This window comes from Noviherbaspirillum sp. L7-7A (assembly GCF_019052805.1).
In the GTDB taxonomy this organism is placed as follows: Bacteria; Pseudomonadota; Gammaproteobacteria; order Burkholderiales; family Burkholderiaceae_D; genus Noviherbaspirillum_A.
Genome location: NZ_JAHQRJ010000001.1, coordinates 2,461,516 through 2,517,454, shown reverse-complemented (window position 1 = coordinate 2,517,454; position 55,939 = coordinate 2,461,516). Strand labels below are relative to the sequence as shown.

Genomic DNA, 55,939 nt, shown 5'->3' with positions numbered 1-55,939 from the left:
AGTACATCGCGTTGATGGTGAAGTCGCGCCGCAGGGCATCCTCATGCTGCTCGCCGAAGGTGTTGTCGCGCAGCACGCGGCCGTGCTCGTCCTTGGGCGCGGCTTCCTTGGCCGCGCCGCGGAAGGTGGTGACTTCCAGCAGGTCCTGGCCGAACATCACATGCACGATCTGGAAGCGCCGGCCGATGATGAAGGCGCGCCGGAACAGCGCCTTGACCTGCTCGGGCGTGGCATTGGTGGCGATGTCGAAGTCCTTGGGCTTGACGCCCAGCAGCAGGTCGCGCACCGCGCCGCCGACCAGGAAGGCCTTGAAGCCGGCCTGCTGCAGCGTCTGCGTCACCCGGATCGCATTGTTCGATACCAGTTCGGGATTGATGCCATGTTCCTGCGGTCCGAGGACCACGGGCTGGGTCGGGTCGGCTGCCTGTTGCGGCTTGCCGAGGATGCGCCGTATGAGCTTTTTAATCATTGAACAGATTCAGGATGGGCCAGCCGCGCGCTTTCGCATGCGCGCCCAGCAGGGCATTGGGATTGGTCGCAACCGGGTGGGTGACGGCTTCCAGTAGCGGTATGTCGTTCTGTGAATCGCTGTAAAACGTGCTGCGGGCAAAGCCTTCCAGCGACTGGCCGCGCGCTTCCAGCCAGTTGCGGATGTTGACTACCTTGCCGGCGCCGTAGGGCGGGGTGCCGATGAAGGCGCCGGTGATGTCGCCCTTTTCATCGACTTCCGGCTCGGCGGCGATCAGGTGCTCGACGCCGAATTCCTGTGCGATCGGCGCGGTCACGAAGCGGTTGGTGGCGGTGATGATGGCCACCAGGTCGCCCGCGTCCAGGTGCTTCTGCACCAGCGCCAGCGCGCCGGGCTTGAGGGCCGGGCGGATCACCTCGTCCATGAACTGCCGGTGCCAGGCGTCGAGCTGGCTGCGGGGAAAGCGCGCCAGGGTGCCGAAGGCGAATTCGAGATAGGCCACCGGGTCCAGCGTGCCGGCCTGGTACTGGGCATAGAACTCGCCGTTGCGGCGCGCGAATTCCACCGGGTCCACCGCGCCGATGCGCGACATGAACTGGCCCCATTCATAGTCGGAATCGAGCGGCAGCAGCGTGTGGTCAAGGTCAAACAGGGTCAGGTTGTTCATGGCTTCGTTTCATCTTCCAGTTGCAGCAGGTCGCGCAGCAGGGGCAGGGTAATGGGCCGCTGGGTTTCCAGCGAATAGCGGTCAAGCGCGTCGAGCATGGCGGACAGGGAACGCATGTCGCGCTCGAAATGGGTGATCAGGTAAGGCAAAACGCCAGGCGAGACCGCCAGCCCGCGGGTGGCCGCGGCCTGGCTCAGCGCGGCGATCTTCTCCTCGTCGCTCAGTTCATGCACCTGGTAGATCAGGCCCCAGCCCATGCGGGTGCGCAGGTCTTCCCGCACCGGCAGCACCGCCGGCGGCACGGCGCCGCCGGCAATCATCAGCGCGCCGTGCTCGCGCACTTCATTGAACAGGTTGAAGGCCGCGATCTGCGCCTGTGGCGACAATTGTTCGCAGTCGTCCAGCAGGTAGGTGCGGATGGCCGGGTCGTAGCGACAGGCGTCTGCCGCGCTGGCGGCGTCGATGTAGCGGGCGTTCGGCGTCACCGCCAGCGCGCGCAGCAGATGGGTCTTGCCGGCGCCGGCGCGGCCCCAGAGATAAACGAAGCGCTCGCGGCTGTCCTCCGGATGCGCGGCCAGCCGGCACAGCAGCTGATAAAGCTCGGCATTTTTCCCGGCCTCGAAATTGGCCAGTGTTTGCGGCTTTTCCGCGATCAAATCCAGCAGCAGCTGTCTCATGCGTGAAGTGGTGGGGCTGTTCGGTGGCGCTGCGCGCGCCCAAAGTCATGTGAAATCAGCAATGTTGTCAGAGAGCAGCCTGCATCATCGCCGAGCACGACCTTGCAGGCAAGTCCCAGGCAAGGCTGCCCGATGCGCCGCCGGCATCGTTTCGTGATCAAAGAAAATGGCATGAATTCGGCGGCTGGATTATTCGATTTGATAAAATACGCGTTTTTCCGGAAGCAAGTTCCGGCCTGAACCGTCTATTTTACCGCCTCTGCCGCCAATCACATCATGAGTTCCCAATCCAACGTTTCCCTTTCCTACCGCGACGCCGGTGTTGATATCGATGCGGGCGATGCCCTGGTGGAAGCGATCAAGCCCTTCGCCAAGCGCACCATGCGGGAAGGCGTGCTGGGCGGCATCGGCGGTTTTGGCGCGCTGTTCGAGATCAGCAAGAAATTCAAGGAGCCGGTGCTGGTGTCCGGCACCGACGGTGTCGGCACCAAGCTGAAGCTGGCCTTCCACCTGAACCGGCATGACACGGTCGGCATCGACCTGGTAGCGATGAGCGTCAACGACATCCTGGTGCAGGGCGCCGAGCCGCTGTTCTTCCTCGACTACTTCGCCTGCGGCAAGCTCGACGTGCCGACCGCCACCGACGTGGTCAAGGGCATTGCCCGCGGCTGCGAACTGGCCGGCTGCGCACTGATCGGCGGCGAAACCGCCGAGATGCCCAGCATGTACCCGGACGGCGAATACGACCTGGCCGGCTTCGCCGTCGGCGCGGTGGAAAAGTCGGCCATCATCGACGGCACGAAAATCGCGCCGGGCGACGTGGTGCTGGGTCTGGCTTCGTCCGGCGCCCATTCCAACGGCTATTCGCTGGTGCGCAAGATCATCTCGGTGGCCCAGCCCGACCTGAACGCCGACTTCCACGGCCGCCCGCTGGCCGACGCGCTGCTGGAGCCGACTCGCATCTATGTCAAGCCGCTGCTGGCGCTGATGCAGAGCATGGAAGTGCGCGGCATGGTGCACATCACCGGCGGCGGCCTGGTGGAAAACATCCCGCGCGTGCTGCAACCCAACCTCACCGCCGTGCTGCAGCGTGACAGCTGGACCATGCCGCCGCTGTTCTCCTGGCTGCAGCAGCATGGCGGCGTGGCCGACGCCGAAATGCACCGGGTGTTCAACTGCGGCATCGGCATGGCGGTTATCGTGTCGGCGGCCAATGCCGACGCGGCCATGGCACAGCTGAAGGCGGCTGGCGAGACGGTGTTCCGGATTGGCGAGATCCGCCAGCGTCAGGGCGAGGAAGCGCAGACTATCGTGCTGTAAGCAGCATCTACTTCGTCCGTTCCAGTCAGTGGTGCTGACCGTGGCGGACATTGACGCCGCTCGTAATTTCTGGCGGCCTGTATTAGGCGATGCAAGTGATCGTCTTCAGCCACGATTGCAAGTGATTTTGATTGGCATTCATAAAATTAATCTGCATAAGTAAAGCCGCGAATTCGAGTACACGGCGCGCAGGCCGATACCTATTTCGGGGCGTCTTTTGCTCGATCGTATGTGTCGCTGCCCAAAGCCTGAGCGGTTTCGCCCCGCGAGGTATAGCTCAGCGCAGAGCCGGTGCAACGTCCCGGTCCTACATGCTCAGCTTGTTTCTTCTATTCAGACAAAGGCGCAATTGAGTCGCGGACGGGATTGAGGTGGCTTGGTGCCCGGCTTGCGTGCATTGATGAAAACACCGCGATCGTATTACCCGATCCACTTCCTCTCCCCCGCTTCGTTTGTGACTTTTTCAGATTGTCGTTGAACTTTCTCCCCCGCCTATCCTACTTAAAGGTTCGGGCTTTGCATTGTGCAAGCCTGTACACCCATTTTTAGGAGGGGAAATGTCAGATACGAGCGAAAATAATGAGACGAACCTGCTCTCTTCTATACCAGATGGTGAACTGGATGACATTGCCGGTGGATATGATCCATTTTTTGCTGACTTCTACGCACAGATTCTAGTTAGCAGTGGAATAATCGTACCTGATAAGGATAAAACTGTAGAGGACGTGACCAGAGATTTAACGGCAGCTTTAAAAAATTGCTCAATTGATGGGAAAAAGCTCGTTGAGTTAGTTCTTTTAAATAATCCACCACCTTGATTAAGATACATTATGCGCTGACTAGTAAGCCGGCGCATAATTGCCGCATCAATGTTGCCCGCCACCATTCTCCTGCGCCACGCTCTGCAACGGCGCATCCTCTTGCCCCGCCACCCGCAATTCCTCCGGCGGCTGTATCCGCACCGGATAGCTGCGGTCGCCCTCCAGTGACAGCGCCACCGGCTGCGCCGGGTCCGGCGCATTCCAGACCGGGTCCTCGATGCCTTCGAAGATGTGCTTCAACTGCTCGCCCCAGATGCCGCGGATCATCTGGAAATACTTGTTCTTCTCGGTGATCTTGACGAAGCGCCGGATCGCCAGCGAGCCGGATTCATAGACCAGCAGGTCCAGCGGCAGGCCGACCGAGACATTCGAGCGCAGCGTGGAATCCATCGAGATCAGCGCGCACTTGGCCGCTTCGTCCAGGCTGCTGGCCGGCGTGATCACGCGGTCGATGATGGGCTTGCCGTATTTCGACTCGCCGATCTGGAAATACGGGTTTTCATCGTGGGACTCGATGAAGTTGCCGGCGGAGTAGACCTGGAACAGCCGGCAGTTCTCGTTGCCGATCTGGCCGCCGAAGATCATGCGCACGTTGAAGTCGATGCCGAACTGCTCCAGCGCCTTGGCGTCGCGGGCATAGACGATGCGGATGGCCTCGCCAACGATCTGCGCCGCCTCGTACATGCTGCCCACGGTCCAGATGGACTTGCCGTCCGGCGTGACATGGTCGCTGATGACCTGGCGTATCGCCTGTGACAGCGACAGGTTGCCCGAGGTCATCAGCACCATCACCCGGTCGCCCGGGTTCTCGAAGGCGTACATCTTGCGGAAGGTGCCGACATTGTCGATGCCGGCATTGGTGCGCGAGTCGGACAGGAAAACCAGTCCCTCGTGGAGACGCATGGCGACGCAGTAAGTCATGATCGCAGTAAGAAATCCAAAAAAAAGATTGTACCGCAGCAACCTTTGGACTCGTCCAATGCGCGCCTAACGCCGCACCACACTGACGCGTACCTCCAACGATTCCATGCCGCCGCCCTGTCTGACGCCCCGCACCGGCGCCGCCGAATCGTAGTCGCGGCCGATGGCGAGCCGGCAGTAGTGGGTATTCTGGAAACAGGCATGCGTCACGTCGACGCTGGCCCATCCCTGGAAACTGCCGTCATCCACCCACATGTCGACCCATGCATGGCTTTCCGCATGGTCGCTGGTGCCGGGGTCAATATACCCTGATACGTAACGCGCCGGGATGCCTTGTACATGGCAGCAGGCCAGAAAGAGATGGGCATGGTCCTGGCACACGCCCTTGCCCAGTTTCAGTGCGTCGGCGGCGGTGGTGGTCACTTCGGTTGCACCGCTGCGGTACGCCACTGCACCATTGATGGCCTCCGCCAGTTCCAGCGCGGCGCGGCTGTCCTTGCCCTGCAGGTGGCGGCGGGCGAATTCGGCCACGCCTTCCGGCGCTTCGGTGAGCCTGGTGGTGACGGTATAGACCAGCGGCGACAGCTTGTCCTGGTCGTCCAGCCGGCCGCGGTCGAGTTCCCCGACTTCCAGCGTGCCGCCGGCGACGATGCGGATCTCATCGTGCATGCCGATAACGGTCAGGATGTGCGCCCGGTTGCCGTAGGCGTCGAGGTAGTCATGGCAGCTGCCCGGCGCGCTGACCCGCCAGTCGCGCACCTTCTGGTGCGGCTCCGAACGCGGCGTCAGGCGCAGCTGCTGGATGGTGTAGGACATCGGCGCCGTGTACCGGTAGGTGGTCTCGTGCTTGATGGAGAGGATCATGGCGTCATGCGCTTAACGGAAGGAGAAAGTCGCGGCTGACCCGGTTGCCCAGTTCATTGATGTCGGCCAGGAAGCGTTCGAGGTAGTCATGCAGGCCCTGCTCGAGAATGTCGTCGATGTTGGCGAACTTGAGCTGTGCATGCAGGCGCCCGGCGAAGCGCTCCGTCCGGGCGGAGTTGTCGTTGGCGACATTCCTCAGGTTGGCCACCACTTCCTCCAGGCAGCCCAGCAGCGAGCGCGGCATGTCCGGGCGCAGCATCAGCAGTTCGGCCACGCGCGCCGGCGTGATCACGTCGCGGTAGACCTTGCGGTAGATCTCGAATGCCGACACCGAGCGCAGGATCGCCGCCCAGTAATAGAAATCGCGCTGCGCATCCTGCACCCCGGCCTGGCCTGCGTCACCTTTATCAGCTTCGTCGCCTGCGTCACCGGACGGGCCGCCATGTTTTGCGCCGTGGAACTTCACGTCGAGTATGCGGGCGGTGTTGTCGGCCCGTTCCAGGTGGGTGCCGAGCCGGATGAAGTAGAAGGCCTCATCCTTCAGCATGGTGCCGATGGTGACGCCGCGCGACAGATGCGAGCGGTATTTCACCCATTCGAAGAAGGGGCTGGGGTCGTCGCGCAGGCTGCGGCTCCTGAGCTGGTTCTGCAGTTCCAGCCAGGTGGTGTTGTGGGTTTCCCAGACTTCCGTGGTGAGCGTGCCGCGCACGGCGCGCGCATTTTCGCGGGCGCTGGCAAGGCAGGAAACAATGGACGATGGATTGGCCGGGTCGCGCGCCATGAAGTCGATCACGTCGGGCGCGCTGATGCGGGGGTACTTGGCATGGAAGGCTTCCTCCAGCTCGGAGATGCCGAGCATCGCGCGCCAGCCGCGCTCGGTGGCGTCGGCCGACTGCGGCAGCAGGGCGGTCTGGACATTCACGTCCAGCATGCGGGCGGTGTTCTCGGCGCGTTCGGTATAGCGCGCCATCCAGAACAGATGGTCAGCGGTGCGGCTCAGCATGTCATTCCTCCAGTATCCAGGTGTCCTTGGTGCCGCCGCCCTGCGACGAATTCACCACCAGCGAGCCTTCCTTCAGCGCCACCCGCGTGAGCCCCCCCGGCACCATGGAGACGGTCTTGCCGGACAACACGAAGGGACGCAGGTCGATATGGCGCGGCGCGATGCCGGCGTCGACGAAGGTCGGGCAGGCCGACAGCGCCAGCGTGGGCTGCGCGATGTAGCCGTCGGGCCGGGCGATGATGCGCTGGCGGAATGCCTCGATCTCCGCCTTGGTCGAGGCCGGGCCGACCAGCATGCCGTAGCCGCCGGCGCCATGCACTTCCTTGACCACCAGTTCCTGCAGGTTGGCCAGCGTATAGGCGAGATCGTCCTTCTTGCGGCATTGCCAGGTCGGCACGTTGTTCAGTATCGGCTCTTCCGACAGGTAGAAGCGGATCATGTCCGGCACATAGGGATAGATGGACTTGTCGTCGGCCACGCCGGTGCCGATGGCATTGGCCAGCGTGACCCGGCCGGCGCGGTACACCGACAGCAGGCCCGGCACGCCCAGCGTGGAGTCGGCCTTGAAGGACAGCGGGTCGAGGTAGTCGTCGTCGATGCGGCGGTAGATCACGTCGACCCGGCGCGGGCCGCGCGTAGTGCGCATGTAGACCGCGTTATCGTTGACGAACAGGTCCTTGCCTTCCACCAGTACCACGCCCATCTGCTGGGCCAGGAAGGCATGCTCGAAATAGGCCGAGTTGTACATGCCGGGCGTCATGACCACCACGGTCGGGTCGGTCACGCCCAGCGGCGCCACCGAGCGCAGATTGTCCAGCAGCATATCGGGATAATGCTCGACCGGCGCCACCTTGTAGCGGGCAAAGAGTTCGGGGAACAGCCGCATCATCATCTTGCGGTCTTCCAGCATGTAGGACACGCCGGACGGCACCCGCAGGTTGTCTTCCAGCACATAGAACTCGCCTTCCCCGGCCCGCACCAGGTCGATGCCGGCGATATGGGCGTAGATGTCGGAAGGCACGGAAATGCCCTGCACCTCGGGCCGGTACTGGGCATTGCGGAACACCTGTTCGGCCGGCATGATGCCGGCGCGGACGATGTTCTGGTCGTGATAGATATCGTGGATGAACATGTTCAGCGCGGTCACCCGCTGCACCAGGCCGGCTTCCATCCCCTTCCATTCCTGCGCGGTGATGATGCGCGAAATGATGTCGAACGGGATCAGCCGCTCGGTGCCGGCATCGTCGCCATAGACCGCGAAGGTGATGCCGACGCGGCGAAAGATCAGGTCGGCCTCGGCCCGCTTGCGGGCCAGGGTCTCGGGCGACTGCTCGGATAGCCAGGCGGCGAATTCGCGATAGTGCGCGCGCACATCGCCTGAGCCGCCGGCATACATCTCATCAAAAAACGTTGGCATGATTGCTCCGCTGTGTTTGCCATCTGGCTTGGTGTAGAACCTATCAAGAAACATGCCAGCAGGAAGTGCAAGGCGCCTGGCTACGGCATTCTCAGCTGTTCAATGAATGCCTGGGTGCGTTGATCTGGCGGATCGGTCAGCAGGCTCACCAGCGCCAGTGCGATGCAGCCGGCGGGCACGCCGAACACGCCCGCCGAGATCGGGGCGATATGGAACCACTGCGCGGCGGATGTACCGCCGAGTGAAGGATTCGTGTGCAGCATGTAAAAAACACAGACGCCAAAGCCGGTCAGCATGCCGGCAATCGCACCCGGCTGGTTGGCGCGGCGCCAGAACACGCCCGCCACCAGCGCCGGGAACAGCGTCGACGCCGCCAGCGAGAACGCGGCGCCCACCAGCGACAGGATGTCGCCGGGCTTCAGCGATGCCGCATAGGCGGCGATCAGCGCCACTACCAGCAACAGCAGCTTGGAGATGGTGACCCGCTTCTGGGTCGAGGCTTTCGGGTCGAGCGTCTTGAAGTACACATCGTGCGACAGCGCATTCGATATGGTCAGCAGCAGGCCGTCTGCGGTGGACAGCGCGGCGGCCAGGCCGCCGGCGGCGATCAGCCCCGAGATCACATAGGGCAGGCCGGCGATCTCGGGCGTTGCCAGCACCACCATGTCGCCATCGAGGGCGATCTCGGCCAGCTGCACGATGCCGTCGCCGTTGATGTCGGCAATCTGCACCAGCGGCCGCAGCTTGTCGATGCTGGCCCAGTACGATACCCACGCCGGCAGTTTTGAAAATTCGGAACCGACCAGCGAGCTGTAGATGTCGTATTTCACCAGCACCGCCAGCGCCGGCACCGCGGTATAGATCAGCATGATGAACAGGAGCGTCCAGAACACGGAATGGCGCGTGGACGACACCGATGGCGTCGTGTAATAGCGCACCAGCACATGGGGCAGGGCGGCGGTGCCCATCATCAGGCACAGCACCAACGCCAGGAAGTTGTTGCGCCTGATGTCCGAGCTTTCCCGGTCCGGGCCGGGAAACGGCTGCACATGCGAGATGACCGGCGCGGCCCGCGCCAGGTCGGCGGCCCGTTCCTCGGTCCAGATGCGCTGCGCCTCGATACTGTCCTTCGGATAGTTGGCCAGCGCGCGCGAGGCGGCGCGGATTTCCAGCAGCGAGGCATTGCCGGTCTTGAGCTGCTCCACCCGGCGCTGCGCCTGCAGCCTGCCGTCTTCCCAGGAATGCGGCAGGCCGGCCAGCCTGACCGTGTAGTCGTCGGCGCGCTTCCTGAATACGGCCCGCACTTCCTCCTCGGTCGGGTCGGCGGCCAGCACCGCCTCGCGCTCGGACAGCTTGGCCAGCGCCGAGCCGTAGGCGATCTGCGGCACCGGCACCGAAGTATGCTTGGCCGAGAGCCACACCACCGGGATCATGTAGGCAACCAGGATGATGATGTACTGCGCGATCTGGGTCCAGGTGATGGCGCGCATGCCGCCGAGGAAGGAGCAGACCAGGATGCTGGCCAGGCCGAGGAAGATGCCGATCGAGAAGTCGATGCCGGTGAAGCGCGAGGTGATCAGGCCCACGCCATAGATCTGCGCCACCACATAGGTGAAGGAAATCAGGATGGTGGCCAGCACCGCGAGCATGCGGATCAGGTTGCCGCTGTAGCGGCCCGGATAGCGCGCCGCCAGGAAGTCCGGGATGGTGTACTGGCTGAAGCGGCGCAGATAGGGCGCGATCAGCAGCGCCACCAGCACATAGCCGCCGGTCCAGCCCATGATGTAGGCCAGGCCGTCGAAGCCCTGCAGGTAGAGGCCGCCCGCCAGGCTGATGAAGCTGGCCGCCGAGATCCAGTCGGCGGCGGTGGCCATGCCGTTGAAGACCGCCGGCACGCGGCGGCCGGCGACGTAGTACTCCGAGACGTCGGAGGTGCGGCTGATCACGCCGATGCCGGCATACAGCACGATGGTGGAGAAGATGAACAGGTAGCCGATCCAGGTGCGCGGAAAGCCCTCCTTCTCAAGCAGGGCCAGGGCCAGCAGGAACAGGATGAAGCCGACGGTATAGAGCAGGTAGTAGCGGCTGAGCTGGCGGGCGTAGCTGCGTGGCTTATCCGCCATGGCTGTCCTCGCCGAAGCGCGCATCGAGCCGGCGCATGCGCAGCGCATAGAAGCCGACAATGGCCAGGTAGATCAGGATGGCCCCCTGGGCTGCCAGGTAGAACGACACCGACCAGCCGAACAGGGTCAGGCCGGCCAGTTCGCGGGCAAAGAAAATCACGGTGAAGGTCACGCCCAGCCACAAGGCCAGCAGCATGCCGGTCAGGCGGCGGACATGGCGCCAGTAGGCGGCGCGGCGGTTGGCATCTCTATGCGCCATGGGAAACGGGCTCCTCGGCCGCAGCCGGTTTTTCCTGCAATGCCAGCGACACCCGGAACAGCGAGCCGGGATGCGCCTTGTCATTGCTGTGCGGGTTGTTATAGATCTCGACTTCGGCGCCGTGCTGCTGCGCGATCTCGCGCACGATGGCCAGGCCCAGGCCGCTGCCCTGGGTATGGCTGCCCAGTATCCGGTAGAAGCGCTCGAACACATGGCCCCGTTCCGACGGCGCAATGCCGGGGCCGGTATCTTCCACTTCCATGATCGCCAGGCTTCGTTCGCGGTCGGCGCGCACCCGCACCGTGACGGCGCCGCCGGCCGGCGTGTAGTGCAGCGCATTGTCGATCAGGTTGCCCAGCAGTTCGCGCAGCATAGTCGGATTGCCGCTGACCATGATCGGATAGCCGGGCTGCTCGAAGCCCAGGTCGATGCGGCGCGAGAAGGACAGCTGCACCCAGTCGTGCACCACGTTGCGCGCCAGTTCGGAAAGCTCGATCGGCATGAAGGGATAGGCCTGCGGCGACTGGTTCTCGGCCCGCGCCAGCGCCAGCAGCTGGTTGACCAGGCGGGTGGCCGACTCCGAGCTCTTGGCCAGCTGCTCCAGCGAGCGGTGTATCTCTTCGGCGCTGGTCTGGCGCAGCGCCAGCTCGGACTGCATGCGCATGCCGGCCAGGGGCGTCTTCATCTGGTGCGCCGCATCGGCGATGAAGCGCTTCTGCATCTGCAGGCTCTGCGACAGCTGCTCCAGCATGTAGTTGAGCGAGCCGACCAGCGGCGTGATCTCTTCCGGCACATGGCTTGAATCGATGGGGGAGAGGTCATCGGTGCGGCGGGCGCGGATGTGCTGCTGCAGCTCGGCCAGCGGCTTCAGGCCGCGCGACAATGCAAACCACACCAGCGCCAGCGCAATCGGCAGGATGATGAATTCCGGCAGGATCACGCCCTTGATGATCTGGTTGGCCAGTTCGGCGCGCTTGTCCAGGGTTTCGCCGACCTGCACCAGCGCCAGCCGGCGTTCGGCATCGGGCGCGCTCGGCGGTAGGGTCACATAGACATAGGCAATGCGGATGTCGGTATTGCGCAGGCTGGCATACCGCAGCTGGACCGACCACGGCGACACGTCTTCCTCTTCCTTCGGCGCCGGCAGCTCGAAGTCGCCATCGATGACCGCGCCGTCCGGCGAACGCACCTGGTAATAGACGTTGTCGACGTCATCGGCCCGCAGCAGGTCGCGCGCTGCCGCCGGCAGCGGCACCGTCAGCTGGCCCTTGATTTCCTTGACCTGCTGCGCCAGCACCGTCACCCGGTCGTCCAGCGCGCGGTCGAATGGCTGGTTGGCGATGTTCTTGGCCACCACATAGGTAATTGCGATGCTGATGGGCCACAGCAGCAGCAGCGGCACCAGCATCCAGTCCAGGATTTCCCCAAACAGCGAGCGCTGCATGGTTTCTTCCGCCTGGTCGAACCCTGCCGTGGCGGAGGCGGGCGGCGGCGCCGGTTTCATGCCTGTCAACTGGCGGAGGCAGGCGGTTGCGCCGATTCGCTGTACTTCTCCAGGCAATAGCCCAGCCCGCGCACGGTGGCGATGCGCACGCCGCCCGTCTCGATTTTCTTCCTCAGGCGGTGCACATAGACCTCGATCGCATTGTTGCTGACTTCCTCGCCCCATTCGCACATGTGGTCCACCAGCTGCTCCTTGGACACCAGGCGGCCGGTGCGCTGCAGCAGCACTTCCAGCAAGCCCAGTTCGCGCGCCGACAGGTCCAGCATCTGGTCGTTGATGTAGGCGATGCGGCCAACCTGGTCGTAGCATAGCGGCCCATGGCGGATCACGGTCGGCCCGCCGCCGACGCCGCGCCGGACTAGCGCCCGCACCCGGGCTTCCAGCTCGGACAGGGCGAACGGCTTGGCCATGAAGTCGTCGGCGCCCAGGTCCAGGCCCTTGACCCGCTGGTCAATGGAGTCGTTGGCGGTAAGGATCAGCACCGGCAGCCGCGAGTTGCGCGCCCGCAGCCGGCGCAGCACTTCCAGCCCGCTCATCTTGGGCAGGCCGAGGTCGAGGATCAGCAGGTCGAAATCCTGGGTGGAGAGTGCGGAATCGGCTTCCTGGCCGGTCTTGACGCAGTCGGTCGCATAGCCCGACTGGCGCAGGGAACGGGTCAGGCCATCGGCCAGCACGCCGTCATCTTCAGCTAACAGAATACGCATGGTAAAACGGTGTCCCCTCTAGGGCGTGTCATCAATTGAACTCTCGGAAATTTGCCCAGTCATTAGCACGTTGAAGTAATGGTTGGGGCGCGTAGCGCTGAGAAGTGATGAGAAGACGTTATGGATTAAGGGATGACCAGTGGGAGCGGCTCAAGGAATGGCTGCCTGGTCGGGAAGGACATGTGGGCCGCACGGCCAAGGACAATCGCCTGTTTGTCGAGGCGGTGCTATATCGCTACCGGGCAGGCATTCCCTGGCGCGATCTGCCGGAGCGGTTTGGGGATTTCCGGGTCATCCATACCCGGCACACTCGCTGGAGCAAAAGCGGCGTCTGGCAACGCATATTCGAGGCGCTAGCGGCCGATGCCGACAATGAATACGCCATGATCGATTCGACCATCGTGCGTGCGCATCAACACAGCGCAGGCGCGAAAAAAGGGGGGCCGAAGTCCAGGCAATCGGGCGCAGCCGTGGCGGGCTGAGCACGAAAATCCACGCCACCGTCGATGCGCTGGGCAATCCCACCGGATTTCATCTGACGCCGGGGCAGGCGCATGATTTGGACGGTGCAGATGCGTTATTGCCCGGCACGCCAGCGGCCACGGTCATTGCCGACAAAGCGTACGATGCCCAGGAGCGGGTCATTGATCGGTTGCTCGACGCTGGCAAAAACGTCGTGATTCCGCCCAAGCGCTGCCGCAAGCAGCCGCGCGACTACGACAAGCACCTGTACCGGGCACGGCATCTGATTGAGCAATTCTTCAACAAGCTCAAGCAATATCGCAGCATTGCTACCCGCTACGACAAAACCGCCCGCAACTTCCTTGGCGCTATCCATCTCGCTGCCGCTGTTGTCTGGCTCAATTGATGACACGCCCTAGTTGGCGCCAGTCTATTGTCTTTTTATCTACCCGGCAATAAATCTGTCGAACATCGAACAACTATCAATGAATCGGCAGATTTTCAGCGAACATTTAGTGTACTGTCTCGGTCCATAAAAAACCCAGGTTTAGCTTGCATAAAGTACTGGATTTTTGTACAGTACTGGCTGTGAAATAAATTCGTTGAATCAGACTATCCATCGTTGATCTCACGCTGAAAGAAATTTATGGACGACAAGAAAGCAGCAATCTCCGGCTCGGACAAATCCAAGGCACTTGCTGCCGCGCTGGCCCAGATCGAAAAGCAGTTTGGCAAGGGCTCCGTCATGCGCATGGCTGACGGCGCGGTGGTCGAGGAAGTGCAGACCGTCTCCACCGGTTCTCTGGGCCTGGACATTGCGCTCGGCGTAGGCGGCCTGCCGCGCGGCCGGGTGGTGGAAATCTACGGTCCGGAATCCTCGGGCAAGACCACGCTGACGCTGCAGACCATTGCGCAGATGCAGAAAATGGGCGGTACCTGCGCCTTTATCGATGCCGAGCATGCGCTGGACGTGGTGTATGCGCAAAAGCTGGGCATCAACCTGCAGGAACTGCTGATTTCCCAACCGGACACCGGCGAGCAGGCATTGGAAATCTGCGACGCGCTGGTGCGTTCCGGCGGCGTCGACCTGATCGTGGTCGACTCGGTGGCGGCACTGACGCCGCGCGCCGAAATCGAAGGCGACATGGGTGATTCCCTGCCTGGCCTGCAGGCGCGCCTGATGTCGCAAGCGCTGCGCAAGCTGACCGGCTCCATCAACCGCACCAACACCCTGGTGATCTTCATCAACCAGATCCGCATGAAGATCGGCGTGATGTTCGGCAATCCGGAAACCACCACCGGTGGCAATGCGCTGAAATTCTATGCATCCGTGCGACTGGACATTCGCCGTACCGGCTCGATCAAGTCGGGCGATGAGGTGATCGGCAATGAGACCAAGGTCAAGGTCGTGAAGAACAAGATCGCGCCGCCGTTCAAGGAAGCGCACTTCGACATCCTGTACGGAGAAGGCACTTCCCGCGAAGGCGAGATCCTGGACTTGGGCGCAGATGCGAAGATCGTTGAAAAGTCGGGCGCCTGGTATAGCTACAATGGCGAGCGCATCGGCCAGGGCAAGGACAATGCGCGTAATTTCCTGAAAGAGCGTCCGGAACTGGCGCTGGAAATTGAAAACAAGGTGCGTGCTTCGCTGGGCGTGCCGCTGTTGCCGGTGCCTAAGGGTATGGAAGCAGGCAAGGCCGCGCGTGAAGTGAAGGAAGCCGGCGCCGCCGAATAAGGCGGGGAGGGTGTCGATCTTTGGTCGCTGCTTTCCTGTGCAAGCCAGTTTTTTTGGAATAAGGAAGCCCGCTGGAGACAGTGGGCTTTTTTTATTCTTGTATGGCTTGGGGATGTGAGGATTGATGAAAGCGTAAGCTGCCGTTGCCGTTGCCGTTGCCGTTGCCGTTGCCGTTGCCGTTGCCGTTGTTTTTGACGTACGCGCAGCGACAGTTGCTGTTGAAGTTGAAGTTGAAGTTGCCGTTGCAGTGAAGTCCCGTTGAGCGCGCCGTGACGGCGATGCCTGAAGCGGATAAGGTGCGGCGTCTGTCTGAGCGAAGCGCAGCGTAGCGAGTTTAGCCGCGCCCCGCTTCAGGCGTCGACGGCACGGGAACCCCGCGCAGCGGGGCGCGATCACCGGGTCGCCTTTTCTTGCCTACTTCTTTTGGCGAAGCAAAAGAAGTAGGTCGCCTGCCGGGGCGAACACCCGGCCTGGTCATGACGACAGTGCAGTCAGGTTGCTTCACCAGCCGTAAAGACGTCACTGCGAAGCAGCCGTTGCTTTTGAAGTTTGAAGTTTGAAGTTTCAATACGAACGTCAACATCAACACCGACAGTGCTGCCCGTGCCTTGCCGGGTGACGCAATGCGGATGCACTGCCGTGGAGACAAGCCGGGAATCCGTCCCGGCGGCCGGGTCACTTTTTTTGCTTCGCCAAAAAAAGTAACCAAAAAAAGGCGACCCGGTGATCGCGCCCCGCTGCGCGGGGTTCCCGTGACGGCGCCCTCAATGGGACTTCACTGCAACGGCAACGGCAACGGCAACGGCAACGGCAACGGCAACGGCAACGGCAACGCCAACGGCAGCGGCAGCGGCAGCGGCAGCGGCAGCGGCAACTGTCGCTACGCGTAACTGCAACTGCAACTGTCGCTACGCGTAACTGCAACTGCAACTGCAACTGCAACTGCAACTGCAACTGCAACTGCAACTGCAACTGCAACTGCAACTGCAACTGCAACTGCAACTGCAACTGCAACTGCAACTGCAACTGCAACTGCAACTGCAACTGCAACTGCAACTGCAACTGCAACTGCAAGGACGGCTTCGAAAGCCACGGCCCCAAACCACCCGTTTCAGCCAAGCATTTGGCGAAGCGACAAACAGCTGTGCTACACTCTCGGGGTTTTTTTGCAGCGCCGCAGGAGCGGCTGTTGTCGTAGAAACTGCGACAGCGACACGCAAATGCGGCTTTTTTGTTGCCGCTTCAACCGGCATTCTTCCATGCCCCTGTCATCACCTACATCCCGCCGCGTGCTCAAGCACCGCCGCGCCATCCAGATCGACGCCTATGCGCGGGAGGATGGCCTGTGGGATCTCGACGCCCATATCACCGATATCAAGACCCGCGACATCAGCACCGCTTCCGGCGTCCGTCCGGCTGGCGTGCCAGTGCATGACCTCTGGCTGCGCGTCACGATAGACCGTGCAATGAACATCGTCGATGTCGAGGCGGTGTCGGACAATGTGCCGTATCCGGGCTTCTGCAATACCATCGGTCCGGCCTATCGCGCCATGATAGGCCTGAATCTGATGAAGGGCCTGCGCCACGAGCTCAAGCAGCGCCTCGGCGGCATTGCCGGCTGCACCCACCTGACCGAACTGGCGCAGATCCTGCCAACGGCCGCGGTGCAGGCCTATGCCGGCGAAGTCATACCAGTGCAGGGCGATGAAGACGTCAAGCCTTTCCAGCTCGACCATTGCCATGCGCTGCGCACCGATGGCGGCGCGGTCGCCAAGTTCTACCCGCGCTGGGCAGTTGCCCATGCGGATGATTCCACCACTTAAATCCAGTCATTATTCAATCAGCGTCTGAAGGGAAGCTCGCATGAAAATCCATGAGTACCAGGGTAAAGAAATCCTCCGTAAGTTCGGAGTGACCGTTCCACGCGGCATCCCGTGCATGAGCGTCGAGGAAGCCGTCAAGGCAGCCGAAGAGCTCGGCGGCCCGGTCTGGGTCGTCAAGGCCCAGATCCATGCCGGCGGCCGCGGCAAGGGCGGCGGCGTCAAGGTTGCCAAGTCGATCGACCAGGTACGCGAATACGCCAACGCCATCATGGGCATGCAGCTGGTCACGCACCAGACCGGCCCGGAAGGCCAGAAAGTGCGCCGCCTGCTGATCGAGGAAGGCGCCGACATCAAGAAGGAACTGTACGTCTCGATGGTCACCGACCGCGTCTCGCAGCGCGTCGTGCTGATGGCCTCCAGCGAAGGCGGCATGGACATCGAGGAAGTGGCCGAGAGCCATCCTGAAAAAATCCACAAGGTGGCAATCGATCCGTCGGTTGGCCTGACCGACAAGGATGCCGACGACATCGCCGCCAAGATCGGCGTGCCGCCAGAATCGATCGCGGATGCCCGCGCCCAGCTGCAGGGCCTGTACAAGGCTTACTGGGAAACCGATGCATCGCTGGCTGAAATCAACCCGCTGATCCTGACCGGCTCCGGCAAGGTCATCGCGCTCGACGCCAAGTTCAACTTCGACTCCAACGCCCTGTTCCGTCATCCGGAAATCGTCGCCTACCGCGACCTGGACGAAGAAGATCCGGCCGAAGTCGAAGCCTCCAAGTTCGACCTCGCCTACATCTCGCTGGACGGCAACATCGGCTGCCTGGTCAACGGCGCCGGCCTGGCCATGGCCACCATGGACACCATCAAGCTGTTCGGCGGCGAGCCGGCCAACTTCCTGGACGTGGGCGGCGGTGCAACGGCGGAGAAGGTCACCGAAGCCTTCAAGATCATGCTGAAGAACCCCGGCCTGAAAGCCATCCTGGTCAACATCTTCGGCGGCATCATGCGCTGCGACGTGATCGCCGAAGGCGTGATCACCGCTTCCAAGGCCGTGTCGCTGTCGGTGCCGCTGGTGGTGCGCATGAAGGGCACCAACGAAGACCTGGGCAAGAAGATGCTGGCCGACTCCGGTCTGCCCATCATTGCCGCAGACACCATGGAAGAAGCCGCGCAGAAGGTTGTCGCCGCGGCCAACGGTCAATAACGAATACGCGCAGAAGGAAACACAATGTCCATCCTCATCAATAAAGACACCAAGGTCATCACCCAGGGCATCACCGGCAAGACCGGTCAGTTCCACACCCGGATGTGCCGTGAATATGCCAATGGCAAGAACTGCTTCGTTGCCGGCGTGAACCCGAAGAAAGCCGGCGAAGACTTCGAAGGCATTCCCATCTTCGCGAACGTGAAGGAAGCCAAGGCGCAGACCGGCGCCACCGTGTCGGTGATCTATGTGCCACCCGCCGGCGCTGCCGCCGCCATCTGGGAAGCCGTTGAAGCCGACCTCGACCTGGCGATCTGCATCACCGAAGGCATCCCCGTGCGCGACATGATGGAAATCAAGGACCGCATGGCCAAGTCCGGCAGCAAGACCCTGCTGCTCGGACCGAACTGCCCGGGCCTGATCACGCCGGACGAAATCAAGATCGGCATCATGCCGGGCCATATCCACAAGAAGGGCCGCATCGGCGTGGTTTCGCGTTCCGGCACCCTGACCTATGAAGCAGTCGGCCAGCTGACCGCGCTGGGCCTGGGCCAGTCCTCGGCCGTGGGCATCGGCGGCGACCCGATCAATGGCCTGAAGCACATTGACGTGATGAAGATGTTCAACGACGACCCGGACACCGACGCCGTCATCATGATCGGCGAGATCGGCGGACCCGACGAAGCCAATGCGGCCGAGTGGGTGCGCGACAACATGAAGAAGCCGGTGGTTGGCTTCATCGCCGGCGTGACCGCGCCTCCGGGCAAGCGCATGGGCCATGCCGGGGCGCTGATCTCCGGCGGTGCCGACACCGCCGAAGCCAAGCTGGCCATCATGGAAGCCTGCGGCATCAAGGTCACCCGCAACCCGTCGGAAATGGCGCGTCTGCTGAAGTCCATCATGTAAGCAGGCGGCTTAGCGGCCTGCTTGCGGGTCGCAAACGAAAAAAGGCAGCGATGACGCTGCCTTTTTTATTGCCTGACGCGGATGGGATGGCGCGGCCAGTAGGGTGCAATACCCGAAGGGCATTGCACCATGGTCGCAGACCGGGAAGATATTCTCGGCCAACTTCCTTGCGTGAGCATCGGTGCAATGCCCCTCCAGGGTATTGCACCCTACGAACGCCGCACGTTTCACGCTTTGGCAATTGCGGCGCTGCTGCGGTCGCAGCCTTTTCCCTAGGCCCCTTCCGTTACCAGATCCCCCAACCGAAATCCCCCGATCCTGATGATCTGCTCGATGCACTCCGCTGCCTCGACGTCCCGCGGATTCTCCAGCCGCTGCGCAAAGTGCTTCAGGATGCTGTGCCGGTCATGCCCTTTGACCGCGATCACGAAGGGGAAGCCGAACTTCTCGTTGTAGCGCCGGTTCAGGTCCTGCATCCGTTCGAACTCTTCCGGGCTGCACTGGTCCAGGCCGGCGCCCTTCTGCTCGCGGGTGGATTCGTCGGTCAGTTCGCCGCGCACCGCCGCCTTGCCGGCCAGCTCGGGGTGGGCGCGGATCAGGCGCAGGCGTTCCTCCTGGCTTGCGCTGCGCACCGCATCGGCCATGGCCTGATGCAGCGCCTCGACGCTGGCAAACGGCCGCCTTGCCGCGGCGCGCTCGGCGACCCAGGGCGAGTGTTCAAAGATCGCGCCCAGGCGGGCCGTGAAGTCGGCTGCCGGCATGGCGTTCAGTGCATTCAGGCTGATGGAGCTGCTCATGCTTTTACCTCGTAGGGATGATTCTCTATCCAGTGCCGGGCGATGTCGATGCGGCGGCAGATCCATGCCTTCTCGTGCGACTGCACATAATCAAGGAACCGCTGCAGCGCGCGGAAGCGGCCGGGGCGTCCCAGCAGCCGGCAATGCATGCCGATCGACAGCATCCTGGGCCGGTCCTGACCTTCCGGATCGCCTTCGGCATACAGCACGTCGAAGCTGTCCTTGAGGTACTGGAAGAACTGCTCGCCGGTGTTGAAGCCCTGCGGCGTGGCAAAGCGCATGTCGTTGCTGTCCAGGGTATAGGGCACCACCAGGTGCGGCTTGCTGGCGCCGCCGGCGATCTCGACATCGGTCCAGAACGGCAGGTCGTCGCCGTAGTAGTCGGAGTCATAGGCAAAGCCGCCATGCTCGACCACCAGCCTGCGGGTATTGGGCGAGTCGCGGCCGGTGTACCAGCCCTGCGGCGCCAGGCCGGTCATCTCGCGGAAGATCGCCACCGCCTCGCGCATGTGGCGCCGCTCGGTGTCCTCGTCCATGCTCTGGTAGTGTATCCAGCGCAGGCCATGGCAGGCGATCTCGTGGCCCAGTTCCTCGAAGGCGCTGGTCAGCTCCGGATGGCGCTGCATCGCCATCGCCACGCCGAACACGGTCAGCGGCAGCTTGCGCTGCTCGAATTCGCGCAGGATGCGCCAGACACCCGCCCGCGAGCCGTATTCATAGATCGATTCCATCGACATGTGGCGCGCCGGATAGGCCGCGGCGCCGACGATCTCCGACAGGAACTGCTCGGACGCCGGGTCGCCATGCAGCACGTTGTTCTCGCCGCCTTCCTCGTAGTTCAGCACGAACTGGACGGCGATGCGGGCGCCGTCGGGCCAGCGGGCGTGGGGAACGTCGCGGCCATAACCGATCAGGTCGCGTGGATAAGCTTCATGTCTCGACATAAGGTTCAGGATAGTCAGGTTATTCGGCGCCGTGCGTGTTCTCGCGCGCAGCCTGCTGCGCCTGCTCGCTCGACGCCAGTCCGTTGAAGAACAGGTTCAGCAGCACCGCCGAGATCGCCGCCAGCAGGATGCCGCTGTGCAGCAGCGAGGACAGCGACTTCGGCATGTGCTGCGCATAGTTTTCCGCCACCAGCGGCAGCATGCCGAAGCCGATCGACACCGCGACGATGAACTGGTTGTGGCGGTTGGTCCTGTAATCCACGCCGGAGAGGATGCGGATGCCGGTGGCGGCCACCATGCCGAACATCACCAGGCCGGCGCCGCCGAGCACGAACTGCGGCACCGCTTCGGCGGCCTGGGCAATCTTGGGCAGCACGCCCATGACGATCAGGATCACGCCCGCCGCCACGCAGACCCAGCGGCTCTTGACGCCGGTCACGCCGACCAGGCCGACGTTCTGCGAGAACGAGGTGTAGGGAAAGGTGTTGAAGATGCCGCCGATGATGGTGCCCAGGCCGTCGACGCGCAGGCCGCGGCTGATGTCGTCCTCGCGGATCCGCTTGCCCACCAGGTCGCCCAGCGCCAGGAACATGCCGGTGGACTCGATCATCACCACCAGCATCACCATGGTCATGGTCAGGATGGCGACCGCATCGAAGGTCGGCATGCCGAACTGGAATGGCGTCACCAGCGCAAAGCCCTTGGCCGCGGCCACCTTCTCGAAGCTGACCTTGCCCATGGCCCAGGCCAGCACGGTGCCGGCGAGAATGCCGGTCAGCACAGCGATATTGGCCAGGAAGCCCTTGCCGTACTTTGCCATGCCCAGAATCACCAGCAGCACGAACAGCGCGATGCCCAGGTTGTCCAGCGCCGCATAGGCCGGGTTGGGAATCATGGGCGCCGGTCCGGCCGGCAGTGCGGCGCCGGCCGCCTTGGCCGCTTCCACCAGGCCGGCAAAGGCCGGGTCGGGAATCCTGGCCAGGTTGGGCGGGCCGCCGACGGCCCAGTTCACGCCCACCCGCATCAGCGTAATGCCGATCACGGCGATCACGGTGCCGGTAACCACCGGCGGAAACAGCTTGAGCACCCGGCTCACGAATGGCGCAATCAGCAGCGAGATCACGCCGGCGCCAATGACGGAGCCAAAGATGCCGGTGACCCCCAGCGCGGGATTGTTGGCCATGGCCAGCATCGGGCTGACCGAGGCGAAGGTCACGCCCATCATCACCGGCATCCTGATGCCGAACAGCTTGCCGAAGCCGAGGGACTGGATCACGGTGACCAGGCCGCAGCAGAACAGGTCGGCGCTGATCAGGGCGGCCACCTGTTCCGGCGGCAGCTTGAGCGCGCGGCCGATGATCAGCGGCACCGCGATGGCGCCGGCATACATCACCAGCACATGCTGCAGGCCGAGCGTGAGCAGCTTGCCGGCCGGCAGGCGTTCATCGACGGCGGATGGCAGGCTGGCGTCGGCAAGCGCCGCATCAGTGTCTGGCGCGACGGATAAGGCAGCGGGGCGGTCGGCGCGCGCTGCGGAAGTTGCGTGGGATAAGGACATGCTTGTCTCCGGTTTCCGGGAAGGTAGATGGGTGTTTTTATTATTGGATTCAGATGGGAAGGCTTTGCCGGTTCGTCAGCGAAAAGGCGTGCCGGCGCTCATGCCTGTTCGGCCTTGCCCAGTGCGGCGCGCAGGTCGAAGCGGCGCTCGGGGCGGTTCAGCATGCGGCAGGCGCACTGATCGAGATGACGCGCCATTTCCTGCTGGGCGCGGGTGCAGTCCTTGCGCTCCAGCGCGTCGACCACGGCCAGATGCTCGTCGAAGGAGCATGGCTGCTGTCCGGCCAGCGCGTCGGCAGTGGAAATGAGCAGCGTAGTGCGGGATACCAGCCGGCGCAGGATGTCCACCACCAGCGCATTGCCCGACAGCCGCGCCAGCGCGATATGGAAATCGGCGGACAGCCTGACCCACAGCGGGCGGTTGCCCTGCATATAAGCATTGCGCTCGTCGGCGATCATCTGGCGCAGCCGGGCAAAGTCTTCCGGCCCGGCCTGCTGCGCCAGCTTCTGCACCACGCTCTGTTCCAGCGTCTGGCGCAGGTCGAACATGTCATGGGCTTCCTGGGCATCCGGGCTGGCGATGAAGGCGCCGCGGTTGGGCTCGAGGTCGACCAAGCCGTCAGCGGCCAGCCGGCCCAGCACCTTGCGCACATGATGCCGCGCCAGGCCATAGATCTCGCCCAGCGTCTGCTCGGCCATCTTGGTGCCGGCCGGCAGCCGGTGCTCCATGATGGCATCGTAGATTTCCAGGTACATGCGCTCCTCGGCCGATATATTGGCCTCGGACGTCGCAGGCTCGGACGGCGGCGAATTGGTGGCAACCAGTCTGGGGCGTGTGCTCATGTCAGGATGGGGAGAAGGATGTCGATTTCACTGGTTGACGAGGATGCCAACCGAGGCTAGGATTGTCAACAATTTATTTTCGATTTTGTCTAACCCCCCTCCGGGTGAATGCAGTCTCCAGCAGAGATACGTCCCGCCCACTCGTGATACCCGCCCAGGTATCAGTCCAAACCCCAATGATGGAGCATCAATGAGCCGCTTGACGACGCACGTCCTGGATACCGCCCATGGCAGGCCGGGACAAAACATTCAAGTTTCGCTGTACAAGATTGTCAACAATCATAGGCAGCATTTGTTATCAACAAAAACCAACGATGATGGCCGCTGCGATGCGCCGCTTCTGGAAGGCGCGGCGTTTCAGGCCGGCATCTATGAGCTCGACTTCGGGCTCGGCGCCTATTTCGCCGGCCTCGGCATCGACCTGCCGCAGCCGCCTTTCCTGGACGTGGTGACGCTGCGTTTCGGCGTGGCCGACGCCAGCCGCCATTACCACGTGCCGCTGGTGGCCAGCCCGTGGAGCTATTCAACCTATCGCGGCAGCTAAGGCCGGCGGCACAAGGAGACAAGAGCATGGAAGGTTATCTGCTGGACTGGGCCAATCTGCTGCTGCGCTGGCTGCATGTGATCGTGGCGATCGCGTGGATCGGTTCGTCGTTCTATTTCGTCTGGCTCGACAACAGCCTGCGCGCGCCGATCGACGCGGCGCTGAAGGAAAAAGGCGTCGGCGGCGAATTGTGGGCCGTGCATGGCGGCGGCTTCTACAACCCGCAAAAATACCTGGGCGCGCCGCCCACGCTGCCGCAGGATCTGCACTGGTTTTACTGGGAGTCGTACAGCACCTGGCTGTCGGGCTTCGGACTGTTCTCGGTGCTCTACCTGTTCAACCCCAAGGTATTTCTGATCGATCCGAACGTGGCCAACATCAGCCCGACGGTCGCCGTGGTCGCCGCACTCGCTTTCCTGGTGCTGGGCTGGCTGGTCTATGACATCGCCTGCAAGGCATTGCAGAAGCAGGAAAAACTGCTGGCGGTGCTGGTGGTGCTGTATGTGGTGGCCGCTGCCTGGGCTGCCTGCCATCTGTTCTCGGGCCGTGCCGCCTTCCTGATCATCGGCGCCATGATCGCCACCATCATGAGCGCCAACGTGTTTTTCGTGATCATTCCCGGCCAGCGCAAGGTAATCGCATCGATGAAGGCCGGCGAGCCGGTCGACCCGATTCACGGCCAGCGCGGCAAGCAGCGCAGCGTGCATAACACCTATTTCACGCTGCCGGTGCTGTTTGCGATGCTGTCGAACCACTACAGCATGACCTACAGCCACAAGCACAACTGGCTGGTGCTGGTGCTGATCATGCTGGCCGGCGTATTGATCCGCCAGTTCTTCATCCTGCGCCACAAGGGCAAGCTCAATCTCGCTTACCCATCCGTGGCGGTGGCGGTGCTGGCCGGCGTGGTGGCCTGGCTGTCGCCGTCGGCCCTGCCTTCCGCGCCGGTTCAGGCCGGCGCCGGCGGCGCGGCGGCCACGGATGTGGTGGAGCTGGCCCAGGTGCAGAAGATCATGCAGGAGCGCTGCGTGCAGTGCCATGCGGCGCAGCCAAGCCTGATGCCGACGCCAGCCAAGGGCATCATGCTCGACACCCCGGAATCTGTTCGCAGTCATGCCCAGCAGATCTATCAGCAGGTAGTGGTCCAGAAGGCAATGCCTCTGGGGAATGCGACCAAGATCACCGACGAGGAACGTGGCACCATCGCCAAGTGGTTCGAGACGGGTGCGAAGTAGGTCTGCTGCGTCCTGCCGGCCCGCTTGAAGCGGCCGGCGGTGAGGGATACAGGACGGCATCGCGCAGGCGGTGCCGTTTTTTTTGGCCGCCAGAAGCCACAGCACGCGGTTCGCGACACCCTGGCGGCGACATGGCCAGGCGCCGCATGGCTCGCCGTTCGCTCAGGAAAGCAGGTCGTTGATGCCTACCAGCGCCACGGAGACGTTGTCAGCGCCGCCGGCCGCATTGGCCGCATCGATCAGCGCCGCCCCGGCCTCGGCCAGCGTGCCGCCTGTCTGCAACAATATCCGCGCGATTTCCTCATCGGCCAGCATGTCGTTCAGGCCGTCCGAGCAAAACAGATAGACGTCGCCGCGTTCCACCGCATGTTCATGTACTTCCACAGCGAGTTCGGGTTCGACGCCGAGCGCTCTCGTGACCAGGTTGCGTATCGACGATCCCCGCGCCTCTTCCACCGTAAGCAGACCGCCGTCGATGCGCTCCTGCAGTACCGAGTGGTCCCGCGTGATCAGGCCCAGCAATCCATCGCGTAACCGGTAGGCACGCGAATCGCCGGCATGCGCCACGATCAGCCTTTCCTGATGAAACAAGCCGGTCACCAGCGTGGCGCCCATGCCGCGGTAAGCCGGCTCGTCGATTGCTGCTGCAATGATGGCGGTATTGGCCTCCAGCACCGCGTCAACCAGCACTTGCCACAGCTCGTCAGGCACGAGGGGCTTGTGCAGGAAATGCTGCTCGACCACATCCGCGATCACCGACACAGCGATATCGCCCGCCACTTCACCGGCCGCATAGCCGCCCATGCCATCGGCCAGCACCACCAGGCCACAGGCAGGCATCACGGCAACCGCATCTTCATTGTGGTCGCGCACCCGGCCGGCGTCGGTCAGGGCGGCATAGTCGAATCCGGCATGCGTGGACATGGGGGGTGCGGGAGTTGTCAGGATTTAAACAATATAGCGTAGCGCAGCGGCGGACGGCAATGTTGGCATGCAGGCGGCGGCGGAGGCCGTGCGGCGATAGCAGGATTGGGGAGAGGCTTGGTGCAGTTGCAGTTGCAGTTGCAGTTGCAGTTGCAGTTGCGGTTGACCTTGCCTTTCAACTCTCCGTTGAGCGCGCCGTGTTGGCGATGCCCCGAGCGGGAAAAGGTGCGGCGTCTGTTTGAGCGCAGCGTAGCGTAGCGAGTTTAGCCGCGCCCCGCTCGGGGCATCGCCGGCACGGGCACCCCGCGCAGCGGGGCGCGATCGTCGGTGCCGCCTTTTCTGCTTACTTTTTTGGCGGAGCAAAAAAGTTACCCGGCCGCCGGGACGGACTCCCGGCTTGCCTCCACGGCAGTGCAGCCGCCTTGCGTCGCCCGGCGAGGCACGGGCAGCGCTGTCGGTATTGTTGTTGACTTTCCTAAGCAAGCGCCAAACGTCAAACGTCAAAAGCAACGGCTGCTTCGCAGTGACGTCCTTACGCCGGGTGAAACAACGCTACTGCACTGTCGTCATGACCAGGCCGGGTGTTCGCCCCGGCAGGCGACCTGCTTCTTTTGCTTCGCCAAAAGAAGCAGGCAAGAAAAGGCGACCCGGTGATCGCGCCCCGCTGCGCGGGGTTCCCGTGTCAGCGGTACCCGGAGCGGGGCGCGGCTAAACTCGCTCCACTTCGTTGCGCTCAAACAGACGCCGCACCTTTTCCCGCTCCGGGCACCGCTGACACGGCGCGCTCAACGGGACTTCATTGCAACAGCAACTTCAACGGCAACAGCAACAGCAACTTCAACAGCAACAGCAACTTCAACGGCAACTGTCGCCGCCCGTACTGCAACCACTTCGTAGGGTGCAATACCCGAAGGGCATTGCACGTCGGTCGCCGACCGGAATGGCATTGTCGGCCGACTTCCTTGACCGACCAATGGTGTAATGCCCCTGTGGGGTATTACACCCTGCCGGCCTCCTATCGGCGCCGCACCTTATCCGGTCCGGGCATCGCTATCACGGCGCGCTCAACGGGATCTGCACGGCAACTGCAGAAACGGCTCGATCTATTGCAGCGTGGCCGCATGACGCATTATCGTCAGGCCATCCCGCCAATACCCGAGTCGCATTGGAGGCAACCGACTCCTACTTCTTGTGCAACCCCGACGACGCCTCCGGCCGTTCGATCAGTTCCACCTTGTAGCCATCGGGGTCGGTCAGGAAGGCGATCACGGTGGAGCCGCCTTTGACCGGGCCCGGCTCGCGGGTCACGTTGCCGCCGGCATTGCGGGCTGCGTCGCAGGCCTTTTTAGCATCGTCCACGCCGATGGCGATATGGCCGTAAGCGGTGCCCATCTCGTAACTCCCGACGCCGTAGTTGTAGGTCAGTTCCAGTTCGGCATGCTCCGGATTGCTGCCGTAACCCATGAAGGCCAGCTTGTATTTGTATTCGGGGTTGTCGCTGGTGCGCAGCAGTTTCATGCCCAGCACATTGGAATAGAAATCGATGGAGCGCTGCAGGTCGCCGACCCGCAGCATGGTATGCAGCAAGCGCATGGTTGTCCTTTGGATAAAACAGGGAAAGCCGGATTGTAACCTTCGTGCGACATTCTTGCCCTGCTAAGGCCAAGGCATGGGGACCGCCCTGCCAGATTCCACGACACCTGCCCAACGGAACAACCGTCGGCTGTCGCAGTGGCTTTCTATCATCGGCCCCTCTCAGCAACATCAGAAACGGCAGGTGTTAAAACACGCCATGGACGTTGTAGACCGGTCGTTGCGGTTTTGCGTTCGATACGGGCAGGATCGTTATGCAAACTTATCTCTACCTGCATCCATTTGCCTCCCTGCGTTACTACTGTTTAACGGGAAATCAACTGCGAGCTCATTGTTATGGCTCGTTTCATATCCTCATCCCGTTCCCAAGTCTGACCAATAAAAAGGTGCATGTGAAAAATAATCAATTAAGCTCGCTGGAGCAATTACGCAAGCTGGTGAACGAAAACCCGGTGTTGCAGCAGAAGCTTCAGGAGTCGCATGATCTGCCCTCAGCGATGGAAGCGGTCCGACATTTTGCAGAGCAATGGTCGGGGACTTGAAGATCGATCAGATTGCTGCTGGCCTTTTCCAGGTAAACCATGCCTGCCATGCCAGCAACGTGATACACGATGCGCAACTGGAAGTCCTTGCTGCAGGCGCAGGCCCACTGAAAGTCTTTCTCGCCATAATCACTTTCGGAATTACTGCTGCCGTCGATGCAGACGTCGAGGCACGCCGGAAATATGCGGAAGGCTACGGAGGATAGCAGTGTGGCGGCTTCCAGGAGTCGTGGTTCATTCTCGCAGGATGCCTGTCGGGCAGCGTTGACCGACGCCGCGTCTTCAGTCTGCTAAAACACTGGCAGCATCTCCGGCCCGCGTTCCCGCAACACCTTCCTGGCCGCCGCATACTCCGGAAACACCGACGCCACGATGGCCCAGAAGCGCGGGCTGTGGTTCATCTCGCGCAGGTGCGCCAGCTCGTGCGCTACCACGTAGTCGATCTGCTCATGGGCGAAATGCATCAGCCGCCAGTTCAGCCTGATCATGCCGGCGGCGGTGCAGGAGCCCCACTGGGTGCGGGCCGATGTCAGGGTGAAGGCACGGTACTGCACGCCCAGGCGCTCGGCATACAGCGGCAGGCGCTCGGCGAACAGGTGGCGCGCCTGCTGCTGCAGCCAGTGCTTCACGATTTCCTTCAATGCTTCTTCCGGCGCATCGCCGGGCAGATGCACCGCCAGCTCGTTGCTGGCGGCATGGTGATGGATGGCGGCCACCGGGGCCGCATGCAGGCGCAGCGTCAGCGCGCCGCCCAGATAGGGCAGTGTGGCGCCGTCGCGCCATTCCATGCGGGATGCATGGCGCTGGCTGGCGCGTTCCTGGCGCTGCCGCAGCTTGGAGACGATCCAGCTTTCCTTGCCGATAATGGCCGCCTCGATGTCGCGCAGCGTCACCCAGCGCGGCGCTGTCACGCGCAGGCCGCTGTCGCTGATCAGGAAACCGATGGTGCGCCGCTTCGAGCGCAGCAGCACATAGTCCAGCATGCCGGCGGCCAGCCGCAGGCGGCGCAGGCTGCCGCCAGGCGGGAGCGCCGCCGGGCTGGACGCCAGGGCCAATGCCAGGGGCTGCTGTTGCGGCGTGGCCGGCTTCATTCCGCTTATTTCACTTTACCGGCGCAGCTTGCGGAATATGCTGTTCCTGGCCTGCATACACCGCTGGCGAAATCACCCGCATTTCCGATTCGATCCAGGTTTCGACCTTTTGCAGCAGCTCGCCCGGCGTCAGGCCTTCCGGCGAAATCGGCTTGCCGATCGATACCGTGATCAGGCCGGGCTTCTTGATGAAGGCATTACGGGGCCAGCATTCGCCGGAGTTCATTGCGATCGGCACCACCTGCGTGTTGGTCTCCACCGCCAGCCTGGCGCCGCCGCCCTTGTACTTGCCCTGCCTGCCCACGGCGCTGCGGGTGCCTTCGGGGAACATGATGATCCACTGGCCATCCGCCAGGCGCTGGCGGCCAATCGAGATCACCCTGGCCATTGCATCCTTGCCCTTGCTGCGGTCGATCGGAATCATGCGCAGCAGCGCGATGCCCCAGCCGAAGAAGGGAATGTAGGTGATCTCCTTCTTGAACACATACACCAGCGGACGCGGCATCGCGCACAGGTAGAAAATGGTTTCCCAGGCTGACTGGTGCTTCGACAGCAGCACCGCCGGGCCGTCCGGCAGGTTTTCATAGCCGCGGATTTCGTAGCGGATGCCGCATACCACCTTGGCGGCCCAGATCACGAATACATTCCAGCGCGAAGTCCAGTAGTAACGGTTGGGGTAGGACATGGGCGCGAACAGGAAGCACATCGGCGCCCAGACCACCGTGGCCAGGGTGATCAACAGCGCAAACAGCAGCGAACGCAGAAACAGGATCGTGCGTGACATTCAATCTCCAATCAGGTGGCGGCAGGACGTGGCGGCGGCTCAGGCGAGCCGCCGCTTGCCGTCCTTTTGCGGGGTCAGGTCTTCCAGCGGCGCCGGCGCGCTGTCCTTGAGCAGGCTGTCGACCACGCTGGCGAGGTCGGGAAAGGTCAGCGTGCCGGGCGGCAGTCCGCCTTTTTCCAGCGTGCGGCCGCCCTTGCCGGTCATGACCAGATACGGCACGCAGCCCACGCCATAGCCGGCCTGCAGGTCGCGCAGGGAGTCGCCGACATTGGGCACGCCCTTCAGGCTGGTATTGAAGCGGGTGGCGATGGTGTGCAGCATGCCGGGCTTGGGCTTGCGGCAGTCGCAATTCTCGTCGGCCGCGTGCGGGCAGTAGAAGATGGCGTCGACATCGGCGCCGACCTGCTGCGCCGCGGTGTGCAGCTTCTGGTGGATCGCGTTCAGGGTGGAAACGTCGAACAGGCCGCGGGCCACGCCGGACTGGTTGGTGGCGACCACCACCCGGTAGCCGGCCTGGTTGAGCCGGGCGATCGCTTCCAGCGAACCGGGGATCGGAATCCACTCGGCCGGCGACTTGATGAACTCGTCCGAGTCGTGGTTGATGACGCCGTCACGGTCGAGAATGATGAGTTTCATGCCAGTTCCCGTCAGGCGGCCAGCTTGGAGATGTCGGCAACGCGGTTCATCATGCCGTGCAGCTCCGACAGCAGCGCGACGCGGTTGTTGCGCAGGCCGATATCCTCGGCCATCACCATCACATCGTTGAAGAAGGCGTCGACATCGGCCCGCAGATGCGCCAGGCCCTTGAGCGTGGCGGCGAAATCGCCCTGCGCATAGGCCTGCTCGACGGTGGGCTTCAAGCCGGTCATGGCCGCGTACAGGCCCTGTTCGGCGCTTTCCTGCAGCAGGCCGCTCTGCACTGCCGCGCCGGCGGTGTCGGCCTTCTTCAGGATGTTGGTGATGCGCTTGTTGGCCGCGGCCAGCGCCTCGGCTTCGGGCAGCGCGGCAAAGGCCTGCACCGCTTCCAGCCGCTCGACGATGTTGTCCAGCACGTCCGGCTGCTGGGCGATCACGGCCTCGACTTCATTCTGGGTGAAGCCACGCTCGCGCAGCAGGCCGCGGAGGCGGTCGTACAGGAAGGCGGTGACCTCGGCCACCGGGTCCTTGAAACTGGCATTGCCGGCGAACAGCGCGGCGGTTGCCTGCAGCAGCGCCGAGATCGCCAGCGGGAGCTGCTTTTCCACCAGCATGCGCAGGATGCCCAGCGCATGGCGGCGCAGCGCGAACGGGTCCTTGTCGCCGGTCGGCGCAAGGCCGATGCCCCAGATGCCGACCAGGGTTTCGAGCTTGTCGGCCAGCGCGACCACGGTGCCGGTGACGGTGGCCGGCAGGGCGTCGCCGGCATAGCGCGGCTGGTAATGCTCGGAAATCGATTGCGCCACTTCCTCCGGCTCGCCGTCATGACGAGCGTAATAGGTGCCCATGATGCCCTGCAGTTCGGGGAACTCGCCGACCATGTCGGTCAGCAGGTCGGTCTTGGCCAGTTGCGCGGCGCGCGCGGCGAGGTTGGCGTCGGCTTTCAGCATGCCTGCGATTTCCACCGCCAGGGCGGTGACCCGGCCGGTGCGCTCGCCCTGGCTGCCGAGCTTGTTGTGATAGACCACGTTGGCCAGGCCCGGCACGCGCTCGGCCAGCTTCTTCTTCTTGTCCTGCTCGAAGAAGAACTTGGCGTCCGACAGGCGCGGCCGCACCACGCGCTCATTGCCGCCGATGATATGGCGCGGATCGTCGGTCTCCAGGTTGGAGACGATCAGGAAGCGCGAACGCAGCTTGCCGGCGGCGTCGGTCAATGCGAAGTATTTCTGGTTGGTCTGCATGGTCAGGATCAGGCATTCCTGCGGCACCGTCAGGAACTCGCTCTCGAAGTTGCAGGCATAGACCACCGGCCATTCCACCAGCGCATTGACTTCGTCGAGCAGCGACTCGGGCATCAGGATCTGGTCTGCCCCGGCGGCAGCCTGCAGGGCGGCGCGGATGCGCTCCTTGCGCGCCTCGATGCCGGGCACCACGCGGCCCTGGGCTTGCAGCGTGGCGGCATAGCTGTCTGCGCTGGCGATGACGATCTCGCCGGGCGCCAGGAAGCGATGGCCGAGGGTCACGTTGGATGCCTGCAGGCCCAGCAGCGACACCGGCACGATGTCGGCGCCGAGCAGCGCGGTCAGGCGGTGTACCGGGCGCACGAACTGCACGGTGGCGCCGTCCGGGCGCTGGTAGCTCATCACCTTTGGAATCGGCAGCTTGGCGACCGCTTCCTCCAGGCTGGCCTGGAGACCGGCCTGCAGCGGCGCGCCGGGCGCGGTATAGGTGAAGAAAAAGCTGTCGGCCTTGCCGTCCTGGGCGCGTTCGAGCTGCTCCAGGCTGATCTGCGGCACGCCGGCTGTCTGCGCCAGCGCGGCCAGCTTCTTGGCCAGCGGCGCGCTGGGCTTGCCTTCGGCGTCCAGCGCCACTGTTACCGGCAGCACCTTTTCGCGGATGGACTTGTCCGGCGAGCCGGCGCGCACGCCGCTGATGGTCACGGCCAGGCGGCGCGGCGTGGCGTAGGCGGTGTAGGCGGCATCGGCTTCGAGGAAGGCGCGCGTTTTCAGTCCGTTGAAGAGGCCGGCGGCGAAGGCCGCGCCCAGTTTGGCCAGTGCTTTCGGCGGCAGTTCTTCGGTAAGCAGTTCGACGAGTAAAGTCTGATTCATGTTGTGATTTCTTGGACGGTGCTGATTTCAGGCGGCCTGGCGGCTGTCGCCGCACATCGGGAAGCCCAGCTTTTGGCGCGATTCGTAATAGGCCTGGGCCACTGCGCGCGACAGGTTGCGGATGCGGCCGATATAGGCGGCGCGCTCCGTGACCGAAATGGCGCCGCGGGCGTCGAGCAGGTTGAAGGTATGGGCTGCCTTGAGGATCATTTCATAGGCCGGCAGCGTCAGCGGCACCGCCAGCAGGCGCTTGGCCTCGCTCTCGTAGTTGGTGAACAGGGAGAACAGGAATTCGGTATTGGAATGCTCGAAGTTGTAGGTCGACTGCTCGACCTCGTTCTGGTGGAACACGTCGCCATAGGTCAGCTTCTTGGTCACGCCGTTCTCTTCCCAGGTGGTCCACACCAGGTCATAGACGTTTTCCACGCCCTGCAGGTACATTGCCAGGCGCTCGATGCCGTAGGTGATCTCGCCCAGCACCGGCTTGCAGTCGAGGCCGCCGACCTGCTGGAAATAGGTGAACTGGGTCACTTCCATGCCGTTGAGCCAGACTTCCCAGCCCAGTCCCCAGGCGCCCAGCGTCGGGTTTTCCCAGTCGTCCTCGACGAAGCGCACATCGTTCTGCTTCAGGTCCAGGCCGAGCGCCTGCAGCGAGCCGAGGTACAGGTCGAGAATGTTTTCCGGCGCGGGCTTCAACACCACCTGGTACTGGTAGTAATGCTGCATGCGGTTCGGATTCTCGCCATAGCGGCCGTCCTTGGGACGGCGCGACGGCTGCACATACGCGGCGCGCCACGGCTCCGGGCCGATCGCCCGCAGGAAGGTGGCGGTATGCGAGGTGCCGGCGCCGACTTCCATGTCGTAGGGTTGCAGCAGCGCGCAGCCTTGCGCGTCCCAGTACTCTTGCAGCGTGAGGATGACTTGTTGAAATGTAAGCATGTTGTTTTTCTGCTGAGGGAGCAGGCGATGGTGAGAGGCGCGGTGACGCGGAACAAACCGTGGATTCTAGCGGGTTTTGGGGGGAGGTAGGGGCGGGGAGGGTGCAATTGCGGTTGCGGTTGCAGTTACGCGCAGCGGCGGTTGCAGTTACGCGCAGCGACAGTTGCCGTTGCCGTCGTCTTTCAACTTCCGATTGAGCGCGCCCGCTCGGGGCACCGCCGGCACCGCGCGCTCAACGGGGCTTCACTGCAACGGCAACTATCGCTACGCGTAACTGCAACGGCTATGCTATTGCGGCCATGCACTAGCTTGCACCCGATCCGAGCGGATCAACCGGCATCCTGCCCCTACCGGCCCCCGAGCGGCGCAGGCTTGCGCCCGCTCAGCCAATGCCCCGCCAGCGCCAGCCCGGCAATCAGGTACGCCAGCGCACCCGGAATCCACATGATCAGGCCGCCCAGCTGCTGGTCTTCCAGCGGGTCGAAGCCGTACAGCCCGGCAGTGGCGATATAGCTCGGATACCAGATGATTGCCGACCAGGTCAGCAGCGCGCCCAGCGCGCCGGTGTGCAGCATGGTAGTGAACAGGTACAGCATCGCGCCGCCGCGCTGCGGGCGGTCGCGGCCGTCGCCGAGGACAGCCCACCAGAACAGCAAAGCGGAGGCGAGGAAGCTGGTGTGCTGCCAGCCATGCAAGATGCTGTCGGCCAGGGCGCCCTCGAACAGCAGCGGCGCATGCCAGGCCCACAACGCCACCGCATGCAACAGCCATGACACCAGGGGCAGCGTCAGCCATTGCCATGGCAGGCGTACCGCCGGATGATGCAGCGCCGCGCCAATGACATCCCGACAGGGCAGGGCCCAGATCCACACCGCCAGCGGCCGGCCCATCACCAGCAGGGGCGCGGCGACGATCATCAGCAATTCATGCTGCAGCATGTGGGCCGAGAACAGCTGCACGCCCAGCCCGTCCAGCGGCGATGCCAGCGCCGCCACCAGCGTCAGCCAGCCCGCGGCGAAAGCGCCGGCCTGGCGCAGCAGTTGCGGGCGGCCGGCGCGGGCGCGCAGCCATAGCCGGGCGCCGCCCGCCAGGTAAAGCGCCGCGGACAGGGCCAGCAGCGCCAGCACCCAGGGTTCGGCGCCCCAGCCGGGCAGCGCATCGGGCGCCTGCGCCAGATGCGCCTGCGCGCCGGGCGCGGCCAGCAGCAGGGCAGCAACCAGGGCAATCAGGAAACGCATGGCGAGACGATCCACTGCGGTATCCACATCGCAAACAGCACCAGCGACGACAGCAGCCCCACCATTACGGCCACCTGCGCCAGGAAATGCGGCCGCGCCGATGCCGCGTCGCTGGCCAGGGAGCCGGCCAGCCGGCGCTGGTTGCGCCATGCCACCAGCGTGAAGAGCAGCGACAGCAGCAGCGATGCCGCGCTCAGCCATTGCATCGCGCCGGTGCTCTGGCGGCCGCAGGACGGCGTCACCAGGGCATATAGCGCGGTCAGGTTGGCCAGCGCCAGCAGGGGCGACAGGATCAGTGCGGGCCAGTTCGGCATCATGTTCGACCTTTGCTCAGAAGCGCGGCGCCCAGTAGATCACCGCATAGATCGGCAGCCAGCTCAGCACCACGAAGTACCAGTACATCGCGTTTTCGCTGACATCCACGTAACGCCTTCCTTCCAGCGGGCCGGTGAACATCAGCACGGTCAGCACCGCGCTGTCGTAGGCGTCGGTAACCAGATGCGTGGTGTGCAGCGCCATCAGCATCCATACCACCGAGCCATAGGCCTGGCTGTCCCAGCGGGTATTGAGGCTGGCGAATTCCAGCACGCGGATACCCAGGAAGACCAGCGAGAACAGCAGGCATGCCAACATCCAGAGGCGCACCTGTTTGAGGTCCAGTTTCTCGGCGGCCTGCTTGGCAAGATGATTGGGCAGCATGCTTGCCAGCAGCACCGCGGTATTGGCCGTGCCCCACAGCAGGTCCGGCGGCGCCGCATTCATCGGCCAGGTGACCGAATGGCTGCGCAGGTAGAAATAGGCGGCGATGGTGAGCGCGAAGATCATGCCCTCGATCAGCATCAGGCCGAAGGTGCCCCACCACATCAGGCTGCGATGGCCGAAGCCGAAGGTGGGAAGGGCGCTCACGTCCAGCCTGCCCGGCCCATGCATGGCTGGCTTCATGGATGCACCTCGCTGACGACGTTTCTCCGGGTTTCCTTCTTCCTCGGCCAGAACCACAGCGTCAGGCCGATGGCGACCGGCACTGCGCCCCAGACCACGGCCCATGGCGTAAAGATGCTGCCGATGAACAGGATCGTCACCGCGATCGCACTGAGGAATGGCCAGATGCTGGGCGATGGCATGGTCGGCCGCAGGTCCGGCACCGCGTCCATCAGCGTGGTGACAAGGATCTCGCGCCTGTCGTCCGCCAGGCCGGTGACATGCGCAGGCACGCCGTCCGGCTCCCACAGCGGATAGCGGCCGCCGCACACGGGCGGCGCAACGAAGTTTCCGGCCGGCGGCGGCGAGTCGGTGCCCCATTCCAGCGTGCCCGCGCCCCAAGGATTGGGTCCGGCCGGCACGCCGTGGCGGCGGCTCTTGAGCACATTGATGATGAACAGCAGCACGCTTGCGGCGATCATCACGCCGCCCACGGTGGCGGCCAGGTTCATCTGGTCCCAGCCCATGCCGGCCGGATAGGTCCAGACCCGGCGCGGCATGCCGGCCAGCCCCAGCAGGTGCATCGGAAAGAAGCTGACATTGAAGCCGATGAAGAACAGCCAGAAATTCCATTTGCCCAGCGTCTCGCCCAGCAGCCGGCCGGTGAACTTGGGGAACCAGTAATAGAAGGCGCCAAACAGCGGAAACACCGCGCCGCCGATCAGCACGTAATGCAGGTGCGCCACCACGAAATAGGTGTCATGCACCTGCAGGTCCAGCGCCACCGAGGCCAGGATCACGCCGGTCAGGCCGCCCAGGGTCAGGATGAAGAAAAAGCCGAGCGCAAACAGCAGCGGCGTCTTGAAGTTGAGCCTGCCGGTCCAGAGCGTGGCGATCCAGCAGAAGATCTGGATCGCGGTCGGTATCGCGATCATGGCGCTGGAGGCGGTGAAGAAGCTCTTGCCCAGTTCCGGGATGTTGGTGGCGTACATGTGATGGACCCACAGGCCGAAGGCGAGGAAGGCAGTGGCGATCACGGCCAGCACCATGGCCGGATAGCCGTAGACGGGCCGGCGGGAGAAGGTGGCGATGATGGAGGACATGAATCCCAGCGGCGGAATGAAGATCAGGTAAACCTCCGGATGGCCGAAGAACCAGAACAGGTGCTGCCAGAGCAGCGCGTCGCCGCCCTCGGCCGGATTGTAGAAATGGGTGCCCACCAGCCGGTCGGTGATGAGCGCGGTGCTGGCCAGCATCACCGAAGGCATGGCGAACAGCACCATGAAGGACGTCACCAGCATGGTCCACACATACAGCGGCATGCGGTTCAGCGTCATGCCGGGCGCGCGCATCTTGAAGATGGTGGTGATCAGGATCACCGCTTCCAGCAGGCCCGACAGCTCGGTGAAGGTAATCAGCTGGGCCCAGAAGTCGACCCGCTTGCCGGGCGAGTAATCGGGGCCGGCCAGCGGCACATAGGCGAACCAGCCGGCGTCGGGGCCGATGTCGAGCAGGAAGGCGGCATACAGCATCAGGCCGCCGAACAGGAAGATCCAGTAGGCGAAGGCATTCATGCGCGGGAAGGCCAGGCTGCGCGCGCCCAGCATCAGCGGCACCAGATAGGAGCCGACCGCCTGCATCACCGGCACCGCGAACAGGAACATCATCGTGGTGCCGTGCATGGTGAAGAGCTGGTTGTAGAAGTCGGGGCCGACGAGGTTGTTTTCCGGACGCGCCAGCTGCAGCCGCATGATCAGCGCCAGCACGCCGCCGGCGACGAAGAAGCCGAAGGTGGTGAGCATGAAGCGCACCGCGATGGTCTTGTGGTTGATGGCGGCGAACCAGCCGTACAGGCCGGGCGGGTCGCGCCATGTCTCTTCCAGCCGCCGCGCGCTGTCGCGCTGGCCGGCGGGCGTGGATGTGGGTGTGGTGATGGTCGTCATTTCAGTGTGCCCAGGTAATCCAGCAGCGCCTCCAGCTCCTCGCCTGACAATGCGGTGGCCGGCATATTGGTGCCAGGCTTGACCTTTTGCGGCTGGGTGACCCAGGCAGCCATCTGCTGGCGGTTGTTGGGCAGCACGCCGGAGGCCAGCGTCTGGCGGCTGGCCACATGGGTCAGGTCAGGCCCGAACACGGCATTGGCGCCGCTGCCCTGTACCGTGTGGCACATCACGCAGCTGCGCTCCATGAAGACCTGCCGGCCGCGGCTTTCCCGCGCGCTCAATACATTCGACGCTTCCCGGCGCTGGGCATCGGCCCAGGCTTCATAGCGGTCATTCGGCTCGGCTGTGACGAGGAAGGCCATCATCGCGTGCTCCAGGCCGCAGAACTCGGCGCACTGGCCGCGATAGGTGCCGGCCTGGTCGGCGCGCAGCCGGATCAGCGAGGTGCGGCCCGGGATCATGTCCTTCTTGCCGTGCAGGTTGGGCAGCCAGAAGGTGTGGATCACGTCGCTGCTTTTCAGGGTCATGATCACCGGGCGACCAACCGGGATATGCAGCTCGTTGGCGGTATTGAAGATCTTGCCGGGCTCGGGGTCGTTGTAGCGGGCTTCCCACCACCATTGATGCGCGGTGACCTCGATATGCACCGCGTCGGACAGTGGCATGCGGCCTAGCAGGCGGTCGGTCTGGAAGTCGGCGACGATCAGCACGAACAGCAGCGCAATCGAGGCGCCGACCGCCAGCAGCACGCTGCGCTTCAACTTCGGCTCGGGCGCGGCCAGCGAGGCAACGTCGGGCGCCGTGGTGGCGTCGCTGCGGCCCGAGCGCCACAGCGCCAGCAGCAGCGCCACCAGCACGGCGACGAACACCAGCGAACAGATGGCCACCGTCAGCAGCCACAGGTCATGGATGCGTTCGGCCTGGATGCCGGCCGGCCGCAGCGCGTTCTGCGACGGCGCCGCCGCGGCCGTGGCCGCATGCAGCAGGAAGGGCAGGAAGAAGGGGGCTTTCATGGTCATTGCGCCTGCTGCGGCTGCCCTCCCTCCTTGGGCTCTTCCTTCTCGCGCCGTTGCTCGGCCTTGCCGGGACTGAGGCTGTCGCCGCGCGCAGGGGCAACGGCTGAACTCAACTGCCCGCTCAGCGAGCGCACGTAGGCAACCAGTTGCCATAGTTGCTCTTCCGGTATGTGGCCGCCGAATGACGGCATGCCGTTTGGCCGGCCCTGGACGATCGTGGCATAGATGTTGGCCGAGTCCTGGCCATAGATCCACTTGTCGTCCATCAGGGGCGGACCCATGCCGCCGCCGCCGCCGCCGCCGTGGCAGCCGGCGCAGTTGTACTGCTTGAACAGGCGTTTGCCCTGCGACGCCGCGTAGGCGTTTTCCTCAAACGGATTGCTTGCCGTGGCGCTGGCCCTGGGCTCGCCCGGCTGCAGTCCGCTCAGGCGCAAGGGATCGGTCGGCGAGGCGGTCGCCGGCGCACCCGGCAGCGGCCGCTGTTCCCGATAGCAGCCCGGTAGCAGGGCAAGCAGCACAACGCAGGCGCACAGGCGCTGGACAAATGGCAGATTCATCGCGGGTTCTCCTGGCCGAGGTCGGTGCGGGGGACGGCATACTGCGCCAGCACCGCGTCGATGTCGTTACGGCGGTGCCGCAGCACAGCGTCGAGTTCGTCACGCAGCGCGGCATTGCCGCGAGCCACGCCCATCGCGATGGAGAACTCGAAAGGCGCCTCCAGGCCGGCTGGCGCATGGGCCACCGCAATCTCCATGGGGACTGCCGCGCGCCTGGCGAAGTAGCCCGCCTGCGGCCCCCACAACAGGGCGCAGGCGATGTCATGGCTGGCCAGCGCATCGACCATGCGCCGGGCGGCCGGCCCGTCGCCATAGACCGGGTAGCCGACCACATTCGACAGCGCGCCGGCGCGGGCCAGCGCATGGCCCGGCGGGGTGGCCGCCATGTCGTTGCCCACCAGTTGCACGCCGATGCGCTCCCTGGCAATGCGCGGGTCCGCGAAACTGCGCGGCCCATCCTCGCCGCGGCGCCAGACGAAGACATAGGAGGAACGGTAATAGGCTTGCGTGGTCAGCACCCGCTCGAAGCCTGCCGGCACGCCGATGAAGACATCGCAGCGGCCCGTGCCCATGGTCTTCCGGACGAAACCCCTGCGCATTGGCTGCCACTCGTACTGCAGCGATGCGCCGAGCTCGGAGGCCACGATGGCCGCAATGCGGTTCTCGAAACCGCTTTCATCCTGATGCGAATAGGGCAGGTTGTCCGGGTCGGCGCATACGCCCAGCACGCGCCCCGCGCCGGGCAGATCGGTAGCGCCGGCGCTCGGCACGGTGGCCACGGCCAGCAGCAGGCACAGGGCAGGCGCCCGCGGGTTAAGGAAGCGCGAAGACATAGAGCATGCCGCCCATGCCGGTTTGCTGGGGAAGATCTGCCGTCGCATTGACCATGCCGTTGGCCGCCGTGCCGTCCCGCGCATCCAGGCCGCCGGCGACGATGGCGCCGGCCCAGCCGCCCACGCCGGACAGCACGGCGATGTACTGTTTGCCATCCGGGCCGCGATAGCTGATCGGCTGGCCGATGATGCCCGAGCCGGTCTTGAATTGCCACAGCAGCCTGCCATCCTTCGCGTCCACCGCCTTGAACCAGCCTTCCAGCGTGCCGTAGAACACCACATCGCCCGCGGTTGCCAGCGCGCCGCTCCAGACCGGGAAATTTTCCTTGATGCTCCAGGCTTTCGTGTTGCGCACCGGGTCCCAGGCGCTGAACTCGCCGCGGTGGCCGCCCGGGCCCGGGTGCATCTTGATGTCCGCGCCGACATAGGGCGTGCCGGCGATATAGCTGGCCTGGGACGTGGCCGCGTCCTGGCACAGGTTCTGGTGCGGCAGATACAGCAGTTGGGTGCGCGGCGACCAGGCCGATGGCTGCCAGTCCTTGCCGCCGGGCGAGGCCGGGCAGATATTGCGCACCACCTCGCCGGCACGCGGCTCGGTTTTCGTGTCGTACTTCAGCGCGCCGGTCTGCAGGTCCACGCCTTCGCTGGTGGTGATGTGTACATAGGGCGTGGCCGACAGCACCTGGCCGTTGCGCCGGTCCATCATGTAGAGATAGCCGTTTCGGTCCGGATGCAGCAGCACCTTGCGCTGCGCGCCGTCGATGGTCAGGTCCACCAGCACGTTCTCGTTCACCCCATCGTAGTCATGCAGGTCATGGGGGCTCATCTGGTAGAACCAGGCAGCCTGGCCGGTGTCGGGCTTGCGGGCGAAGATGCCGGAGGTGAACTTGTTGGCGCCAGGCCGCTGCTCCGGGTTCCACGGTCCGGGATTGCCGGTGCCGTAATAGACCAGGTCGGTTTCGGCGTCGTAGGAGACGAAGCCCCAGACATTGCCGCCGCCGATCTTCCAGGCGCCGCCAGGCCAGCTCGACACGCCCAGGTCCTTGCCGCGGTCCTGCGCGTAATACGGCTTGTAGCTCTCGCCGATCAGCACGTCGCGGTCGGGGCCGGTGCTGTAGGCGCGCCAGACCTGCTTGCCGGTGGCGGCGTCGAGCGCCGTCAGCCAGCCACGCACGCCCATCTCGCCGCCGCTGTTGCCGACAAGGACACGGCCCTTCACCACCAGCGGCGCCATCGTGATGGTTTCGCCGGCATTGATGTCGCCCAATTTGGCGCGCCAGACTTCCTTGCCGCTCTTGGCGTCTACCGCGATGGTCTGGTTGTCGAGCGTGTTGAAGAAGATGCGGCCGTCGCTATAGGCAGCGCCGCGATTGACCACGTCGCAGCAGGCCACACCCTGGGAGCTGGCATTGGGCTTGGGCTCGAAGCGCCATTTCATCGGCGCACCCGGCTGCTTCAGGTCCAGCGCGTACAGGTAGTTGGGGTAGGGCGCGACGATGTACATTGTGTCGCCCACCACCAGGGGCGCGCCCTCATGGCCGCGCAGCACGCCGGTGGAAAAGGTGAAGGCCGGCTTGAGGTCCTTCACATTGCTGGCGGTGATCTGGTTCAGGCTGCTGTAGCGGGTGTTGGCATGGTCCTTGGCCGCCATCGGCCAGTTGCCGTCATTGACGGCCGGGTCGGCGGCATGTACGCCGGGTGGCATCAATGCCAGTGCCAGGATGCTGGCGGAAAACAGGATGCTGGTTTTGCTCAGAGTCATGTGGTGGTCAACCTATTGTTATATGGACAACAACCTGATGAGACCTCCTTGTGCAAGAGCTGTGCCTGCCGATGCCCGACGGCATCAGCCCGACAATCCCTCAACGTTGTAAAAGTTGCATGTAAAATTCATATTTAGTACTCGACAGTTCGCGCTGGCGGAATGCCAGGCAGCGGTTGAAGCAGCCATTGCTGGCATGTCCAAGGGCACCCGCAACCTTTTCTCAGCCCGCTACCGCTGCAACCAGCTTGTCGCGCAGCCAGCGGTTGGCCGGATCGTCCTCGACATTCGCATGCCAGTACATATACACATCCCATGCCGGCATGCCGATCGGCAGCGGCAGCAGCTGGTTGTCGAACTGCTGGTTGGCCACGCGGGCATAGCGTTCCGGCATGGTCAGGATCAGGTCGGTCTGGCTGACCACGCGGCAGGCGGCGAAATAATGCTGGCAGCGCAGGCGGATGTTCCTCTGCATGCCCAGGCGGCTGAGTTCGAAGTCCTCGATGCCCGGCCCCTTGCGGCGCGAGCTGGCCAGCACATGGTCTTCGGCCAGGTACTGCTCCAGCGTGATGCCGCCCTGCAGCCGCGGATGGCCGCGCCGCGCCACCACCAGCGTGCGGTCGGCCAGGATGCGGGTATGCCGGATGTCGTCGCCCAGCGGCAGCAGCACGTCGATCGCGCAGTCCAGGGTGCCGGCCTGAAGCTCGCCTTCCAGTTCGCGCCGGTCGACCTGCACCGCGGCCACCCGGGCCTTCGGCGCGTCGCGGTCCATCGCCGTCATCAGCGGCGGCAGCACGGTGGCTTCCAGCACGTCGCGCAGCGCCAGCGTGAACTGCTTCTCGGTGCTGGCCGGGTCGAAGCGGTTGAGCTTGTTCAGGGTGACCTCGAAGCCGCGCAGCGACTGCCGCACCGGCTCGATGATGCTGCGCGCCAGCGGCGTCGACACCATCAGGTGCCCCTTGCGCACGAAGAGGGGGTCGCCGAACATGGTGCGCAGCCGGCCCAGCGCATGGCTGATGGCCGGCTGGGTCAGGTTCAGCTTGGCGCTGGCGCGGGTCACGCTGCCTTCGGTATAAATGGCGTCGAAGACGATGAAAAGGTTCAGGTCGACCCTGGATATATGCATCATATTGATGGAGGTTGATTATCCGTATTCATTTGATCGATTGTAATCGACTCTGTACCATGGTTTGCATCGCAACATGAGCAGAGGCAGTCATGGGACAGATTTATCTGGTGCGGCACGGTCAGGCTTCCTTCGGCAAGGAAAACTATGACCAGCTGTCCGAACTCGGCATGGAACAGGGCAGGCTGCTGGGCAAATGGTTTGCCGACTGCGGCGTGCAGTTCGACCAGGTGGTCACGGGCGACATGGAGCGGCACCGCCAGACCGCGGAAGCTTGCCTCACGCAACTGCCGCAGCCTTATCCCGCCACGACTTGGGTAACCGACGCCGGCTTCAATGAATACGACCACCGCGAGGTGCTGCAGCGCCACCGGCCGGACTTCGTCGACCCGATCGCGGTCAAGCAGTTCTTCCTCGAGACCGACAATGCCAAGGAGGTCTACCAGCGCCTGTTCGAGGAATCGATGTCGCGCTGGATGGATGGCAGCCATGACCATGAATACGCCGAGACCTGGCCGATGTTCCGCCAGCGGGTGCTGGCCGCGTTGCAGCGCCTGGTGGACGGCGCCGGCGCCTCGCAGCGCATCGTGGTCTTCACCTCCGGCGGCACCATTGCCACGCTGTGCCAGCAGCTGCTGGGCCTGTCCGACGAGCGCATGGCCAAGCTGAACTGGACCCTGGTCAATGCCGCCGTCACCCGCCTGCTGTACCGCCCCGGCCATGTGACGCTGAGCACCATGAACAGCTATGCCCACCTGGAGCTGCTGGGCGAGAAGAAGTCCATCACCTACCGATAAGACAGACACCACGAGGAGACACGCATGAACCCAAATAATCCATTCGACCTGACCGGCAAGATCGCCCTGGTCACCGGCGCATCGCGCGGCATCGGCGAGGGCATTGCCCGGCTGCTGGCGGCGCAGGGCGCGCATGTGATCGTGTCGAGCCGCAAGCAGGATGCCTGCGAGGCGGTGGCGGCATCGATCCGCGAAGAGGGCGGCAATGCCGAGGCCTATGCCTGCCATATCGGCGAGATGGCCCAGATCGACAAGCTGTTCGCCGACCTGGAGGCCAGGCACGGCCGCATCGACATCCTGATCAACAATGCCGCCACCAACCCGCATTTCGGCCATATCACCGAAACCGATGTCGGCGCCTTCCAGAAGACGGTGGACGTCAACATCCGCGGCTACTTCTTCATGTCGTCGGCGGCGGCGAAGCTCATGGCCAGGAATGGCGGCGGCAGCATCGTCAACGTGGCCTCGGTCAATGGCGTCACGCCCGGCGCGCAGCAGGGCATCTATTCCATCACCAAGGCGGCCGTGATCTCGATGACCAAAGCCTTTGCGCGCGAATGCGCGCCGCAGAAGGTGCGGGTCAATGCGCTGCTGCCGGGCGCGACCGATACCAAGTTCGCCTCGGCCCTGTTCCACAACCCGGTGATCCTGGAACAGGCGCTGTCGCGCATTCCGATGCGGCGCGTGGCCGAGCCTTCCGAGATGGCCGGCGCGGTGCTGTACCTGGCTTCCGACGCGGCCAGCTATACCACCGGCGCGGCGCTGAACGTCGACGGCGGCTATCTCTGCAGTTAAGCCGGTTCAACCATTACAACCCCCAGTCACGCAAGGAGCACCAGATGGATTTCCAGTACAGCGACAAGGTGAAGGACCTGCAGTCCCGTCTGTTGGCCTTCATGGACGAGCATGTGTTTCCGAATGAGCAGCGCTATTTCGACGAAGTGGACACCAACCGCCGGAACGGCAATGCCTGGCAGCCGACCCGCGTGATCGAGGAGCTGAAGCACAAGGCACGCGACGCCGGCCTGTGGAACCTGTTCCTGCCGGAGTCGCGCCATGGCGCCGGCCTGACCAACCTGGAATACGCGCCGCTGTGCGAGATCATGGGCCGCGCGATCTGGTCGCCCGAAGTCTTCAACTGCAGCGCGCCCGACACCGGCAACATGGAAGTGCTGGCCCGCTACGGCACCGAGGAACACCAGAAGCAATGGCTGGCGCCGCTGCTGGCCGGCGAGATCCGCTCCTGCTTCGCCATGACCGAGCCGGCGGTGGCATCGTCGGACGCCACCAATATCGAGGCCCGCATCGAGCGCGATGGCGACGAGTATGTGATCAACGGCCGCAAGTGGTGGTCGTCCGGCGCCAACGACCCGCGCTGCAAGGTCTTCATCTTCATGGGCAAGACCGACCCCGACAATCCCGACCGCCACAAGCAGCAGTCGATGATCATCGTGCCGCGCGACACGCCGGGCGTGACCATCGCCCGCCATCTGCCGGTGTTCGGCTTCGACGATGCGCCGCATGGCCATGCCGAGACCGTGTTCGAGAACGTGCGGGTGCCGGTGTCCAACATCCTGCTGGGCGAGGGGCGCGGCTTCGAGATCGCCCAGGGCCGCCTGGGACCGGGCCGCATCCACCACTGCATGCGCCTGATCGGCCTGGCCGAGCGCGCGCTGGACCAGATGTGCAAGCGCACCCTGTCGCGGGTGGCCTTCGGCCGTCCGGTGGCGGAGCAGGGCGTGACCCTGGAGCGCATCGCCGAGGCCCGCATCGACATCGACCAGGCCCGCTTCCTGGTGCTGAACGCGGCGCAGATGATGGACACGTTGGGCAACAAGGCCGCCGCCAAGGAGATCGCGATGATCAAGGTGGCCGCGCCCAACATGGCCTGCCGCGTGATCGACTGGGCGATCCAGGCACAGGGCGGCGGCGGCATGACCGATCCCTTCCTGGCTCCGGCCTATGCCGGCGCGCGCTCGCTGCGCATTGCCGACGGCCCGGATGAAGTGCACCGCAACCAGATCGGCCGGCTGGAACTGGCCCGGCACAAGGCCGCGATGAAGGCGCATTGACGCCTGTCGCCGGTGACGCAGAAGGCATGAGGATGCCCTGTACGCCAGGCCTGCCGCGGCAGCGCCTGGCGTACAGGGCATTTCGCCTTTTTGCATTCGGCCGCTTGAGTTAAGCTTGTCCCTGGCACAACAGGCATCCGAAGAATGCCGCCAATCCCGGAATACCTACACGGAGACAACAGAATGCATCAACACCCCTGGATCAAGTCCTATCCCCCCGGCGTGCAATGGGATGCGCCGTTGCCGGCGATGCCGGTGCAGCAGATCCTCGACGACGCCGCCGCGCGCTGGCCGGAGCACACCGCGCTGGAATTCATGGGCAGGAAGACCAGCTACCGCGAGCTGCAGGAACTGACCGGCCGTGCCGCGGCCGGCTTCCAGAAACTGGGCGTCAAACCCGGCGTGCATGTCGGCCTGTTCCTGCCCAACACGCCGCACTACGTGATCGCCTTCTTCGGCGTATTGAAGGCCGGCGGCACCGTGGTCAACTACTCGCCGCTGGACGCGGCCAAGGTGCTGGAGCACAAGGTCGAGGACAGCCGCAGCGACATTATGGTGACGCTGGACCTGGCCGCGCTGTATCCGCAGATGCGCGGCCTGATGGGCAAGAGCCGCCTGAAGAAGCTGGTGGTCGGCAGCCTGGACGAAATGAGCGCCCATCCCCAGGCGGTGCGCGCGCATCTGCAGGGCGCCGGCATGCTGGCCGAGGTAGAGGCCAACGACATGCAGATGCCGTTCTCGGCCCTGCTCGACAATGACGGCCGCTTTGAGCGCCATGCCATGCCGGCCGACCTGCATGATGCGGTCGCGGTGCTGCAGTATACCGGCGGCACCACCGGCCTGCCCAAGGGCGCGATGCTGACCCATGCCAACCTGAGCTCGGCGGTCGCCCAGATCATGGCCATCGTCAGCGGCGAGCCGCGCGTGCTGGAGGAGGGCAAGGAAAGGGTGCTGGCGGTGCTGCCGCTGTTCCATATCTATGCGCTGACGGTGGACATGCTGTTCGGCCTGCGCCTGGGCGCGGAAATCGTGCTGCACACCCGCTTCGATGCCGACGCGGTGCTCAAGGACCTGGCGGCCAAGAAGATCACCGTGTTCCCCGGCGTGCCGACCATGTACACCGCCATCCTCAACCATCCCGACGCCGGCAAGTATGACCTGAGCGCGCTGAAGTTCTGCGGCTCGGGCGGCGCGCCGCTGCCGGTGGAAGTCAACCAGCGCTTCCAGCAGGCCACCGGCTGCAGCCTGCTGGAAGGCTGGGGCATGACCGAGACCTCGCCCACCGGCACCTTCACCCCGGCCCATGCGCCGCAGCGGGCCGGTTCCTGCGGCCTGCCGACGGTAGGCGTGACGATGAAGTTCATCAGCGTCGACGATCCCGAGCAGACCGTGGCGCAGGGCGAGCGCGGCGAGTTGTGCATCAAGGGGCCGAACGTGATGAAGGGTTACTGGAACAAGCCGGAGGCGACTGCCGAGTCGATGACGAGCGACGGCTTCTTCCGCACCGGCGACGTCGGCTACATGGACCAGGACGGCTATGTCTACATCGTCGACCGTACCAAGGACATGATTTTGTGCAGCGGCTACAACGTTTATCCACGGGTGGTGGAGGAGGCCATCTACGAGCATCCGTCGGTGTCGGAGGTGAGCGTGATCGGCGTGCCCGACGCCTACCGCGGCCAGTCGCCCAAGGCCTTCGTCACGCTGAAGCAGGGGGCTGAAGGCTTCAGCCTGGAAGCGTTGCAGGCTTTCCTCAAGTCCCGCCTGGGCAAGCATGAGATGGTGCAGGCGCTGGAAATCAGGGAGGCCTTGCCGAAAACGCCGGTAGGGAAGTTGTCTAAGAAGGAGCTGTATGCGGAGGAGGCGCAGAAGCGGGGGTGAGGTAGGGTGTGCCTGGGCGCTGGCAGGCTGCAGCGCTCGCAGTTGCGGCTGCAGTTGCAGTTGCAGTTGCAGTTGCAGTTGCGCGCAGCGACAGTTGCCTTTGCCTTTGCCTTTGCCTTTGCCTTTGCAGTTGCTTTTCAAATCCCCGTTGAGCGCGCCGTGTCGGCGGTGCCCCGAGCGGAAAAAGGTGCGGCGTCTGTTTGAGCGCAGCGTAGCGTAGCGAGTTTAGCCGCGCCCCGCTCGGGGCACCGCCGACACGGGAACCCTGCGTCAGCAGGCGCGATCATCGGGGCCGCCTTTTTTGCTTACTTTTTTGGCGGAGCAAAAAAGTAAGCCGGCCGCCGGGACGGACTCCCGGCTTGTCTCCACGGCAGTGCAAGCGCATCGCGTCACCCGGCGAGGCGCGGGCAGCACTGTCGTCGTTGTCTTTGACGTTTGCCGTTACGCTGCGAACTGCGAACTGCGAACTGCGAACTGCGAACTGCGAACTGCGAACTGCGAACTGCGAACTGCGAACTGCGAACTGCGAACTGCGAACTGCGAACTGCGAACTGCGAACTGCGAACTGCGAACTGCGAACTGCGAACTGCGAACTGCGAACTTCAAAAGCAACTGCTGCTTCGCAGTGACGTCTTTACGCCGGGTGAAACAAGCCCACTGCACTGTCGTCATGACCAAGCCGGGTGTTCGCCCCGGCAGGCGACCTACTTCTTTTGCTTCGCCAAAAGAAGTAGGCAAGAAAAGGCGACCCGGTGATCGCGCCCCGCTGCGCGGGGTGCCCGTGTCAGCGGTACCCGGAGCGGGCGCGGCTAAACTCGCTCCACTCAGACAGACGCCGCACCTTATCCGCCCCGGGCACCGCTGACACGGCGCGCTCAACGGGATTTCACTGCAACGGCAACGGCAACGGCAACGGCAACTGTCGCTGCGCGTACTTCAAATGCAATCGCAACGTTTGCCGCCTTTGTAGGGCGCAATACCCGAAGGGCATTGCGCGGTCGGTCGTATTCCCGGATCGCCATGTCGGCCGCCTTGGCAGATCGACCAATCGTGCAATGCTCCTGCGGGGTATTCCACCCTACAAAAGCGGCACTTTCGATGCTTATTGCACTGTCGCCACTGCATGCTCGCCGGAGAGTTGTGCGTCAACGGCCATAGCGGCGTCTACGCGCTCAACGTTCCGACCGGCGTCATTTGGCTGCCTGGAACAAAACAGTCAGATGTGAAAAACGAAAGGGAAGGGGGAGAAACGGGGAAAGGCTTGGAAAAGAGGTGGCAATGCATTCGGAAGGGATAACCCATCGGCGGACCAGCCAGCCGATGGGTATTCTTCCGAAGATCAACGATTCCTCCGTATTTAGCGTGGGCTGCCGCGGCGGAACAGGTTGACAATGGCCAGCAGGATCACGGCGCCAAGCAACGAAACCAGCAGCGAGCTAATGGAGAAGTCGTTCTGGTTAATGGTGCCAGTGCCAAACAGAGGGGCGAGCAACCAACCGCCCAGCAACGCGCCGATGATGCCAACAACAACGTTCAGGAACATCCCTTGTTGTGCGTCGGTACGCATGATCATGCTTGCTACCCAGCCCAGAAGGCCGCCTACCACTATCCAGATAATAAAGTTCATTTTGATCTCCAAAAAGTACATCAAGAAAAACGTCTCCGGCCAGACGCGGCGTTTGACGACTTAAAAATCCGGGATGGAAAGTCTTTCCTTGAGTTACTGTCCAGCCCGCATTCGACCTTGGTCATGAACGATCTAGCAATCTGTGGGCCAGCTCTTACCTCCTTTAGGAATCAACGAGTTACGTAAATTCTGTTATGTCTCTGTAAATGTTCCATGCCAACTTGAAAACAATACAGTGGCTGCCTTGAAAAGTTTTCAGACGCCGGAATTCACATTCACGCCCATGCCACGGCCCTGCACTTCGGGCTCGCCCGTAAACACCTTGGACTGGTATTCATTGAGCCGGTTGTAAAGCGTCTTCAGGCTCACGCCCAGCACCTCCGCCGTCTGCGTCTTGTTGCCGCCGCAATAACCCAGCGTGGCAAAGATCAGGCGCTGTTCGGCATCGGCCAGCCGGCTGCCCAGCGGGAAGGTGACGCAATCGCTTTCCACGCCCGACACCACCGGCTTGGTTGCGCCGATGGCCGTTGCCAGGTCCACATCCTGGTCCGCCAGGATGAAGGCCCGATGCACCATATTCTTCAGTTCGCGCACATTGCCCGGCCAGTGGTATTCATTCATGAAACGGCGCGACGACTTGGAGAACACCTTGCGGGTGCCATCCTCCTCGTTAAGCCTTGCCAGAAACACCTTGGCCAGCAACTCGATGTCCTGCTCGCGCTCGCGCAGCGTCGGCACCGAAATCGGGAATACCGAGAGCCGGTAGAACAGGTCGCTGCGCAGAATGCCATTGTCGACCGCTTGCTGCGGGTCGCGGTTGGTGGCGGCGATCACCCTCACCTTGACCTGGATTTCATCGTCGGCGCCCACGCGGGAAAAGCGGCCGGTTTCCAGCACCCGCAGCAGCTTGACCTGCATCTCCATCGACATTTCCGTCAGCTCGTCGAGAAACAGGGTGCCGCCGGCGGCACGCTCGAAACAGCCCTTATGCATGCGAACTGCACCGGTAAAGCTGCCGCGTTCATGGCCGAACAGTTCGGCCTCTATCAGTTGCGGAGAAATGGCGCCGCAGTTCAATGCGACGAAGGGCTTCTCACTTTCCCTGCTGAGCCGGTGGATCTCGCTGGCCACCAGTTCCTTGCCAGTGCCGCTTTCCCCGGAGATCAGCACATTGGCGCGCGTGGGCGCGACCTTGGTAATCAACTTGTACAAATGCTGCATGGAATCGGAACTGCCGTACAGTTCGCCGCAGCGCATCATGGCATCGGACGCAGCGGCATGGCGCATGCAGTCCTGCTCATCGTTCTGCGCCTGGAATGGGGTGACGTTTTGGTTTTCTATGTCAGGCACGCCCAGTACTGCACCGCATACGTTCAGTCCATTGTTCATGGGATTCTCCCGTCGTAATCGGTTTTGCAAATTTTGCGTATCCCATCATCTCTGAAATGCAAAATTTTCAATACCCGTGTTTCTCCGATTCTTGTGTAGGAGCTTACCGACAGTTTGGGAACGGCCGCCGTGGCATCGCCGATGCTGCGCCTACTACCTTCTGTCTTATCCCACGATGGTTGGTTGCGGCCTTGCGCCAGCTTAATGCTGCGCGGGGCTGGGTGATGCGATCCATCTGCAGCGTGCCATTAACGACAGGTTGTGCGTCGAACGAAAAATCTGTGTTGGTTTTTCCTGCATGGAACTACTAGTTCCGGTCTTTCACCAATTGAGCATTCGATAGATAAATATCCAAGTCTAAAAAGCGTTTTTCAGTTCCTGGTACTAGGCTAGCTGTTCAATCTGCATGGTGATTTTTCGTACAAATTTCCAATAACCAATAAGAGTTGACGGTTGGTGTTTAGTCCAAACCTACACGGAGAGTCAGTTGAAAAATTCCCATCTTCAATCCACGCCTGAGCTTACTGACACGGACAAGACCACCCGAATTGGCGCCACGGCTGTTCAGACCTCTTATGGTGCGTCTTCTGGCAGCTGCTACCGCTTTGCCGGAACTCTGACGCTGCTTGGCCTGATTGCAGCGCCCGGCGCCTATGGAGCGCCTGGGGGAGGAAGCATCGTCGGCGGCAGCGGCAACATCACGCAAAGCGGCGCCACAACCACCATCACCCAAAACGACGCCAGACTGGCAATCAACTGGAACAGCTTTTCAAGCAAGGCTGGTGAATCGATTGTATTCAAGCAACCTGGCGCCTCCGCCATTGCGCTTAATCGTGTCGTCGGAACGGGCGTCAGCGAGTTGTCCGGCAGCTTGAGCGCCAACGGCCAGGTATTTATTCTCAACCCGAACGGCGTGCTGTTCGGCGCAGGCGCCACCGTCAATGCGCAAGGGCTGATGGCATCGACACTTAACATGGACAATGCCAGCTTCATGCAGGGCGGGCAGCAACTGTTGCTTGAGAATGCCGGCGCCGCCGGCAGCATCACGAACCAGGGCAGCCTGACTGCCAAGCCGGGCGGCTATGTCGCGCTGATTGCACCGCAGGTCATCAACGAGGGCAGCATATCGGCGCAACAGGGCAATGCATGGATGTCAGCCGGCGACAAGGTCACCCTCCAGCTGGGCGACAGCGGCCTGATGTCCGTGACAATCAACAATGGCAGCCTGGATGCGCTGGTCGACAACCGCGAGACCGGCCGCATCAGCGCCAACGGCGGCAAGGTCAACCTTGAGGCAAAGGCAGCGGAAAACATCGGTGCGGCACTGGTCAATCATGACGGCGTGATCGAGGCGCAGACGCTGAACGCGGTCAGCGGCCAAGTCAGGCTGATAGGCGACATGCAGCGTGGCCAGCTGACGATGAATGGCCAGATCGATGTGTCGGCGCCGGTGTCGGGCAATGGCGGCGCGGTGGAGACCAGCGCAGCACGAGTGAAGATACTGGATGGTGCGCGGGTCCATGCCCGGGCCCGGGAAGGCGTCAATGGCAGCTGGCTGATTGATCCCGAGGATTTTACAATTACCAAAGGCGGTGCTGAACGAACAAGCTCATCCATAGGCAATGAGACATTGAAGGCCAACCTGGACCAGGCCCTATCGATGGAACTCGCAACCCAGCCATCTTCAGGAGCGGGCGGTGATATTTTTGTCAATGCCGAAGTTAAATGGAGTGGAGCAGGCAAGCTTGCGCTTAAGGCTCACCGTGACATCTATATCAATGCCGATATGGAAGCCTCCGGCGAAGGGGGCATCAGTCTGTGGACTGGCCAGACTTCTGGGGGCGTAGGAACGCATTTCTTCAATAACGCCAAGATAAACCTTGCCAACACCGCGACGTTCACTACAAAGCAGGGTCTCAATGGTGAGCTAAAGTTGTATACGGTCATCACAACAATTGGTCGCGCAACCGATTCGAGCAATACCAATACCCTGCAAGGCCTTTCAAGTACCGGTAATTATGTATTAGGTATAGACATCCCTGCAGAAGCCACCCGGAACTGGAGCAGGGCTTCTGGAGCGGATGAGGCAAACGGTTTCAGGCCGATACAAAATTTTTCAGGCACTCTGGAAGGTCTCGGACATGCTATTACCAACCTGTACATCAACCGGCCTTCGGATAGCGGCGTCGGATTGTTCGGCTCAGCCACTGCCACTGCCAATATTCGCAATATCAAACTGGTCGATGCAGACGTTACAGCACGTCAGAATGCGGACATTCTGGTCGGTGTGAACAATGGCAGCATAAGTAATGCGTCTTCCACTGGCAAGATTACGGGCGCGGTTGGAAGCGGCGATAGCGACGGTTACTACATAGGTGGTCTGGTCGGTCAACACTTGAATCTGGATTCAGGACAGCCTACAGCCAAGATAGATCGTTCCTCATCAGCGGCTAATGTAACGGGCACCCAGGGCGTCGGTGGTTTGGTCGGGTATATGGAAAATGGTGCGTTGATAGACAACAGCTCCGCTAGTGGCACGGTAACGGCGATCAAACAGCGAAACAATCCTCTGCAATGGTTCGGCGGACTGCTGGGTGTGAATATCAGGAGCACAGTCAGTAACAGCTATGCCGAAGGAGAGGTTAATGCGGCCGAAATGGTGAGGGTCGGTGGCTTGGTCGGAGAGAATGGCGGCACGATCAGCAAAAGCTACGCGGTCGGGAAGGTAACAGGCCATAGTACGGTAGGTGGCTTAACCGGAATTTTATCGCTGGAGAATGGCACCATTCAGAACAGTTATGCCACCGGCTCGGTGAATGCAGTCGGCGATGAAGCGGTTCAAATAGGCGGCTTGATTGGTTACGCGCAGGAAAAGACAAAGGTAATAGACAGTTATGCCCGTGGCGCCGTAAACATCCCTGGCAACAATCCGGTACATGTAGGAGGTCTGATCGGTTTCATGCAGAAAGGCTCACAGGTGGCCAACAGTTATGCAAGCGGACCGTTGAATGTCACTGGCAGCAATCCCTCAGCAATCGGCGGCTTGGTCGGTTTTGCAGAAGCAAAGGAGAACATAGTCTCCAGCTATTGGAACACCGACGCCATTGCCAATGGTGGTACTGGTATTAGTGCTAAAGGGGATTCTGATTTTGGCGTTGGCAGGACCGGCAAGGAACTGATGACGGCCGAGACGTTTAATGGATGGACCCATCAGCACGGCTGGCGGCAGCAACGCGGTATGGCGGATCTATGAGGGCGTGAGCATGCCTCTGCTGCGCAATTTCATGCAGGACCTGGACCTGACGTTGCCAGATGGTAACTTGACGTCTAATGTGACGTATAACGGCGCAACCCAGTTCGGACTGCGGCTAGATGCGCCCAGTCTTCCCTTCACCGCAGCCACCGGCAGGAATGCGGGCACCTATTCTCCGTCTTCGACGCAGCAGGGATATGACATCAAAGGCGGGAATCTTACGATCACTCCCGCCCCGGTGACATTCACCCTGCGAGACACGGTGAGCAAAACGTACGACGGCACTCTGGCTGTGCCGACGGAGTCGAATCCTGTCATCTCGATTTCCAGCGGCCAGCTATTTAAAGTCAATGGCCAGGAAGACACCTATAGCGGCGGCACCTTTGCGTTCAACAACTGGAACGCTAGTGAAATCAGGGGTCGCGAGGTCCAGGCTGATAGAACCGTCATCGTCAGCGGTGTGACTATTAACGATGGCAATGGCGGTAAGAACTATGACGTGACGTATAAGGCAAAGGACGGCAACATCATCAATCGTGCGCTGTTGACAGTCAAGGTTAGCGATGTCACCAAAACCTATGACGGCACCAACTCAGCGGACGGCGCCAGCGTAGTTTACGAAGGGCTTCTTTCAACGGACAGTCTAAGCACAGGGCGTGTTACCTTTGCCGACAAGAACGCCGACAGCAAGAACTACAAGCAACTCAATATCGGTCCCATTGACATTTCTGACGGCAATAACGGCCAGAATTACAACCTCTCCTATGTGCTAAGCACGAAAAGCCAGATCCTTCCGGCACCGCTTACCATCAGTGTCGACAATGTCGTTAAGACCTACGACGGCACGCTGGACGCTGCTGCCAAGCCTATCGTGTCGAGCGGCGCGCTGTTTGGCGACAAATTTGCGGACAACGGGCTGTTCGCCTTCACCGACCGCAATGTCGTCACCGGCAACAAGACGGTCACCGTGAGCGGCGTGACAGTCGATGACGGCAATGGCGGCAAGAACTACCAGGTGAGCTATGCGCCCAACACCACCAGCAAGATCAATCCAGCCGTACTCACGGTAAGCACCGGCAATGTAGCCAAGACCTATGACGGCACGGTCAACGCACCCGGCGCGGCCGCCGCGATTGTCGAGGGCAGGCTGTATGCCGGCGACACCCTCAACGGCGGCACATTTGCCTTCGCAAACCGCAATGCCGGCATTGGCAACAAGGCGGTGAATGTCAGCGGCATCACCGTCAATGACGGCAATGACGGCAACAATTATCTGCTCAGATTTTCGCCCAATATGAGCAGCACCATTTTACCGGCACCGCTGACCGTCACCGCCAACGGCGATCGCAAGACCTTCGACGCCGCGCCTTACACGGGCGGCAACGGCGTTGTCATTGCCGGCTTCGCAGGCGGCGAGACTACCGAAGTGCTCGGTGGTCAGCTTGGCTACGGCGGCAATGCGCAAGGCGCGCTGCTGCCGGGCAGTTACTGCATTACGCCGGCGGGTCTGCAGAGCCAGAATTATGCGATCAGCTATGCCAGCGGCACACTGGAGATCGATCAACCGCGCGACCTGACGTCCCGCGATAACTTGCTCAATCCCATGCAGCCTACGGGGCCGCAGCGTGTGCTTTCGACAGATGGCGCAACAGTGCAGGTTGCGGGTTGCGGGGTCTCCCTTCCTGCCAATTTGCTGGGCGTAGATTGCATTACCGCATCGGCCAGGAACGGGCGCTGAACCGTTTCAGCATTGCAAGCCGTCGTTTGCCTGCGTCGGCTTGCAAATCGAGAAACGCTTGTGGTTTTCGGATAGGGATTTATTCCGGCTTGGCTTAGAATGGCGTCCGTTTTGTTAAATGATTGCCACTCGCGGAAAGACCTGTCATGAAACCTTTGAAACTTGTACTTGCCTGCGCCATCGCTTTCGCTGCCAGCGCCCATGCCGATAGCACCTACCCCAACAAGCCAGTGACCCTGATCGTGCCATTCGCTCCGGGTGGCACCACCGACATCGTGGCCCGCATCGTTGCCGACAAGCTGACCAGGGAGCTGGGCCAGACCGTGGTGGTGGAAAACCGCGCCGGTGCCGGCGGCGCGCTGGGCGC

54 protein-coding genes (2 of these 54 running past the window's edge) are annotated in these 55,939 nt (G+C 62.9%); 20 read left to right on the top strand and 34 right to left on the bottom strand.

All coding sequences use genetic code 11. The features are described from left to right. The 3 genes in view from pcnB to hda are tightly spaced (each overlapping or abutting the next) and all read right to left on the bottom strand, a layout consistent with a single transcriptional unit that may run on beyond the window. Positions 1 to 469, bottom strand: the start of a protein-coding gene (gene pcnB / locus KTQ42_RS11390; protein ID WP_217345603.1) for a polynucleotide adenylyltransferase PcnB. 920 nt of this gene lie to the left of the window's left edge; 469 of the gene's 1,389 nt are visible here — the first part of the coding sequence; its start codon is at positions 467 to 469; the stop codon falls past the left edge of the window. Further along, complete coding sequence (locus KTQ42_RS11385; protein WP_217345602.1) at positions 462 to 1,136, bottom strand: HAD family hydrolase; 675 nt, start codon at positions 1,134 to 1,136, stop codon at positions 462 to 464. Before KTQ42_RS11385 ends, pcnB begins: the two co-directional genes overlap by 8 nt. Further along, positions 1,133 to 1,813 (bottom strand): DnaA regulatory inactivator Hda, encoded by a 681-nt coding sequence (gene hda, locus KTQ42_RS11380; RefSeq protein WP_217345601.1) that lies wholly within the window; start codon positions 1,811 to 1,813, stop codon positions 1,133 to 1,135. Before hda ends, KTQ42_RS11385 begins: the two co-directional genes overlap by 4 nt. A 276-nt stretch (positions 1,814 to 2,089) precedes the next feature. Here hda and purM point away from each other — a divergent pair, with 276 nt between their 5' ends. Together purM and KTQ42_RS11370 are read left to right on the top strand one after the other, a co-directional pair. Continuing rightward, positions 2,090 to 3,133, top strand: a complete 1,044-nt coding sequence (gene purM, locus KTQ42_RS11375; RefSeq protein ID WP_217345600.1) for a phosphoribosylformylglycinamidine cyclo-ligase — start codon at positions 2,090 to 2,092, stop codon at positions 3,131 to 3,133. 557 nt (positions 3,134 to 3,690) lie between these two features. Further along, entirely contained in the window at positions 3,691 to 3,951 is a 261-nt protein-coding gene (locus tag KTQ42_RS11370; RefSeq protein WP_217345599.1) for a hypothetical protein, read from the top strand. A gap of 48 nt (positions 3,952 to 3,999) precedes the next feature. On the opposite strand, the gene KTQ42_RS11365 is transcribed toward KTQ42_RS11370, so the two are convergent. From KTQ42_RS11365 to KTQ42_RS11330, 8 genes are all read right to left on the bottom strand, one after another. After that, a complete protein-coding gene (locus tag KTQ42_RS11365) occupies positions 4,000 to 4,875 on the bottom strand; it encodes a peptidase (protein WP_217345598.1) in 876 nt (291 codons plus the stop codon). 66 nt (positions 4,876 to 4,941) lie between these two features. After that, positions 4,942 to 5,739, bottom strand: coding sequence for a transglutaminase family protein (locus tag KTQ42_RS11360; RefSeq protein ID WP_217345597.1), 798 nt, complete (start codon positions 5,737 to 5,739; stop codon positions 4,942 to 4,944). 4 nt (positions 5,740 to 5,743) lie between these two features. Next, positions 5,744 to 6,742 (bottom strand): alpha-E domain-containing protein, encoded by a 999-nt coding sequence (locus KTQ42_RS11355; RefSeq protein WP_217345596.1) that lies wholly within the window; start codon positions 6,740 to 6,742, stop codon positions 5,744 to 5,746. Position 6,743: 1 nt separating this feature from the next. Further along, positions 6,744 to 8,159 (bottom strand): circularly permuted type 2 ATP-grasp protein, encoded by a 1,416-nt coding sequence (locus tag KTQ42_RS11350; protein ID WP_217345595.1) that lies wholly within the window; start codon positions 8,157 to 8,159, stop codon positions 6,744 to 6,746. 80 nt (positions 8,160 to 8,239) lie between these two features. Beyond that, positions 8,240 to 10,282, bottom strand: coding sequence for a sodium:solute symporter family protein (locus KTQ42_RS11345; RefSeq protein ID WP_217345594.1), 2,043 nt, complete (start codon positions 10,280 to 10,282; stop codon positions 8,240 to 8,242). Further along, positions 10,272 to 10,541 (bottom strand): DUF4212 domain-containing protein, encoded by a 270-nt coding sequence (locus tag KTQ42_RS11340; protein ID WP_217345593.1) that lies wholly within the window; start codon positions 10,539 to 10,541, stop codon positions 10,272 to 10,274. The genes KTQ42_RS11345 and KTQ42_RS11340 overlap by 11 nt, the downstream gene beginning before the upstream one ends. Beyond that, positions 10,531 to 12,045 (bottom strand): sensor histidine kinase, encoded by a 1,515-nt coding sequence (locus KTQ42_RS11335; RefSeq protein WP_217345592.1) that lies wholly within the window; start codon positions 12,043 to 12,045, stop codon positions 10,531 to 10,533. Before KTQ42_RS11335 ends, KTQ42_RS11340 begins: the two co-directional genes overlap by 11 nt. A gap of 5 nt (positions 12,046 to 12,050) precedes the next feature. Beyond that, the gene (locus tag KTQ42_RS11330) at positions 12,051 to 12,749 is read right to left on the bottom strand and encodes a response regulator transcription factor (RefSeq protein WP_217345591.1); all 699 of its coding nucleotides are present in this window, start codon (positions 12,747 to 12,749) and stop codon (positions 12,051 to 12,053) included. Positions 12,750 to 12,856: 107 nt separating this feature from the next. On the opposite strand from KTQ42_RS11330, the gene KTQ42_RS11325 reads away from it, so the two are divergent. The 3 genes from KTQ42_RS11325 to KTQ42_RS11315 all read left to right on the top strand — a co-directional run bounded on the left by KTQ42_RS11325 (position 12,857) and on the right by KTQ42_RS11315 (position 15,836). After that, a protein-coding gene (locus tag KTQ42_RS11325) for an IS5 family transposase (RefSeq protein ID WP_217344550.1) occupies positions 12,857 to 13,617 on the top strand; the annotation gives its coding sequence in 2 pieces (ribosomal slippage) (positions 12,857 to 13,181 and positions 13,181 to 13,617; 762 coding nt in all). A gap of 240 nt (positions 13,618 to 13,857) precedes the next feature. Continuing rightward, positions 13,858 to 14,946: a recombinase RecA gene (recA, locus tag KTQ42_RS11320; protein ID WP_249222727.1), complete on the top strand. Its 1,089-nt coding sequence runs from the start codon at positions 13,858 to 13,860 to the stop codon at positions 14,944 to 14,946. A gap of 623 nt (positions 14,947 to 15,569) precedes the next feature. Next, positions 15,570 to 15,836: a hypothetical protein gene (locus KTQ42_RS11315; protein WP_217345590.1), complete on the top strand. Its 267-nt coding sequence runs from the start codon at positions 15,570 to 15,572 to the stop codon at positions 15,834 to 15,836. On the opposite strand, the gene KTQ42_RS11310 is transcribed toward KTQ42_RS11315, so the two are convergent. After that, positions 15,827 to 16,039: a hypothetical protein gene (locus tag KTQ42_RS11310; RefSeq protein ID WP_217345589.1), complete on the bottom strand. Its 213-nt coding sequence runs from the start codon at positions 16,037 to 16,039 to the stop codon at positions 15,827 to 15,829. The two genes, KTQ42_RS11315 and KTQ42_RS11310, sit on opposite strands and share 10 nt — an antisense overlap. A 166-nt stretch (positions 16,040 to 16,205) precedes the next feature. Between KTQ42_RS11310 and KTQ42_RS11305 the strand changes: the two genes are divergently transcribed. The 3 genes from KTQ42_RS11305 to sucD are packed head-to-tail and all read left to right on the top strand — an operon-like array spanning position 16,206 to position 18,882. Further along, positions 16,206 to 16,769: a DUF2889 domain-containing protein gene (locus tag KTQ42_RS11305; RefSeq protein WP_217345588.1), complete on the top strand. Its 564-nt coding sequence runs from the start codon at positions 16,206 to 16,208 to the stop codon at positions 16,767 to 16,769. Between the two features lie 40 nt (positions 16,770 to 16,809). Beyond that, a complete protein-coding gene (sucC, locus tag KTQ42_RS11300) occupies positions 16,810 to 17,976 on the top strand; it encodes an ADP-forming succinate--CoA ligase subunit beta (RefSeq protein WP_217345587.1) in 1,167 nt (388 codons plus the stop codon). 24 nt (positions 17,977 to 18,000) lie between these two features. Beyond that, entirely contained in the window at positions 18,001 to 18,882 is an 882-nt protein-coding gene (gene sucD / locus KTQ42_RS11295) for a succinate--CoA ligase subunit alpha (protein ID WP_194713869.1), read from the top strand. Between the two features lie 272 nt (positions 18,883 to 19,154). Here sucD and uraD read toward each other — a convergent pair whose 3' ends face one another. From uraD to KTQ42_RS11275, 4 genes are all read right to left on the bottom strand, one after another. Beyond that, a complete protein-coding gene (uraD, locus tag KTQ42_RS11290) occupies positions 19,155 to 19,679 on the bottom strand; it encodes a 2-oxo-4-hydroxy-4-carboxy-5-ureidoimidazoline decarboxylase (protein ID WP_217345586.1) in 525 nt (174 codons plus the stop codon). Then, the gene (gene puuE, locus KTQ42_RS11285; RefSeq protein WP_217345585.1) at positions 19,676 to 20,623 is read right to left on the bottom strand and encodes an allantoinase PuuE; all 948 of its coding nucleotides are present in this window, start codon (positions 20,621 to 20,623) and stop codon (positions 19,676 to 19,678) included. Before puuE ends, uraD begins: the two co-directional genes overlap by 4 nt. A gap of 19 nt (positions 20,624 to 20,642) precedes the next feature. Beyond that, on the bottom strand, positions 20,643 to 22,181 hold the full coding sequence (locus tag KTQ42_RS11280) for a nucleobase:cation symporter-2 family protein (RefSeq protein WP_217345584.1): 1,539 nt from the start codon (positions 22,179 to 22,181) through the stop codon (positions 20,643 to 20,645). A gap of 98 nt (positions 22,182 to 22,279) precedes the next feature. Next, entirely contained in the window at positions 22,280 to 23,023 is a 744-nt protein-coding gene (locus KTQ42_RS11275; protein ID WP_217345583.1) for a GntR family transcriptional regulator, read from the bottom strand. Between the two features lie 190 nt (positions 23,024 to 23,213). Between KTQ42_RS11275 and uraH the strand changes: the two genes are divergently transcribed. Beyond that, positions 23,214 to 23,567, top strand: coding sequence for a hydroxyisourate hydrolase (uraH, locus tag KTQ42_RS11270; RefSeq protein WP_217345582.1), 354 nt, complete (start codon positions 23,214 to 23,216; stop codon positions 23,565 to 23,567). A 26-nt stretch (positions 23,568 to 23,593) separates the two neighbouring features. Then, positions 23,594 to 24,802, top strand: a complete 1,209-nt coding sequence (locus KTQ42_RS11265) for a urate hydroxylase PuuD (RefSeq protein ID WP_217345581.1) — start codon at positions 23,594 to 23,596, stop codon at positions 24,800 to 24,802. A gap of 162 nt (positions 24,803 to 24,964) precedes the next feature. On the opposite strand, the gene KTQ42_RS11260 is transcribed toward KTQ42_RS11265, so the two are convergent. Both KTQ42_RS11260 and gloA read right to left on the bottom strand, forming a co-directional pair. Continuing rightward, entirely contained in the window at positions 24,965 to 25,726 is a 762-nt protein-coding gene (locus tag KTQ42_RS11260; protein ID WP_217345580.1) for a protein phosphatase 2C domain-containing protein, read from the bottom strand. Between the two features lie 1,182 nt (positions 25,727 to 26,908). Beyond that, a complete protein-coding gene (gloA, locus tag KTQ42_RS11255; RefSeq protein ID WP_217345579.1) occupies positions 26,909 to 27,319 on the bottom strand; it encodes a lactoylglutathione lyase in 411 nt (136 codons plus the stop codon). A 254-nt stretch (positions 27,320 to 27,573) separates the two neighbouring features. Between gloA and KTQ42_RS11250 the strand changes: the two genes are divergently transcribed. Both KTQ42_RS11250 and KTQ42_RS11245 read left to right on the top strand, forming a co-directional pair. Further along, positions 27,574 to 27,861, top strand: a complete 288-nt coding sequence (locus KTQ42_RS11250; protein ID WP_217345578.1) for a hypothetical protein — start codon at positions 27,574 to 27,576, stop codon at positions 27,859 to 27,861. Further along, positions 27,858 to 28,067, top strand: coding sequence for a hypothetical protein (locus KTQ42_RS11245; RefSeq protein ID WP_217345577.1), 210 nt, complete (start codon positions 27,858 to 27,860; stop codon positions 28,065 to 28,067). Before KTQ42_RS11250 ends, KTQ42_RS11245 begins: the two co-directional genes overlap by 4 nt. 84 nt (positions 28,068 to 28,151) lie before the next feature. On the opposite strand, the gene KTQ42_RS11240 is transcribed toward KTQ42_RS11245, so the two are convergent. The 14 genes from KTQ42_RS11240 to KTQ42_RS11175 all read right to left on the bottom strand — a co-directional run bounded on the left by KTQ42_RS11240 (position 28,152) and on the right by KTQ42_RS11175 (position 42,815). Continuing rightward, complete coding sequence (locus KTQ42_RS11240; RefSeq protein WP_217345576.1) at positions 28,152 to 28,952, bottom strand: SprT family zinc-dependent metalloprotease; 801 nt, start codon at positions 28,950 to 28,952, stop codon at positions 28,152 to 28,154. Positions 28,953 to 28,962: 10 nt separating this feature from the next. Further along, positions 28,963 to 29,736, bottom strand: a complete 774-nt coding sequence (locus KTQ42_RS11235) for a lysophospholipid acyltransferase family protein (protein ID WP_217345575.1) — start codon at positions 29,734 to 29,736, stop codon at positions 28,963 to 28,965. A 39-nt stretch (positions 29,737 to 29,775) separates the two neighbouring features. Next, entirely contained in the window at positions 29,776 to 30,372 is a 597-nt protein-coding gene (gene gmhB, locus KTQ42_RS11230) for a D-glycero-beta-D-manno-heptose 1,7-bisphosphate 7-phosphatase (RefSeq protein ID WP_217345574.1), read from the bottom strand. 11 nt (positions 30,373 to 30,383) lie between these two features. Continuing rightward, positions 30,384 to 32,480: a glycine--tRNA ligase subunit beta gene (glyS, locus tag KTQ42_RS11225; protein WP_217345573.1), complete on the bottom strand. Its 2,097-nt coding sequence runs from the start codon at positions 32,478 to 32,480 to the stop codon at positions 30,384 to 30,386. 27 nt (positions 32,481 to 32,507) lie between these two features. Continuing rightward, entirely contained in the window at positions 32,508 to 33,419 is a 912-nt protein-coding gene (gene glyQ / locus KTQ42_RS11220; protein WP_217345572.1) for a glycine--tRNA ligase subunit alpha, read from the bottom strand. 347 nt (positions 33,420 to 33,766) lie between these two features. Beyond that, positions 33,767 to 34,672: a cytochrome c oxidase assembly protein gene (locus tag KTQ42_RS11215; RefSeq protein ID WP_349292139.1), complete on the bottom strand. Its 906-nt coding sequence runs from the start codon at positions 34,670 to 34,672 to the stop codon at positions 33,767 to 33,769. Further along, positions 34,645 to 34,974 carry a hypothetical protein gene (locus KTQ42_RS11210; protein ID WP_217345571.1) on the bottom strand — a complete coding sequence of 110 codons (330 nt, stop codon included), beginning with the start codon at positions 34,972 to 34,974 and terminating at the stop codon, positions 34,645 to 34,647. The genes KTQ42_RS11215 and KTQ42_RS11210 overlap by 28 nt, the downstream gene beginning before the upstream one ends. Positions 34,975 to 34,987: 13 nt before the next feature. Further along, a complete protein-coding gene (locus KTQ42_RS11205; protein ID WP_249222726.1) occupies positions 34,988 to 35,599 on the bottom strand; it encodes a cytochrome c oxidase subunit 3 in 612 nt (203 codons plus the stop codon). Then, positions 35,596 to 37,521 carry a cytochrome c oxidase subunit I gene (gene ctaD / locus KTQ42_RS11200; protein WP_217345570.1) on the bottom strand — a complete coding sequence of 642 codons (1,926 nt, stop codon included), beginning with the start codon at positions 37,519 to 37,521 and terminating at the stop codon, positions 35,596 to 35,598. Before ctaD ends, KTQ42_RS11205 begins: the two co-directional genes overlap by 4 nt. Then, a complete protein-coding gene (coxB, locus tag KTQ42_RS11195) occupies positions 37,518 to 38,540 on the bottom strand; it encodes a cytochrome c oxidase subunit II (protein WP_249222725.1) in 1,023 nt (340 codons plus the stop codon). The genes ctaD and coxB overlap by 4 nt, the downstream gene beginning before the upstream one ends. After that, a complete protein-coding gene (locus tag KTQ42_RS11190) occupies positions 38,537 to 39,094 on the bottom strand; it encodes a c-type cytochrome (protein ID WP_217345569.1) in 558 nt (185 codons plus the stop codon). The genes coxB and KTQ42_RS11190 overlap by 4 nt, the downstream gene beginning before the upstream one ends. Next, the gene (locus KTQ42_RS11185) at positions 39,091 to 39,927 is read right to left on the bottom strand and encodes a quinoprotein dehydrogenase-associated putative ABC transporter substrate-binding protein (protein ID WP_217345568.1); all 837 of its coding nucleotides are present in this window, start codon (positions 39,925 to 39,927) and stop codon (positions 39,091 to 39,093) included. The genes KTQ42_RS11190 and KTQ42_RS11185 overlap by 4 nt, the downstream gene beginning before the upstream one ends. After that, a complete protein-coding gene (locus KTQ42_RS11180) occupies positions 39,908 to 41,689 on the bottom strand; it encodes a methanol/ethanol family PQQ-dependent dehydrogenase (RefSeq protein ID WP_217345567.1) in 1,782 nt (593 codons plus the stop codon). The genes KTQ42_RS11185 and KTQ42_RS11180 overlap by 20 nt, the downstream gene beginning before the upstream one ends. Positions 41,690 to 41,912: 223 nt before the next feature. Next, a complete protein-coding gene (locus tag KTQ42_RS11175; RefSeq protein ID WP_217346918.1) occupies positions 41,913 to 42,815 on the bottom strand; it encodes a LysR family transcriptional regulator in 903 nt (300 codons plus the stop codon). A 92-nt stretch (positions 42,816 to 42,907) separates the two neighbouring features. Between KTQ42_RS11175 and KTQ42_RS11170 the strand changes: the two genes are divergently transcribed. The 5 genes from KTQ42_RS11170 (at position 42,908) to KTQ42_RS11150 (ending at position 47,769) form a co-directional block, all read left to right on the top strand. Then, a complete protein-coding gene (locus KTQ42_RS11170) occupies positions 42,908 to 43,612 on the top strand; it encodes a histidine phosphatase family protein (protein WP_217345566.1) in 705 nt (234 codons plus the stop codon). A gap of 24 nt (positions 43,613 to 43,636) precedes the next feature. Continuing rightward, positions 43,637 to 44,407, top strand: coding sequence for an SDR family oxidoreductase (locus tag KTQ42_RS11165; RefSeq protein ID WP_217345565.1), 771 nt, complete (start codon positions 43,637 to 43,639; stop codon positions 44,405 to 44,407). Between the two features lie 44 nt (positions 44,408 to 44,451). After that, positions 44,452 to 45,684: an acyl-CoA dehydrogenase family protein gene (locus tag KTQ42_RS11160; protein WP_217345564.1), complete on the top strand. Its 1,233-nt coding sequence runs from the start codon at positions 44,452 to 44,454 to the stop codon at positions 45,682 to 45,684. Between the two features lie 183 nt (positions 45,685 to 45,867). Beyond that, positions 45,868 to 47,565, top strand: coding sequence for a long-chain fatty acid--CoA ligase (locus tag KTQ42_RS11155; protein WP_217345563.1), 1,698 nt, complete (start codon positions 45,868 to 45,870; stop codon positions 47,563 to 47,565). A 42-nt stretch (positions 47,566 to 47,607) separates the two neighbouring features. After that, positions 47,608 to 47,769 (top strand): hypothetical protein, encoded by a 162-nt coding sequence (locus tag KTQ42_RS11150; protein WP_217345562.1) that lies wholly within the window; start codon positions 47,608 to 47,610, stop codon positions 47,767 to 47,769. A gap of 1,153 nt (positions 47,770 to 48,922) precedes the next feature. On the opposite strand, the gene KTQ42_RS11145 is transcribed toward KTQ42_RS11150, so the two are convergent. After that, positions 48,923 to 49,192, bottom strand: coding sequence for a GlsB/YeaQ/YmgE family stress response membrane protein (locus KTQ42_RS11145; protein WP_194711649.1), 270 nt, complete (start codon positions 49,190 to 49,192; stop codon positions 48,923 to 48,925). 255 nt (positions 49,193 to 49,447) lie between these two features. Further along, complete coding sequence (locus KTQ42_RS11140) at positions 49,448 to 50,581, bottom strand: sigma-54 dependent transcriptional regulator (RefSeq protein ID WP_217345561.1); 1,134 nt, start codon at positions 50,579 to 50,581, stop codon at positions 49,448 to 49,450. A 487-nt stretch (positions 50,582 to 51,068) separates the two neighbouring features. Here KTQ42_RS11140 and KTQ42_RS11135 point away from each other — a divergent pair, with 487 nt between their 5' ends. From KTQ42_RS11135 to KTQ42_RS11125, 3 genes are all read left to right on the top strand, one after another. Beyond that, positions 51,069 to 53,834, top strand: coding sequence for a GLUG motif-containing protein (locus tag KTQ42_RS11135; RefSeq protein ID WP_217345560.1), 2,766 nt, complete (start codon positions 51,069 to 51,071; stop codon positions 53,832 to 53,834). Next, on the top strand, positions 53,779 to 55,572 hold the full coding sequence (locus tag KTQ42_RS11130) for a YDG domain-containing protein (RefSeq protein WP_217345559.1): 1,794 nt from the start codon (positions 53,779 to 53,781) through the stop codon (positions 55,570 to 55,572). The genes KTQ42_RS11135 and KTQ42_RS11130 overlap by 56 nt, the downstream gene beginning before the upstream one ends. 146 nt (positions 55,573 to 55,718) lie before the next feature. Then, a protein-coding gene (locus tag KTQ42_RS11125) for a tripartite tricarboxylate transporter substrate binding protein BugE (RefSeq protein ID WP_217345558.1) crosses the window boundary here: on the top strand, positions 55,719 to 55,939 show its 5' portion. 751 nt of this gene lie beyond the right edge of the window; 221 of the gene's 972 nt are visible here — the first part of the coding sequence; it begins with the start codon at positions 55,719 to 55,721; its stop codon lies beyond the right edge, outside the window.

Bases quoted from the DNA above. Each gene is read 5' to 3' on its own strand.
- KTQ42_RS11205 (WP_249222726.1), bottom strand. From the start codon at position 35,599: ATGAAGCCAGCCATGCATGGGCCGGGCAGGCTGGACGTGAGCGCCCTT.
- KTQ42_RS11250 (WP_217345578.1), top strand. From the start codon at position 27,574: ATGCAAACTTATCTCTACCTGCATCCATTTGCCTCCCTGCGTTACTAC.
- KTQ42_RS11180 (WP_217345567.1), bottom strand. From the start codon at position 41,689: ATGACTCTGAGCAAAACCAGCATCCTGTTTTCCGCCAGCATCCTGGCA.
- glyQ (WP_217345572.1), bottom strand. From the start codon at position 33,419: ATGCTTACATTTCAACAAGTCATCCTCACGCTGCAAGAGTACTGGGAC.
- KTQ42_RS11240 (WP_217345576.1), bottom strand. From the start codon at position 28,952: ATGAAGCCGGCCACGCCGCAACAGCAGCCCCTGGCATTGGCCCTGGCG.
- puuE (WP_217345585.1), bottom strand. From the start codon at position 20,623: ATGTCGAGACATGAAGCTTATCCACGCGACCTGATCGGTTATGGCCGC.
- glyS (WP_217345573.1), bottom strand. From the start codon at position 32,480: ATGAATCAGACTTTACTCGTCGAACTGCTTACCGAAGAACTGCCGCCG.
- KTQ42_RS11175 (WP_217346918.1), bottom strand. From the start codon at position 42,815: ATGCATATATCCAGGGTCGACCTGAACCTTTTCATCGTCTTCGACGCC.
- KTQ42_RS11185 (WP_217345568.1), bottom strand. From the start codon at position 39,927: ATGTCTTCGCGCTTCCTTAACCCGCGGGCGCCTGCCCTGTGCCTGCTG.
- KTQ42_RS11160 (WP_217345564.1), top strand. From the start codon at position 44,452: ATGGATTTCCAGTACAGCGACAAGGTGAAGGACCTGCAGTCCCGTCTG.
- KTQ42_RS11340 (WP_217345593.1), bottom strand. From the start codon at position 10,541: ATGGCGCATAGAGATGCCAACCGCCGCGCCGCCTACTGGCGCCATGTC.
- KTQ42_RS11365 (WP_217345598.1), bottom strand. From the start codon at position 4,875: ATGACTTACTGCGTCGCCATGCGTCTCCACGAGGGACTGGTTTTCCTG.
- KTQ42_RS11335 (WP_217345592.1), bottom strand. From the start codon at position 12,045: ATGAAACCGGCGCCGCCGCCCGCCTCCGCCACGGCAGGGTTCGACCAG.
- KTQ42_RS11275 (WP_217345583.1), bottom strand. From the start codon at position 23,023: ATGAGCACACGCCCCAGACTGGTTGCCACCAATTCGCCGCCGTCCGAG.
- KTQ42_RS11170 (WP_217345566.1), top strand. From the start codon at position 42,908: ATGGGACAGATTTATCTGGTGCGGCACGGTCAGGCTTCCTTCGGCAAG.
- KTQ42_RS11265 (WP_217345581.1), top strand. From the start codon at position 23,594: ATGGAAGGTTATCTGCTGGACTGGGCCAATCTGCTGCTGCGCTGGCTG.
- KTQ42_RS11260 (WP_217345580.1), bottom strand. From the start codon at position 25,726: ATGTCCACGCATGCCGGATTCGACTATGCCGCCCTGACCGACGCCGGC.
- sucC (WP_217345587.1), top strand. From the start codon at position 16,810: ATGAAAATCCATGAGTACCAGGGTAAAGAAATCCTCCGTAAGTTCGGA.
- uraD (WP_217345586.1), bottom strand. From the start codon at position 19,679: ATGAGCAGCTCCATCAGCCTGAATGCACTGAACGCCATGCCGGCAGCC.
- KTQ42_RS11355 (WP_217345596.1), bottom strand. From the start codon at position 6,742: ATGCTGAGCCGCACCGCTGACCATCTGTTCTGGATGGCGCGCTATACC.
- KTQ42_RS11190 (WP_217345569.1), bottom strand. From the start codon at position 39,094: ATGAATCTGCCATTTGTCCAGCGCCTGTGCGCCTGCGTTGTGCTGCTT.
- purM (WP_217345600.1), top strand. From the start codon at position 2,090: ATGAGTTCCCAATCCAACGTTTCCCTTTCCTACCGCGACGCCGGTGTT.
- ctaD (WP_217345570.1), bottom strand. From the start codon at position 37,521: ATGACGACCATCACCACACCCACATCCACGCCCGCCGGCCAGCGCGAC.
- sucD (WP_194713869.1), top strand. From the start codon at position 18,001: ATGTCCATCCTCATCAATAAAGACACCAAGGTCATCACCCAGGGCATC.
- KTQ42_RS11305 (WP_217345588.1), top strand. From the start codon at position 16,206: ATGCCCCTGTCATCACCTACATCCCGCCGCGTGCTCAAGCACCGCCGC.
- KTQ42_RS11385 (WP_217345602.1), bottom strand. From the start codon at position 1,136: ATGAACAACCTGACCCTGTTTGACCTTGACCACACGCTGCTGCCGCTC.
- KTQ42_RS11130 (WP_217345559.1), top strand. From the start codon at position 53,779: ATGGATGGACCCATCAGCACGGCTGGCGGCAGCAACGCGGTATGGCGG.
- KTQ42_RS11280 (WP_217345584.1), bottom strand. From the start codon at position 22,181: ATGTCCTTATCCCACGCAACTTCCGCAGCGCGCGCCGACCGCCCCGCT.
- KTQ42_RS11345 (WP_217345594.1), bottom strand. From the start codon at position 10,282: ATGGCGGATAAGCCACGCAGCTACGCCCGCCAGCTCAGCCGCTACTAC.
- KTQ42_RS11360 (WP_217345597.1), bottom strand. From the start codon at position 5,739: ATGATCCTCTCCATCAAGCACGAGACCACCTACCGGTACACGGCGCCG.
- KTQ42_RS11235 (WP_217345575.1), bottom strand. From the start codon at position 29,736: ATGTCACGCACGATCCTGTTTCTGCGTTCGCTGCTGTTTGCGCTGTTG.
- KTQ42_RS11165 (WP_217345565.1), top strand. From the start codon at position 43,637: ATGAACCCAAATAATCCATTCGACCTGACCGGCAAGATCGCCCTGGTC.
- coxB (WP_249222725.1), bottom strand. From the start codon at position 38,540: ATGACCATGAAAGCCCCCTTCTTCCTGCCCTTCCTGCTGCATGCGGCC.
- KTQ42_RS11140 (WP_217345561.1), bottom strand. From the start codon at position 50,581: ATGAACAATGGACTGAACGTATGCGGTGCAGTACTGGGCGTGCCTGAC.
- gmhB (WP_217345574.1), bottom strand. From the start codon at position 30,372: ATGAAACTCATCATTCTCGACCGTGACGGCGTCATCAACCACGACTCG.
- KTQ42_RS11145 (WP_194711649.1), bottom strand. From the start codon at position 49,192: ATGAACTTTATTATCTGGATAGTGGTAGGCGGCCTTCTGGGCTGGGTA.
- uraH (WP_217345582.1), top strand. From the start codon at position 23,214: ATGAGCCGCTTGACGACGCACGTCCTGGATACCGCCCATGGCAGGCCG.
- recA (WP_249222727.1), top strand. From the start codon at position 13,858: ATGGACGACAAGAAAGCAGCAATCTCCGGCTCGGACAAATCCAAGGCA.
- KTQ42_RS11210 (WP_217345571.1), bottom strand. From the start codon at position 34,974: ATGATGCCGAACTGGCCCGCACTGATCCTGTCGCCCCTGCTGGCGCTG.
- hda (WP_217345601.1), bottom strand. From the start codon at position 1,813: ATGAGACAGCTGCTGCTGGATTTGATCGCGGAAAAGCCGCAAACACTG.
- KTQ42_RS11155 (WP_217345563.1), top strand. From the start codon at position 45,868: ATGCATCAACACCCCTGGATCAAGTCCTATCCCCCCGGCGTGCAATGG.
- KTQ42_RS11370 (WP_217345599.1), top strand. From the start codon at position 3,691: ATGTCAGATACGAGCGAAAATAATGAGACGAACCTGCTCTCTTCTATA.
- gloA (WP_217345579.1), bottom strand. From the start codon at position 27,319: ATGCGCTTGCTGCATACCATGCTGCGGGTCGGCGACCTGCAGCGCTCC.
- KTQ42_RS11330 (WP_217345591.1), bottom strand. From the start codon at position 12,749: ATGCGTATTCTGTTAGCTGAAGATGACGGCGTGCTGGCCGATGGCCTG.
- KTQ42_RS11315 (WP_217345590.1), top strand. From the start codon at position 15,570: ATGCGGATGCACTGCCGTGGAGACAAGCCGGGAATCCGTCCCGGCGGC.
- KTQ42_RS11350 (WP_217345595.1), bottom strand. From the start codon at position 8,159: ATGCCAACGTTTTTTGATGAGATGTATGCCGGCGGCTCAGGCGATGTG.